Source organism: Loigolactobacillus zhaoyuanensis, assembly GCF_003946385.1.
Lineage (GTDB): Bacteria > Bacillota > Bacilli > Lactobacillales > Lactobacillaceae > Loigolactobacillus > Loigolactobacillus zhaoyuanensis.
The window spans coordinates 1-42312 of sequence record NZ_RHOE01000019.1 but is presented as its reverse complement, the minus strand read 5'-3'; the positions used below and the strand labels follow the sequence as shown (position 1 = coordinate 42312).

At 42.1% G+C, this 42312-nt stretch carries 51 protein-coding genes, 1 tRNA gene and 1 pseudogene; 46 read left to right on the top strand and 7 right to left on the bottom strand.

The window, feature by feature from the left end:
- Positions 1-84 precede the first annotated feature (84 nt).
- The 8 genes from EKM76_RS05920 (at position 85) to EKM76_RS05885 (ending at position 14245) form a co-directional block, all read left to right on the top strand.
- Positions 85-158 (top strand) — tRNA-Pro (locus tag EKM76_RS05920).
- A 135-nt stretch (positions 159-293) separates the two neighbouring features.
- On the top strand, positions 294-764 hold the full coding sequence (locus tag EKM76_RS05915; RefSeq protein ID WP_125549772.1) for a CtsR family transcriptional regulator: 471 nt from the start codon (positions 294-296) through the stop codon (positions 762-764).
- A gap of 21 nt (positions 765-785) precedes the next feature.
- Positions 786-3272, top strand: a complete 2487-nt coding sequence (locus EKM76_RS05910) for an ATP-dependent Clp protease ATP-binding subunit (RefSeq protein ID WP_125549771.1) — start codon at positions 786-788, stop codon at positions 3270-3272.
- 150 nt (positions 3273-3422) lie between these two features.
- Complete coding sequence (locus EKM76_RS05905; protein ID WP_125549770.1) at positions 3423-4346, top strand: peptidase U32 family protein; 924 nt, start codon at positions 3423-3425, stop codon at positions 4344-4346.
- Complete coding sequence (locus EKM76_RS05900; RefSeq protein ID WP_125549769.1) at positions 4346-5572, top strand: peptidase U32 family protein; 1227 nt, start codon at positions 4346-4348, stop codon at positions 5570-5572. Before EKM76_RS05905 ends, EKM76_RS05900 begins: the two co-directional genes overlap by 1 nt.
- A gap of 319 nt (positions 5573-5891) precedes the next feature.
- Complete coding sequence (gene rpoB, locus EKM76_RS05895; protein WP_318531403.1) at positions 5892-9491, top strand: DNA-directed RNA polymerase subunit beta; 3600 nt, start codon at positions 5892-5894, stop codon at positions 9489-9491.
- Positions 9492-9504: 13 nt separating this feature from the next.
- Positions 9505-13152, top strand: a complete 3648-nt coding sequence (gene rpoC, locus EKM76_RS05890; RefSeq protein ID WP_125549767.1) for a DNA-directed RNA polymerase subunit beta' — start codon at positions 9505-9507, stop codon at positions 13150-13152.
- Positions 13153-13420: 268 nt separating this feature from the next.
- On the top strand, positions 13421-14245 hold the full coding sequence (locus EKM76_RS05885; RefSeq protein WP_125549766.1) for a Cof-type HAD-IIB family hydrolase: 825 nt from the start codon (positions 13421-13423) through the stop codon (positions 14243-14245).
- Positions 14246-14436: 191 nt separating this feature from the next.
- Here EKM76_RS05885 and EKM76_RS05880 read toward each other — a convergent pair whose 3' ends face one another.
- On the bottom strand, positions 14437-15129 hold the full coding sequence (locus EKM76_RS05880; protein ID WP_125549765.1) for a prepilin peptidase: 693 nt from the start codon (positions 15127-15129) through the stop codon (positions 14437-14439).
- A 364-nt stretch (positions 15130-15493) separates the two neighbouring features.
- On the opposite strand from EKM76_RS05880, the gene rpsL reads away from it, so the two are divergent.
- From rpsL to fusA, 3 genes are all read left to right on the top strand, one after another.
- Positions 15494-15907 carry a 30S ribosomal protein S12 gene (gene rpsL, locus EKM76_RS05875; protein ID WP_125549764.1) on the top strand — a complete coding sequence of 138 codons (414 nt, stop codon included), beginning with the start codon at positions 15494-15496 and terminating at the stop codon, positions 15905-15907.
- A gap of 73 nt (positions 15908-15980) precedes the next feature.
- Positions 15981-16451, top strand: coding sequence for a 30S ribosomal protein S7 (gene rpsG, locus EKM76_RS05870; protein WP_125549763.1), 471 nt, complete (start codon positions 15981-15983; stop codon positions 16449-16451).
- 174 nt (positions 16452-16625) lie between these two features.
- A complete protein-coding gene (gene fusA / locus EKM76_RS05865; RefSeq protein ID WP_125549762.1) occupies positions 16626-18725 on the top strand; it encodes an elongation factor G in 2100 nt (699 codons plus the stop codon).
- Positions 18726-18792: 67 nt separating this feature from the next.
- Here the strand turns inward: fusA and EKM76_RS05860 are convergent, their stop codons facing one another.
- Positions 18793-19350: a cysteine hydrolase family protein gene (locus EKM76_RS05860; protein WP_125549761.1), complete on the bottom strand. Its 558-nt coding sequence runs from the start codon at positions 19348-19350 to the stop codon at positions 18793-18795.
- Between the two features lie 322 nt (positions 19351-19672).
- Between EKM76_RS05860 and rpsJ the strand changes: the two genes are divergently transcribed.
- The 35 genes and pseudogenes from rpsJ to rpsI all read left to right on the top strand — a co-directional run bounded on the left by rpsJ (position 19673) and on the right by rpsI (position 38597).
- The gene (gene rpsJ / locus EKM76_RS05855; RefSeq protein WP_125549760.1) at positions 19673-19981 is read left to right on the top strand and encodes a 30S ribosomal protein S10; all 309 of its coding nucleotides are present in this window, start codon (positions 19673-19675) and stop codon (positions 19979-19981) included.
- Between the two features lie 30 nt (positions 19982-20011).
- Positions 20012-20644, top strand: coding sequence for a 50S ribosomal protein L3 (rplC, locus tag EKM76_RS05850; protein ID WP_125549759.1), 633 nt, complete (start codon positions 20012-20014; stop codon positions 20642-20644).
- Between the two features lie 20 nt (positions 20645-20664).
- Entirely contained in the window at positions 20665-21288 is a 624-nt protein-coding gene (gene rplD, locus EKM76_RS05845) for a 50S ribosomal protein L4 (RefSeq protein WP_125549758.1), read from the top strand.
- Positions 21288-21572, top strand: a complete 285-nt coding sequence (gene rplW, locus EKM76_RS05840; RefSeq protein WP_125549757.1) for a 50S ribosomal protein L23 — start codon at positions 21288-21290, stop codon at positions 21570-21572. Before rplD ends, rplW begins: the two co-directional genes overlap by 1 nt.
- A gap of 34 nt (positions 21573-21606) precedes the next feature.
- A complete protein-coding gene (rplB, locus tag EKM76_RS05835; protein WP_125549756.1) occupies positions 21607-22446 on the top strand; it encodes a 50S ribosomal protein L2 in 840 nt (279 codons plus the stop codon).
- A gap of 119 nt (positions 22447-22565) precedes the next feature.
- A complete protein-coding gene (gene rpsS / locus EKM76_RS05830) occupies positions 22566-22847 on the top strand; it encodes a 30S ribosomal protein S19 (protein WP_125549755.1) in 282 nt (93 codons plus the stop codon).
- Between the two features lie 19 nt (positions 22848-22866).
- Positions 22867-23214 (top strand): 50S ribosomal protein L22, encoded by a 348-nt coding sequence (gene rplV / locus EKM76_RS05825; RefSeq protein ID WP_125549754.1) that lies wholly within the window; start codon positions 22867-22869, stop codon positions 23212-23214.
- A 13-nt stretch (positions 23215-23227) separates the two neighbouring features.
- Positions 23228-23851 (top strand): annotated as a pseudogene (gene rpsC, locus EKM76_RS05820) (30S ribosomal protein S3); the annotation flags it as partial.
- 155 nt (positions 23852-24006) lie between these two features.
- Positions 24007-24441 carry a 50S ribosomal protein L16 gene (gene rplP / locus EKM76_RS05815; protein WP_003679390.1) on the top strand — a complete coding sequence of 145 codons (435 nt, stop codon included), beginning with the start codon at positions 24007-24009 and terminating at the stop codon, positions 24439-24441.
- Positions 24431-24628, top strand: coding sequence for a 50S ribosomal protein L29 (gene rpmC, locus EKM76_RS05810; RefSeq protein ID WP_125549752.1), 198 nt, complete (start codon positions 24431-24433; stop codon positions 24626-24628). The genes rplP and rpmC overlap by 11 nt, the downstream gene beginning before the upstream one ends.
- A gap of 33 nt (positions 24629-24661) precedes the next feature.
- Complete coding sequence (rpsQ, locus tag EKM76_RS05805; RefSeq protein ID WP_125549751.1) at positions 24662-24934, top strand: 30S ribosomal protein S17; 273 nt, start codon at positions 24662-24664, stop codon at positions 24932-24934.
- A 31-nt stretch (positions 24935-24965) separates the two neighbouring features.
- The gene (rplN, locus tag EKM76_RS05800; protein WP_125549750.1) at positions 24966-25334 is read left to right on the top strand and encodes a 50S ribosomal protein L14; all 369 of its coding nucleotides are present in this window, start codon (positions 24966-24968) and stop codon (positions 25332-25334) included.
- 29 nt (positions 25335-25363) lie between these two features.
- Positions 25364-25672: a 50S ribosomal protein L24 gene (rplX, locus tag EKM76_RS05795; protein ID WP_125549749.1), complete on the top strand. Its 309-nt coding sequence runs from the start codon at positions 25364-25366 to the stop codon at positions 25670-25672.
- A 26-nt stretch (positions 25673-25698) separates the two neighbouring features.
- Positions 25699-26241: a 50S ribosomal protein L5 gene (gene rplE / locus EKM76_RS05790; RefSeq protein ID WP_125549748.1), complete on the top strand. Its 543-nt coding sequence runs from the start codon at positions 25699-25701 to the stop codon at positions 26239-26241.
- Between the two features lie 17 nt (positions 26242-26258).
- Positions 26259-26444, top strand: coding sequence for a type Z 30S ribosomal protein S14 (locus tag EKM76_RS05785; RefSeq protein WP_010011761.1), 186 nt, complete (start codon positions 26259-26261; stop codon positions 26442-26444).
- Between the two features lie 27 nt (positions 26445-26471).
- Positions 26472-26870, top strand: a complete 399-nt coding sequence (gene rpsH, locus EKM76_RS05780; RefSeq protein WP_125549747.1) for a 30S ribosomal protein S8 — start codon at positions 26472-26474, stop codon at positions 26868-26870.
- 29 nt (positions 26871-26899) lie between these two features.
- Positions 26900-27436 carry a 50S ribosomal protein L6 gene (rplF, locus tag EKM76_RS05775; RefSeq protein ID WP_125549746.1) on the top strand — a complete coding sequence of 179 codons (537 nt, stop codon included), beginning with the start codon at positions 26900-26902 and terminating at the stop codon, positions 27434-27436.
- Positions 27437-27505: 69 nt separating this feature from the next.
- Complete coding sequence (gene rplR, locus EKM76_RS05770; protein ID WP_318531402.1) at positions 27506-27871, top strand: 50S ribosomal protein L18; 366 nt, start codon at positions 27506-27508, stop codon at positions 27869-27871.
- 21 nt (positions 27872-27892) lie between these two features.
- Entirely contained in the window at positions 27893-28399 is a 507-nt protein-coding gene (gene rpsE, locus EKM76_RS05765) for a 30S ribosomal protein S5 (protein ID WP_125549745.1), read from the top strand.
- Positions 28400-28412: 13 nt separating this feature from the next.
- On the top strand, positions 28413-28595 hold the full coding sequence (rpmD, locus tag EKM76_RS05760) for a 50S ribosomal protein L30 (RefSeq protein WP_125549744.1): 183 nt from the start codon (positions 28413-28415) through the stop codon (positions 28593-28595).
- Between the two features lie 33 nt (positions 28596-28628).
- Complete coding sequence (gene rplO, locus EKM76_RS05755) at positions 28629-29063, top strand: 50S ribosomal protein L15 (RefSeq protein WP_125549743.1); 435 nt, start codon at positions 28629-28631, stop codon at positions 29061-29063.
- Positions 29063-30361 (top strand): preprotein translocase subunit SecY, encoded by a 1299-nt coding sequence (gene secY, locus EKM76_RS05750; RefSeq protein ID WP_125549742.1) that lies wholly within the window; start codon positions 29063-29065, stop codon positions 30359-30361. The genes rplO and secY overlap by 1 nt, the downstream gene beginning before the upstream one ends.
- A gap of 66 nt (positions 30362-30427) precedes the next feature.
- Positions 30428-31084 carry an adenylate kinase gene (locus EKM76_RS05745; RefSeq protein WP_125549741.1) on the top strand — a complete coding sequence of 219 codons (657 nt, stop codon included), beginning with the start codon at positions 30428-30430 and terminating at the stop codon, positions 31082-31084.
- 305 nt (positions 31085-31389) lie between these two features.
- Positions 31390-31608: a translation initiation factor IF-1 gene (gene infA / locus EKM76_RS05740; RefSeq protein ID WP_010011755.1), complete on the top strand. Its 219-nt coding sequence runs from the start codon at positions 31390-31392 to the stop codon at positions 31606-31608.
- 51 nt (positions 31609-31659) lie between these two features.
- Positions 31660-31776: a 50S ribosomal protein L36 gene (rpmJ, locus tag EKM76_RS05735; RefSeq protein ID WP_125549740.1), complete on the top strand. Its 117-nt coding sequence runs from the start codon at positions 31660-31662 to the stop codon at positions 31774-31776.
- Between the two features lie 33 nt (positions 31777-31809).
- Positions 31810-32175, top strand: a complete 366-nt coding sequence (rpsM, locus tag EKM76_RS05730) for a 30S ribosomal protein S13 (RefSeq protein WP_125549739.1) — start codon at positions 31810-31812, stop codon at positions 32173-32175.
- A 24-nt stretch (positions 32176-32199) separates the two neighbouring features.
- Positions 32200-32589 (top strand): 30S ribosomal protein S11, encoded by a 390-nt coding sequence (gene rpsK, locus EKM76_RS05725; RefSeq protein WP_125549738.1) that lies wholly within the window; start codon positions 32200-32202, stop codon positions 32587-32589.
- An 81-nt stretch (positions 32590-32670) separates the two neighbouring features.
- Positions 32671-33609, top strand: coding sequence for a DNA-directed RNA polymerase subunit alpha (locus tag EKM76_RS05720; RefSeq protein ID WP_125549737.1), 939 nt, complete (start codon positions 32671-32673; stop codon positions 33607-33609).
- 33 nt (positions 33610-33642) lie between these two features.
- Positions 33643-34026 (top strand): 50S ribosomal protein L17, encoded by a 384-nt coding sequence (gene rplQ, locus EKM76_RS05715; RefSeq protein ID WP_125549736.1) that lies wholly within the window; start codon positions 33643-33645, stop codon positions 34024-34026.
- Positions 34027-34276: 250 nt separating this feature from the next.
- A complete protein-coding gene (locus EKM76_RS05710) occupies positions 34277-35122 on the top strand; it encodes an energy-coupling factor ABC transporter ATP-binding protein (RefSeq protein WP_125549735.1) in 846 nt (281 codons plus the stop codon).
- The gene (locus tag EKM76_RS05705) at positions 35098-35979 is read left to right on the top strand and encodes an energy-coupling factor ABC transporter ATP-binding protein (RefSeq protein ID WP_125549734.1); all 882 of its coding nucleotides are present in this window, start codon (positions 35098-35100) and stop codon (positions 35977-35979) included. The genes EKM76_RS05710 and EKM76_RS05705 overlap by 25 nt, the downstream gene beginning before the upstream one ends.
- Positions 35969-36766, top strand: a complete 798-nt coding sequence (locus tag EKM76_RS05700) for an energy-coupling factor transporter transmembrane component T family protein (RefSeq protein WP_125549733.1) — start codon at positions 35969-35971, stop codon at positions 36764-36766. The genes EKM76_RS05705 and EKM76_RS05700 overlap by 11 nt, the downstream gene beginning before the upstream one ends.
- A gap of 57 nt (positions 36767-36823) precedes the next feature.
- Entirely contained in the window at positions 36824-37612 is a 789-nt protein-coding gene (gene truA, locus EKM76_RS05695; protein WP_125549732.1) for a tRNA pseudouridine(38-40) synthase TruA, read from the top strand.
- Positions 37613-37744: 132 nt separating this feature from the next.
- On the top strand, positions 37745-38188 hold the full coding sequence (rplM, locus tag EKM76_RS05690; protein ID WP_125549731.1) for a 50S ribosomal protein L13: 444 nt from the start codon (positions 37745-37747) through the stop codon (positions 38186-38188).
- A 13-nt stretch (positions 38189-38201) separates the two neighbouring features.
- Complete coding sequence (gene rpsI, locus EKM76_RS05685) at positions 38202-38597, top strand: 30S ribosomal protein S9 (protein ID WP_125549730.1); 396 nt, start codon at positions 38202-38204, stop codon at positions 38595-38597.
- A gap of 130 nt (positions 38598-38727) precedes the next feature.
- Here rpsI and EKM76_RS05680 read toward each other — a convergent pair whose 3' ends face one another.
- From EKM76_RS05680 to EKM76_RS05660, 5 genes are all read right to left on the bottom strand, one after another.
- On the bottom strand, positions 38728-39972 hold the full coding sequence (locus EKM76_RS05680) for a site-specific integrase (RefSeq protein ID WP_100070898.1): 1245 nt from the start codon (positions 39970-39972) through the stop codon (positions 38728-38730).
- Between the two features lie 65 nt (positions 39973-40037).
- On the bottom strand, positions 40038-40265 hold the full coding sequence (locus EKM76_RS05675; protein ID WP_100070899.1) for a helix-turn-helix domain-containing protein: 228 nt from the start codon (positions 40263-40265) through the stop codon (positions 40038-40040).
- Between the two features lie 512 nt (positions 40266-40777).
- Positions 40778-40975: a helix-turn-helix domain-containing protein gene (locus EKM76_RS05670; protein WP_100070900.1), complete on the bottom strand. Its 198-nt coding sequence runs from the start codon at positions 40973-40975 to the stop codon at positions 40778-40780.
- 80 nt (positions 40976-41055) lie between these two features.
- Positions 41056-41448, bottom strand: a complete 393-nt coding sequence (locus EKM76_RS05665; protein ID WP_100070901.1) for a sigma factor-like helix-turn-helix DNA-binding protein — start codon at positions 41446-41448, stop codon at positions 41056-41058.
- Between the two features lie 747 nt (positions 41449-42195).
- Positions 42196-42312, bottom strand: a 117-nt coding sequence (locus EKM76_RS05660; protein ID WP_164507606.1) for an IS3 family transposase, incomplete at its 5' end; no start/stop codon positions are given.

Sequence of the window (42312 nt, the reverse complement as noted above, 5' to 3'; positions counted from 1 at the left end):
TGGTAGAACATCACCTTGCCATGGTGGGGGTCGCGGGTCCGAATCCCGTCTTCCGCTTGTTTTTTTTTTTTCAAAATAGTTTTCCGGGAAGTAGCTCAGCTTGGTAGAGCACTACGTTCGGGACGTAGGGGTCGCAAGTTCAAATCTTGTTTTCCCGATTTATTTAAACTCGATAGTCTGCGTTAGCGGACTTTTTTTGTCTCTTGAAAAATAAAAACAACGTATTCCTTTGCAATTTCATAAAATTCATCTATAATAATAGTCAATATTAGTCAAAGTTAAGGGTGAAGACGATGCAAGGGCGAAATATTTCTGATATTATTGAAGCCTATTTGAAGCAAATTCTAGCAGAATCGGAGCGGATTGAGATTAAACGATCTGAAATTGCGGAGTTATTTAATTGTGTCCCATCCCAGATTAATTATGTAATTAAGACACGTTTTACTATTCAGCGTGGCTACTTGGTTCAAAGTAAGCGCGGCGGTGGTGGTTATATCCGAATCGAGAAGGTGAAATTGCTTGATGATCGTGATATGCTGGACACAATGATCCAGTTGATTGGTGAGCAGATCAATCAGCGTGATGCATTGGCATTAGTCCAAAAATTGTATGATGATCAAGTGATTGAGCGTAAGGAAGCCAATTTAGTTCTCGCTGCGACCAGTCATGAGACGCTTGCAGTGGCCGACCGTAATTTAGAGGAACAGCTGCGAGCACATATCTTGATCGGTATTTTGAATCATTTAAGATACGAACGTGAGTAAGCGAAAGCGAGGGATGCTTAAATGGATAATTTATTTACGCCAAGTGCGAAGAACGTATTAGTATTAGCACAAGAACAAGCAAAGTACTTTCGACATCATGCGGTAGGCACTGAACATTTATTGCTGGCGCTAGTCATTGAAACTGACGGTATTGCCGGCAAGACCCTTCGTCAGTTATCTATTACCGATGATGATATTCGCGAGGAAATTGAACGTTTCACTGGTTATGGCACTTCAGCTACGACCCAGAGTGATACTTATCTTCCTTATGCACCTAAAGCAAAACAAATCCTATCCTATGCTGGCGATGAAGCTAAGCGGATGGGCGCTATGAAAATTGGGACAGAACACATCTTACTCGGCTTACTCCGTGAAGATGATATTTTAGCAGCACGTATTTTGACTAATTTAGGTTTAAGCTTGAGTAAGACTCGGCAAATGATCTTGAAAAAATTGGGCGTCAGTGACACTTCCACAAAACGGCGTAATACGCCGCGGGGGCGTCAAACGCAAGGCAGTACTGAAGGAACGCCAACTTTGGATTCTTTAGCTCGGGATTTAACACAATTAGCTCGTGAAAATCAGATGGATCCTGTCGTTGGGCGTAGCAAAGAAGTGCGGCGACTGATTCAGGTTCTATCGCGGCGGACTAAGAATAATCCAGTTTTGATCGGTGAACCCGGTGTCGGTAAGACGGCAATTGCTGAAGGCTTGGCACAGAAAATTATTGCCGGTGATGTTCCTGATGATATGGCGAAGAAGCGCTTGATGATGCTGGATATGGGCTCATTAGTCGCCGGTACAAAGTATCGTGGTGAGTTTGAGGATCGATTGAAAAAAGTAATTGACGAGATCTATAAAGATGGTCAAGTTATTTTATTTATTGATGAATTGCATACTTTGATCGGTGCTGGCGGTGCTGAAGGCGCTATTGATGCTTCTAATATTTTAAAGCCAGCCTTGGCACGTGGTGAAATGCAAGTTATTGGTGCAACTACCTTGGATGAGTATCAAAAGTATATTGAAAAGGATGCTGCTTTAGAGCGCCGCTTTGCAACGATTCAAGTCGATGAACCGACTGAAGCAGAAGCGGAAGAGATTTTGCTAGGCTTGCGCAGCCGTTATGAAGAACATCACGGTGTAACAATTACTGATGAGGCTGTGCATGAAGCAGTTGTACTTTCATCACGTTATATTAGTGATCGTTTCTTACCCGATAAAGCAATCGATCTAATCGATGAGTCTGCAGCATCAGTTCGACTAGATGCCGCTAGTGTGAAGTCGCCAGAATCAACGCTGGAAACTGAATTAAATCAGTTAGTGAAACAAAAAGAACAGGCAATTGAGGCTCAAGATTTTGAAAAAGCAGCTAATATTCGTGAAAACGAAATGGGCTTAAAAGCTAAGTTAGCAACTGAGCAAGCGGCTGCACCAACTAATGGTGTTCGTAAAGATATCAAAGTGACACCAGATGATATTGCGACTGTTGTTTCACAATGGACAGGTGTGCCGTTAACTCAATTACAAAAGAGCGAAACTGATCGCTTGATCAATTTGGAAAAAGTTTTGCATAAACGTGTTGTTGGCCAAGAAGAGGCTGTTTCTGCTGTTTCACGAGCAATTCGGCGGGCACGGAGTGGCTTGAAGGATCCACAGCGGCCAATTGGTTCATTTATGTTTCTTGGGCCAACGGGTGTCGGGAAAACTGAATTAGCTAAAGCTTTAGCTGAGGCAATGTTTGGCTCGGAGGATAATATGATTCGGGTCGACATGTCTGAATATATGGAGAAATATTCAACCTCGCGGCTGGTCGGAGCTCCCCCTGGCTATGTTGGCTACGAAGAAGGCGGTCAGCTGACTGAGAAAGTACGGCAAAAACCTTATTCCGTAGTTTTACTAGATGAAGTTGAAAAGGCACATCCAGATGTTTTCAATATCTTATTGCAAGTCTTGGATGATGGTTATTTGACTGATTCTAAAGGTCGCCGTGTAGATTTCCGTAATACGATTTTGATCATGACTTCTAATTTAGGTGCAACAGCTTTGCGGGATGAAAAATCAGTTGGTTTTGGCGCCCAAAAAGTTCAACAGGATTACAAAGCAATGCGTAGTCGGATTTTAGAAGAATTGAAAAAAGCATTCCGGCCAGAATTTATTAACCGGATCGATGAGACGGTTGTTTTCCATTCATTGACTAAACCAGAATTACATGAAATCGTCAAAATTATGGCGAAGAATGTTTTGAAACGGCTACATGCGCAAAATATTGATGTTAAGATCACACCAGCAGCAATTGATGCAATTGCGAAGGCTGGCTTTGATCCTGAGTATGGCGCACGACCAATCCGTCGCGCAATTCAACAAGAAGTTGAAGATCGCTTAAGTGGCGAGTTACTTTCCGGTCATATTAAGATTGGTGATTCAGTTACTATCGGTGCGCGCAAAGGTGAGATCACGGTTAATGTTCGCGATTCAAAAACTGAAAGTGAACCAACCGTTAACGCATAACGATCAAACAGACCAGCATTTGCTGGTCTGTTTTTTTGAATAAATTTTTTAAGTGATACTCGATATGAAATAGTGGTTACGCCTAATTCTTTTTTAGTAAATGCTATGGTATGCTAAAAGCAATAAAGCAGAGAGAAAGAAGCGAATTTTTTGATTAATCTGATTGCAACTGCAGCCTCGCAGAAACAGGCACAGCAACTGCTAGCTGCAGGAATTGATACTTTGTATATTGGCGAAGATTACTTTGGCTTACGTTTGCCGCATAGTTTTGAACGCACTGAGCTGGCGGAAATGGTTAAGCTAACGCATCAAGCTGGCAAGAAAATAACGGTGGCGGTCAATGCATTGATGCATAATGAACGGATCAGTCAGGTAAAAGATTATCTACAGTTTTTAGCGGATCTAAAGGTTGATCAAGTTACAGTAGGCGATCCTGGTGTTGTCTATGTGATTCAACAAGCTAAGTTACCGTTAAAATTTGTATATGATAGTGAAGTATTAATGACTAGTTCGCGACAAATTAATTTTTGGGCGCAACATGGCGCTAGCGGCGCTGTATTGGCGCGCGAAGTACCCTACGGTGAATTAACTACATTAACACCAGAACTGCAGATCCCAGCGGAAATGCAGGTTTATGGTGCGACTTGTATCCATCAGTCAGGCCGGCCATTAGTGCATAATTATTTTAATTTTGTCCAAGAGCATCAGGATCGGGCGGACCGGCAACGGGGCTTATTTGTTTCGGCACCGCATAAACCTGAGACCCATTATTCAATCTATGAAGATATTAATGGGACCCATTTGTTTGCAAACAACGATCTTAACTTAATGACGAAATTACCAGAATTATTGGCATTAGGGTTAACTGATTGGAAATTGGACGGTTTATTTGCTGGTGAGACCGAATTTGTGGCTATTGCCCAGCAATTTGTTCAGGCAAAACAAGCGTTGACCAACGACAAATGGACAGCAGAGTTAGCTGCAGATCTGAGCATGCAAGTTGCGGCCCAACAACCAGCTAACCGCGGTTTAGATACAGGATTTTATGATATTGATCCAAGTGAGGTGCAATAATGCGAGTAATTACAGATAAACCAGAAGTTTTAGCACCAGCCGGAACGTTAGAAAAGTTGAAGGTAGCCATTGATTATGGTGCTGATGCTGTCTATATTGGTGGTGACGCCTATGGCCTGCGTTCGCGGGCTGGGAATTTTTCCTTTGACCAAATGCGTGAAGGTGTGGCTTACGCGCAGGCGCATCAAGCTAAGGTCTACGTAGCAGCAAATATTGTTGCCCACGAAGGCGATACGGCAGGTGCCGGTGAATTTTTCCGTACCTTACGTGATCTAGGAATCAGTGCGGTGATCGTTTCTGATCCGTCACTGATCGAAATTGCGATTACCGAAGCGCCTGGTTTGCCCGTTCATTTATCCACACAAGCGTCAGCAACTAACTACGAGACGCTGAATTTCTGGCAAGCTGAAGGGCTGGAACGGGTGGTGCTAGCCCGTGAAGTTGGTATTGAAGAAATCAAAGAAATGCGACGGCACACGGATGTACAGATCGAGGCCTTTATTCATGGGGCGATGTGCATTGGCTATTCTGGTCGTTGCGTTTTATCGAATCACATGTCAATGCGCGATGCTAATCGTGGCGGTTGTGCACAGAATTGCCGCTGGAAGTATGATCTGTTTGAAATGCCAGCAAATGGCGAAAAGCAATCGCAAGTGGAAAATGGTGAAGCATTTTCAATGAGTGCGGTAGATATGGCAATGATCGAGCATATTCCCGATTTAGTCGAAGCCGGCGTCAATAGTTTCAAAATCGAAGGCCGGATGAAGTCGATTCATTATGTATCAACTGTTGCTAACGTTTATCGACAAGCAGTGGATAGTTATTGTGCTGATCCTGAGCATTATGTGTTGAAGCGTGAATGGGTCGACGAGCTATGGAAAGTAGCGCAACGGGAAATGTCAACTGGCTTTTATTATGGCACACCAACGGCTGATGATGAATTGTTTGGCAAACGCCGTAAGCGACCACAATATGGCTTCGTTGGTGAAGTTTTGGACTACGACGCTGAACATAAAGTTGCCTTAGTTCAACAACGAAATAACTTTGGTGTCGGCGACAAAATTGAATTCTATGGTCCTAATTTTACGCATACCGAGCAGGTGGTCGAGCGCTTATGGGATCAGGATAATGATATTTTGTATCGTGCACCAGATGCGATGATGATTTGTAAATTGCCCGTTGTCCAGCCAGTTAAAGCTGGCGATATGATTCGTAAGCAACGCTAGCATTTATCTAGTTGACAAATATAAAATAGGCGTGTAAGATAAGAAGTTGCTAAAAACTGTTAAATAGTCTGCCTGCGATCTATTGTCCGTAGGCGGCATAATAGAGAAAAACAAAAATAGTCGACAAAATTCAACTTGATGGCGTCCTATTTTTGGTTTTTTTTTGCCAAAAAACGACTTAAATTAGCAGATGTAATCTTTATTTAATATTTGTCATGGTAATGTCATATTACACGGAATAGGTCGCAAAACTATTTTTATAAGTGCATGCTAAGCACTTTTTACGACATTTTCTAGACACTACAGAAATCAAGAAGGAGTGAACAATTTGGCAGGCCATTTAGTTAAATACGGTAAGCACCGCACTCGTCGTAGTTATTCACGAATTAAAGAAGTGTTGGATCTCCCTAACTTGATCGAGATCCAAAGCAATTCGTATAACTGGTTCTTAGATGAGGGCTTGAAAGAAATGTTCAACGATATCATGCCAATTGATGATTTCGCTGGCAACCTATCCTTGGAATTTGTTGATTATGAATTATTAGAACCTAAGTACACGGTAGAAGAAGCACGGCAGCATGATGCTAACTACTCTGCACCACTGCATGTTACGTTACGATTAACTAACCACGAAACTGGTGAAATTAAATCACAAAACGTTTTCTTTGGTGATTTTCCATTAATGACCGACCAAGGGACTTTCATTATTAATGGTGCCGAACGGGTCATTGTTTCCCAGTTAGTTCGTTCACCAGGTGTTTATTACAATAGTGAAATCGATAAAAATGGACGGACAATTTATGGCACAACGGTTATCCCTAACCGCGGTGCTTGGCTAGAATTAGAGACGGACGCTAAGGATATTTCTTACGTACGAATCGACCGGACACGTAAGATTCCGATGTCTGAATTAATTCGGGCGTTAGGCTTTGGCTCTGATGACGATATTATCGGTATGTTAGGTAATAACGAAAGCTTAATGTTAACGATGGAAAAGGATGTCCACAAAAATGCGGACGATTCTCGTGTTGAAGAAGCCTTAAAAGATATCTACGAGCGGCTACGCCCAGGTGAACCCAAAACTGCCGATAGTTCACGTAGCTTATTGAATGCGCGCTTCTTTGATCCTAAACGTTATGATCTAGCAGCAGTTGGTCGTTATAAGATCAATAAAAAGCTTTCGTTAAAGACACGGTTATTGAACCAAACCTTAGCGGAAACATTAGCTGATCCGGATACTGGTGAAGTTATTGCGCAAAAGGGTGATGTTGTTAGTCGCCAAGTGATGGAGAAGCTTACTCCTTATTTGGATCGTGAAGACTTCATGACAACGACTTATACGCCATCTGATGAAGGTGCGGTTACGGATCCAATGACGTTACAAACGATCCAAGTTGAGTCAAAACGCAATCCAGAAAACGTCGTTCCAATTATTGGTAATGGTCATATTGAATTAAGCTGGAAGCATATTCGTCCAGCTGACATTATTGCGTCGATCAACTACTTCTTGAACTTACAAGATGGTATTGGTTCGACCGATGATATTGATCATTTAGGCAACCGGCGGATCCGTTCCGTTGGTGAATTGCTACAAAATCAATTCCGCATTGGTTTATCCCGAATGGAACGTGTTGTACGTGAACGGATGTCAATTCAGGATACTAGCACTGTAACGCCACAACAATTGATCAATATCCGACCAGTTGTCGCTTCGATCAAAGAATTCTTTGGTTCTTCACAATTGTCTCAGTTCATGGATCAGACAAACCCGTTAGGCGAATTAACGCATAAGCGTCGTCTATCTGCCTTAGGCCCTGGTGGTTTGACTCGTGATCGTGCCAGTTATGAAGTCCGGGATGTGCACTATACCCATTATGGTCGTATGTGTCCAATTGAAACGCCTGAAGGTCCTAATATCGGGTTGATCAATAGTTTGGCTAGTTATGCCGTCGTTAACAAGTATGGCTTCATCGAAACACCATACCGTCGTGTGGATTGGAATACCCATAAAGTTACCGATAAAATCGACTATTTAACGGCCGATGAAGAAGATAACTATGTGGTTGCCCAGGCCAACTCATTGTTAAATGAAGATGGTTCATTTGTTGACGATACTGTATTGGCTCGTCGTGAAGAAGATAACTTGGAAATTGCCGTTGATCGTGTCGATTACATGGACGTTTCGCCTAAACAAGTTGTCGCCGTCGCTACTGCCTGCATTCCTTTCTTGGAAAACGATGATTCTAACCGTGCCTTGATGGGTGCCAATATGCAACGTCAGGCTGTTCCGTTGATCAATCCCCATGCGCCATTAGTTGGGACTGGTATGGAATACAAAGCAGCCCATGATTCAGGGACTGCCGTTGTTGCTAAGAATGCTGGGACAGTTGAATATGTTGATGCTAAGCAAGTACGGATTCGCCGTGAAGATGGTTCATTAGATAAGTATGACTTAATGAAGTTCCGTCGTTCTAACTCAGGTAAGAGCTATAATCAACGGCCAATCGTCAAGCTTGGGGATCATATTGACGTTAGTGAGATCTTAGCTGACGGTCCAGCTATGGAAAATGGGGAATTAGCTTTAGGCCAAAACCCAATCATTGCTTTCATGACTTGGAATATGTACAACTATGAAGATGCTATTGTCATGTCCGAAAAATTAGTTCGTGAGGATGCTTATACTTCGATCCATATTGAAGAATACGAGTCAGAAGCACGTGATACTAAGTTAGGACCTGAAGAAATTACGCGTGAAATTCCTAACGTTGGTGAAGACGCCTTAAAAGACCTCGATGAATTCGGGATCGTGCGCATTGGTGCCGAAGTTAAGGATGGCGACTTATTAGTTGGTAAAGTTACGCCTAAAGGGGTCACTGAACTTTCTGCTGAAGAACGCTTGTTACACGCGATCTTTGGTGAAAAAGCGCGTGAAGTCCGCGATACTTCGTTACGGGTACCACATGGTGGCGGCGGGATCATTCAGGATGTCAAAATCTTCACTCGTGAAGCTGGCGACGAATTATCCCCAGGTGTTAACATGATGGTCCGTGTTTATATTGCTCAGAAACGTAAGATCCAAGTCGGCGATAAGATGGCTGGTCGTCATGGTAATAAAGGGACAGTTTCAATCGTGGTTCCTGAAGAAGATATGCCATTCTTACCAGATGGTACGCCAGTTGATATCTGCTTAAGCCCAATGGGTGTGCCTTCCCGTATGAATATCGGTCAGGTGATCGAATTGCATTTAGGGATGGCCGCACGTAACTTAGGCATCCACGTAGCAACGCCTGTTTTTGATGGTGCACAGGATCAAGATATTTGGTCAGCCGTTAAGGAAGCCGGCATGGATGATGACGCTAAGTCAGTTCTTTATGACGGTCGGACCGGCGAACCATTTGCTAACCGGGTTTCCGTTGGTGTCATGTACTATATGAAGTTAGCCCACATGGTTGACGACAAAATGCATGCTCGTTCAATCGGACCTTACTCATTAGTTACGCAACAACCATTAGGTGGTAAAGCCCAATTTGGTGGTCAGCGTTTCGGTGAAATGGAAGTTTGGGCCCTTGAAGCTTACGGTGCCGCTTATACTTTACAAGAAATCTTAACTTACAAATCTGATGACGTGGTTGGTCGTGTTAAAACATACGAAGCCATCGTCAAAGGTGAACCAATTCCAAAGCCAGGGGTACCGGAATCATTCCGTGTCTTGGTTAAAGAATTACAATCACTTGGTCTAGATATGAAAGTCTTAGATGCTGACAAACAAGAAATCGAATTACGTGATATGGACGATGAAGACGATGAAGTCGTTAGTGTCGATGCTTTAAGCAAATTTGCTAAAGAGCAAGAAGCGCAAAAAGCAAAGAAGGCCGCCGAGGAAGCAGCGAATGCTAGCGGCGACAACGACAACAAATAAGGAGGTCAGCTAAGTGATAGACGTCAATAAATTTGAGAGTATGCAGATTGGTTTGGCATCTCCCGATAAAATTCGTAGTTGGTCTTATGGCGAAGTTAAAAAGCCAGAAACGATCAACTACCGGACACTAAAACCAGAGCGTGATGGTTTGTTCGACGAACGAATCTTCGGACCAACCAAAGACTGGGAATGTGCCTGCGGTAAGTATAAACGGATCCGTTATAAGGGGATCGTTTGTGACCGTTGCGGTGTCGAAGTTACCCGCTCTAAAGTACGCCGGGAACGGATGGGTCATATTGAATTAGCTGCCCCCGTTTCACATATTTGGTACTTCAAAGGCATCCCTAGTCGGATGGGCTTAGTTTTAGATATGAGTCCACGTGCTTTAGAAGAAATCATTTATTTCGCTTCATACGTTGTTATCGATCCTGGTGACACTGTTTTGGAGAAAAAGCAATTACTGACTGAACGTGAATATCGTGAAAAGTATGACCAATACGGCAAAGGCTTCAATGCAGCAATGGGCGCCGAAGCCATCAAAGAATTACTTAACGATGTTGACCTTGAAAAAGAAGTCGGCGAGTTAAAAGAAGATTTGAAGACAGCCCAAGGTCAAAAACGGACACGTGCTGTTCGTCGTTTGGATATCTTGGAAGCTTTCCGTCAATCTGGTAATGAACCAAGTTGGATGGTCATGGACGCTATTCCCGTTATCCCACCTGACTTACGGCCAATGGTCCAATTAGAAGGCGGCCGTTTTGCCACTTCTGATCTAAACGATTTGTACCGGCGGGTCATTAACCGAAATAATCGTTTGAAACGTTTGTTGGACTTGAATGCACCAAACATTATCGTTCAAAATGAAAAACGGATGCTTCAAGAAGCCGTTGATGCTTTGATCGATAATGGTCGTCGTGGTCGTCCTGTTACTGGTCCGGGTAACCGCCCATTGAAGTCACTTTCCCATATGTTAAAGGGTAAGCAGGGACGTTTCCGTCAGAACTTGTTAGGTAAGCGTGTCGATTATTCTGGCCGTTCAGTTATTGATGTCGGACCTACTTTGAAGTTCTATCAGTGTGGTTTACCACGTGAAATGGCTTTGGAATTATTCAAGCCATTCGTGATGCGCGAATTAGTGAAGCTTGAGTTAGCATCTAACATCAAGAATGCTAAGCGTAAAATCGATCGACGTGATGATGATATTTGGGACGTCTTAGAAGATGTTATCAAAGAACATCCAGTTCTGTTGAACCGCGCACCTACATTGCATCGTTTGGGTATCCAAGCGTTTGAACCTGTCTTGGTTGACGGTAAGTCAATTCGTTTACACCCACTGGCTTGTGAAGCCTACAATGCCGATTTTGATGGTGATCAGATGGCGATCCACGTGCCTTTGTCTGATGAAGCACAAGCAGAAGCTCGTTTGCTAATGCTAGCAGCGCACCATATCTTGGCACCTAAAGATGGTAAGCCAATTGCAACTCCTTCACAGGACGTTGTGTTGGGTAACTATTTCTTGACGACTGAAGAGGCTGGCGTAATTGGCGAAGGCATGATCTTCAAAGATAGCAATGAAGTCTTGATGGCCTTACAGAATGGTTATGTGCAATTGCATACCCGGATCGGATTGGCAGCTAATTCATTAGCAGACAAACCATTTACACCGGAACAACAGAAAAAAGTCATGTTAACTTCAGTTGGTAAAGTTATGTTCAATGAGATCTTACCAAAGGATCTAGTCTACTTGAACGAACCAACTAATGGGAACTTGATGGAAGGCATCGATGATAAATTCTTTGCTGAACCAGGGACGGATATCAAAGCTTTGCTACAAGACCGTGACTTGATCACACCATTTAGCAAGGGCTTCTTAGCTGATATTATTGCCCAAGTATTTAATGTTTACCGGGTAACTGAGACTTCTGAGCTACTTGATCGGATGAAGACTTTAGGTTATACGCAGTCAACTAATTCTGGGATCACAGTCGGTGTCGCCGATGTCAAAGATTTACCAGAAAAGCCAGCTTTGGTAGCTGACGCCCACAAGCAAGTTGCAACGATCACTAAGCAGTTCCGTCGTGGTTTGATCACTGATGAAGAACGTTACCAACGTGTTATTGGCGTTTGGAATGGCGTTAAAGATCAGATCCAGAAACGATTGATGGATAATATGCCAGCTAATAACCCAATCTTTATGATGAGTGAATCTGGTGCCCGTGGTAACGTATCTAACTTTACGCAGTTAGCCGGTATGCGTGGCTTGATGGCCGCACCTAACGGACAAATCATGGAATTACCTGTCATCTCAAACTTCCGTGAAGGCTTATCCGTCATGGAAATGTTTATCTCGACCCATGGTGCCCGTAAAGGGATGACTGATACGGCGTTGAAGACCGCTAACTCCGGTTACTTAACACGTCGTTTAGTCGATGTAGCGCAAGACGTTATTATTCGTGAAGAAGACTGTGGCACTGACCGTGGATTGGAAATTTCTGCTATCACGGAAGGTAATGAAGTCATTGAACCATTCTATGATCGTTTATTAGGCCGTTACGCAATGAAATCTGTGATCAACCCAGAAACGGGTGAAGAAATCGTTGGCAAGAACGTCATGATCGATGAAGTTCTTTCTCAACAGATCATTGATGCTGGCATTAAAACAGTCACGATTCGTTCGGTCTTCACTTGTAACACTGAACATGGTGTCTGCAAATATTGTTATGGCCGTAACTTGGCAACTGGTGAAACGGTTGAAGTTGGTGAAGCAGTCGGTACAGTTGCTGCTCAGTCGATCGGTGAACCAGGTACTCAGTTAACAATGCGGACTTTCCATACTGGTGGTGTTGCCGGTGGCGATATTACCCAAGGGTTGCCTCGTGTGCAAGAAATTATGGAAGCACGTAATCCTAAAGGTTTAGCAACGATTACTGAAGTTACTGGTGAGATCACCGCAATTGACGAAAATCCAGCTGATCACACCAAGGAAATTACGGTGCAAGGTGAAACTGATACACGGACTTACAGCGTACCATTTACGGCACGAGTTCGAGTTCAAGAAGGCGACTACATCCATCGTGGTGAAGCATTAACTGGTGGCTCAATTGATCCGAAGAACTTATTGCAAGTTCGTGATCGTCTTTCAACTGAAATTTATATGTTGCGCGAAATTCAGCGTGTTTATCGTTCACAGGGTGTTGAAGTATCCGATAAGCATATGGAAGTTATGGTACGGCAGATGTTACGTAAAGTTCGGATCATGGATCCAGGCGATACGGAAATCCTACCAGGTACTTTAATGGATATTGCTGATTTCAAACAACAAAACTATAAGACTTTGATTGCTGGCGGTATTCCTGCTACGTCACGTCCAGTCTTGTTGGGGATCACTAAGGCAGCCTTGGAAACAAATAGTTTCTTATCAGCTGCTTCCTTCCAGGAAACAACTCGTGTCTTAACGGATGCAGCCATTCGTGGTAAGAATGATCCATTACTTGGTTTGAAAGAAAATGTTATTATCGGTAAAATCATTCCTGCTGGGACTGGTATGGCGAAGTATCGTCATATGGAACCTAAGAATGCTGGTGCCGTTTCGCAAAACGTCTACTCGATCAGTGATTTAGAAGAGAAGATGGCGAGCAAAAATAACGAACAATCGAAATAAGACTGATCAGTTTTAGAACTGAATAGCCTAAAAAGAGACTTGTCAACTTCCCAGCGAAGTGGCAGGTCTCTTTTTGTTAGGTGTGTTTTCTGGTCACTAGCTAACAGAACGTTTAATAGTTCGGCTTACTGGGAGGATAGGCCACTAAAAGACTGGAAACGCCTTCTAACTTAGATTAGAATAGTAAGGAAGTGATAGTGTTTGACTTAAATCAGGCTACTTAACGGTATTAATTTAGCAAATAAAAAAGAATTTGGATGTGGGGCAAATGATTTCTTTAGTCGGTACTGATTTGGATGGAACTTTATTTAATGAGCAAAGCCAAGTTTCACTGGCAAATCAACAAGCAATACGACATATGAGTGCACAAGGCGCGCAGATCGCGATTTGTTCTGGTCGCACGTTGCCAACTGTCGATCAGTTATTACGCCAAACCTTGCAGGTTCCTGGTTATCGGGTCTGTTTAAATGGTGCCGTAGTTTATGGGCCGAATAACCAGCAGCTCAAAGCTACTGCGCTGGCCAATGATCTCATTATTGCAGCTTTTGAGATTGCCCAGCGTTGGCAAGTGCGGTTGTGTATTTGTAGTCTCGATTACATGTTACTGTATGAGCCAACTACCGGATCGCAAGTGGTACAAAATCAACCGGATATGCAAAACAAACGAATCAATAATTTAGCTGATCTACAGCGGGAGTTAGCCCAACCAGGTGTTCATTTCTATAAATTCACGATCAATATGACGCAGCATAATGTCCTACACGTTACTCAAGCGGCCAAAGCTTTACAGCAGTTGCCGCTACATTTTGTTCGTTCTGGTCGTTTCTTTTACGAAGCCACTGCACCGGGAGTCGATAAGTCAGCTGGGTTGGCAGTCGTTGCTGAGCATGCACACCTAGATATGGCAGATTTTATGTGCTTTGGCGACTATGAAAATGATTTAGAAATGATTCGCGATGTCGGTTATGGTGTTGCAATGGCTAATGCAATACCGAGTGTGAAGCGGGTTGCTTGGCGCGAAACGGTGGATCATGACCGTGATGGTGTCGCTCAAATGTTAGAGCAAGTTGTTCAGCAACATTTGGCGATTTGATGATAATTTTCTATTCTGATGCAAGCACGTAAAGTTGTATTATAGCCGGTCAGCACCTATGAATAAATTGATCGTCGGTTTTTCAGGTAAACGAGATCAATCGTCTGACAAATTATATTTCGACCTACCTTCTAGCATGTTATAAGTTGCCAATACAGCATGTTATAAGTTACCAATCCAGCGTGTTATAGCTAGCCAATCAAATAAATCTCAACAAAGTAAAGCCAAACGCCTAGACTTAAGTAGGGAATAAAAGGAAGTTGGCGTTGCCGAAGTAGTGGATAGCTCAATAATGCCAGTAAGCAAGCGTGGACCAGAATGTGATTAGTCGCGTTGAACCCGTATAGAAGGGTTAGACCAGTTAATAATTCAACATCACCGCTGCCTAAACCATGAGAGTAATAGGCAAATAGCCCCAAGCCGCATAAAATAACTAAGGCAGCTTGGTAATGAACGGAGTTACCGCGCAATACAAGCAAGCTGAATAGCCATGGTATAAATAAACTTGGATAAAGTACGCGTTGTTGAATATCGATCCAACTAAAAAGAAATAGGCCAATAAATAGTAGGCTCAGATTGATCAGGGCCATTTTAGTTGGCGCAACATACCAACTAAAAAGAGCTAAGCTACCACCAATTACTTCTGCGCTCCAGGTCGTAAGCGCGATTTGAATGTGACAGTAATAACAGCGTCCACCAAGCAAAGGATAACTAAAAACAGGCAATAACTGCCACCAACTTAAGGGATGCTGGCAGGCAATACAATGTGAGCGTGGACGGATGATCGATTGCTGATGAGTGATCCTTTCTGCACAAAGAAATAACCCAGAAGCCAAGCTGGCACCAAAATAAAAAATTAGAAAATAAAGTAGTAGAAATCCCATTCGTTAACCTCCTGTAGCAATATAAAATAGCGTGGAATTATTTTAGCCAGCAACAATATAATATTTTTTGTGATTTATACGGGCATTATTGTTGCGGTACCTATATTTAAACTACGCATTTTTTTGAGATTTGTTTGCGGTGACTTATTGACACTGTGAAAATACCATGGTATTCTAACAAAGGTGCTTTTTGTCGAACAGTTATCCATTTAACTATGGGCGTGCTGACTGTGAGCGACTGCACATTGATTTCTAGATGTGTTTTCACTCTTTTTTATTGCGCGAATTTCATTACATTTAAAAAAGAGACACCTGGAAGTGTGGACTTATATTTTTCGATTTTAAGGAAGGGAGAATTACTTAGATGCCTACTATTAACCAATTAGTACGTAAAGGTCGTAAATCAAGAACGACTAAATCTGATGCACCTGCTTTGAATTTTGGGTACAACAGTATGAAGAAAGTACAAACAAACAATCCTGCACCACAAAAACGTGGGGTAGCTACTCGTGTCGGCACTATGACACCAAAGAAGCCTAACTCTGCATTGCGTAAATATGCACGTGTTCGTTTGTCTAACTTGATCGAAGTTACTGCCTATATCCCTGGTATCGGCCATAACTTGCAAGAACATAGTGTTGTTTTGATCCGTGGCGGCCGTGTTAAGGATTTACCTGGTGTACGTTACCATATCGTTCGTGGCGCTTTAGATACTGCCGGTGTAACTGACCGTATGCAAAGCCGTTCGAAATACGGTACAAAACGTCCTAAGAAATAAAACACTTAATTAACGCTAAAAAACAAAATTATGTTAGCAAGCAATGACTTGCTGATTCAGGAGGTTACGTAATATGCCAAGAAAAGGCGCTGCTGCAAAACGCGACGTATTACCAGATCCAATTTATAATTCTAAATTGGTTACACGCTTGATCAACCGTTTGATGGTTGATGGTAAGCGCGGTACTGCGTCAACGATTCTTTATAAAGCATTTGACAACATTAAAGACACAACTGGTAACGATGCATTGGAAGTTTTCGAACAAGCAATGAAGAACATCATGCCAGTTCTTGAAGTTAAGGCTCGTCGTGTCGGCGGTTCTAACTATCAAGTACCGATCGAAGTACGTCCTGATCGTCGTACAACTTTAGGTTTACGTTGGTTGGTTCAATATTCACGTCAACGTGGCGAACATACAATGGATGAACGCTTAGCACGTGAAATCATGGATGCCGCTAACAATACCGGCGCAGCAGTTAAAAAGCGTGAAGATACGCATAAAATGGCTGACGCTAACCGTGCATTCGCACATTATCGTTGGTAATCTAAACTTATTTAAAAAGAGGGGGGCTATTATATGTGTTTCCATATAGTAGCCCCTTTTGTTGAAAAGAGTGTGTTTTAAAGGTAGCTTAAGCTGACCGCTAAAACATATTTAAACTGCCACTAACTAAAGCCGATCACTCGGCTTTTTAATGAGAGGAGAAACATTTTTACAATGGCAAACACTCGTGAATTTCCATTAGAAAAAACACGTAACATTGGGATCGTAGCCCATATTGATGCCGGTAAGACAACGGCAACCGAACGTATCTTGTATTATACCGGTAAAATCCATAAAATCGGTGAAACCCATGAAGGTGCTTCACAAATGGACTGGATGGCCCAAGAACAAGAACGTGGGATCACAATCACATCTGCAGCAACAACTGCAGAATGGAAGGGTCATCGAATCAACATCATCGATACTCCAGGACACGTTGACTTCACAATTGAAGTAGAACGTTCTTTGCGTGTTTTAGATGGTGCCGTTGTTATCCTTGATGCCCAAGCTGGGGTTGAACCACAAACCGAAAACGTTTGGCGTCAATCAACAACTTATGGTGTTCCTCGTATCGTGTTCGCTAATAAAATGGATAAACTTGGTGCAGACTTCGATTATTCCGTTTCTACTATTAGAGATCGCCTACAAGCTAACGCATTACCAATTCAAATGCCAATTGGCGCTGAAGATGATTTTGAAGGTGTCATTGATTTAGTTGAAATGAAAGCTGATCTTTATGATGAAGACGAATTAGGAACTAAATGGGATACCGTTGATGTACCTGACGACTATAAAGAAGAAGCTACAAAACGTCGTACCCAATTGATCGAACAATTGGCTGACATTGATGATGGCATCATGGAAAAATATCTTGATGGTCAAGATATTCCTAAAGATGAAATCAAAGCCGCTATCCGTAAAGCAACTTTGAACTTACAAGCTTACCCAGTATTAGCTGGTTCTGCTTTTAAGAACAAAGGTGTTCAAATGATGTTGGATGCTGTTAATGATTACTTACCATCACCACTTGACGTTAAACCTTACCCAGCTACTGACCCTAATACAGGCGAACAAGTTGAGTTAGTTGCCGGCGATGACAAAGAATTCGCCGCCTTGGCATTCAAGATCGCAACGGATCCATTCGTTGGTCGTTTAACCTTTATTCGTGTGTACTCCGGTACATTGGAATCAGGTTCATATGTTTTGAACGCAACTAAGGATACTCGTGAACGTGTTGGTCGTTTACTACAAATGCATTCAAACCATCGTACTGAAATTCCTGAAGTCTTCTCTGGTGATATTGCTGCAGCTATCGGTTTGAAGAACACAACCACTGGTGATTCATTAACCGCAGTTAAGCATCCATTGATCCTCGAATCAATGGAATTCCCTGATCCAGTTATCCAGGTTTCAATCGAACCTAAGACTAAGGCTGATCAAGATAAGATGGATGTCGCTTTACAAAAGTTGGCTGAAGAAGATCCAAGTTTCAAGGCAGAAACTAATCCTGAAACTGGTGAAACTTTGATCGCCGGCATGGGCGAATTACATTTGGATATCATCGTTGATCGTATGCGTCGTGAATTTAACGTTGAAGCAACTGTTGGTGCGCCACAAGTTGCCTATCGTGAAAGCTTCACTAAGCAAGCTTCCGCACAAGGTAAGTTTGTACGCCAGTCTGGTGGTAAAGGTCAATATGGTGATGTTTGGGTTGAATTTACACCTAATGAAGAAGGCGCTGGCTTCGAATTCGAAGACAACATCGTCGGTGGTGTCGTTCCACGTGAATTTATCCCTGCCGTTGAACAAGGTTTGAAAGAATCTATGGCTAACGGTGTCTTGGCTGGCTATCCATTAGTTGACGTTAAAGCACGTCTCTATGATGGTTCTTATCATGATGTCGATTCTAGTGAAGCTGCCTTTAAAGTTGCCGCTTCAATGTCACTCCGTGCAGCTGCTAAAAAAGCTGGCGCTGTGATCCTAGAACCAATCATGAAAGTTGAAATCGTTGCGCCTGAAGATAACTTAGGCGACGTTATGGGCCATGTAACGGCTCGTCGTGGCCAAGTTGAAGGTATGGAAGCCCGCGGTAATACACAAATGGTTAACGCTATGGTTCCGTTATCTGAAATGTTTGGTTACGCAACAACATTACGTTCAGCTACCCAAGGCCGTGGAACGTTCACAATGACCTTTGATCATTACTCAGCTGTACCAAAGGCTGTTCAAGCTGAAATCATCAAGAAAAATGGCGGCACACCTGCTGAAGATTAATTTTAGCTAACGTGCATTAAAAAAATCCGTATCCCGAGAGATTTTCTCAGGATACGGATTTTTTTATTTACTCAACAACTTCAGCGCCTAAGACGTCAGCGAAATGTTTTAAAGCCCAAGTGTGACCTTGCGAGTCGAAAGATGCCACTGCCGAGCGATGAATGATCAAGTTGTAGTTGAGGTTATAAGCGTCGACAGCGGTGTGTAAAACACAAATATCGGTGTCGACCCCAGTTAAATGTAACGTGTCAACCTGACGCTCACGTAAACGCAGATCGAGGTCAGTGCCAGCAAATGCGCTATACCTTGTTTTAGCGAACTGGCTGACTTTCGCCAGTTTATGGTTTTCTTGATACCAGCTAGCTAACTGGCCATATAAGTCGTGCCCCCAGCTACCAGCAACGTTATGGCTAGGAAAAAGTTTACTTTCCGGATGATACGGATCATTTGATGTGTGTACATCAGTTGGTAAGAACACCCAATCATCATTAGTGACGAATTGCTTGGCTAATTCAATGATCTGTGGTTCAATAGCCTGAGCAGGTTTGCCGGCAGTTAACGCGCCAGTATCGGCGACAAAATCATTAGTATAGTCAATGATCAATAATGCAGTGTTAGAAGACAAAATAATCACCTCTATCTATATAGTAGCTTTAGCGTAAACGCCACGGGGTGTCTTGTCAACCGAAGGGATATTTGTAAGCCAATAATTAGGCGTACTTATTTTAGCCGCTGTAACTTTTTTCAAAAATAACTTGCAGTACCAAGTGCTTTCTCGTATAATAGACAAGGTGCTGATTTCCGAGTAGGGACAGCCCCTAGGGAAACCTAGAATTAGCAATGATGTGGAAGGTTGCGACACACCCGGCCGCTTTGCCATGGCAGAGTGTATTGGGAATTTTCACGGAGCTAGTTTGTTTTTAAAATGAACGAAGGAGGGAAAAAACATGGCAAAACAAAAGATTCGTATTCGCTTAAAGGCTTATGAACATCGTGTCTTAGATCAATCCGCTGAAAAGATTGTCGAGACAGCAAAACGGACAGGGGCTACAATTTCAGGTCCAATCCCGTTGCCAACAGAACGTACATTATATACGGTTATCCGCGCAACACATAAGTTTAAAGACTCACGTGAACAATTTGAAATGCGCACACACAAGCGTTTGATCGACATCATCAACCCAACACCTAAAACTGTTGACGCTTTGATGAAGTTAGACTTACCAAGTGGTGTGGATATCGAAATTAAATTATAGTTCAAATACAATTAAATTGGAGGTGTACTCATGACCAGAAAAGGAATCTTAGGAACAAAAGTAGGTATGACGCAAGTCTTTACTGACGCCGGTGAATTAATCCCAGTTACAGTTATCCAAGCAACACCTAACGTGGTATTGCAAGTGAAAACTCCAGAAACTGACGGTTACGAAGCTGTCCAAGTCGGTTTCCAAGACAAACGTGAAGTTTTGTCAAACAAACCTGCTAAGGGTCATGTTGCAAAAGCAAACACGACTCCTAAGCGCTTCATTCGAGAATTTCGCGATGTAGACTTAGGAGTTATCAAGGTTGGCGATGAAATCAAAGTTGATACATTCGAGGCTGGCGAAATCGTCGACGTCACGGGTACAACTAAGGGTCATGGTTTCCAAGGCGTTATCAAAAAGAACAACCAACGTCGCGGACCTATGGCGCATGGTTCTCGTTATCATCGTCGTCCTGGTTCATTAGGTGCAATCATTAACCGGGTATTCCCAGGTAAAGCATTGCCAGGTCGCATGGGTAACAATACCGTTACTATTCAAAACCTAGAAATCGTTCGTGTTGATACAGACCGTAATGTGATCTTGATCAAGGGTAATGTCCCTGGTGCTAAGAAGTCACTAATTACGATCAAAGATGCTGTTAAAGCAGCTAAATAATCAGGAAGGGAGGATTACAAATGCCAAATGTAGCATTATATAAACAAGATGGCAGCCAAAACGGCGATGTTCAATTGAACGAAGACGTTTTTGGTATTGCCCCTAACGATAACGTTGTGTTTGATGCAATCATCATGCAACGTGCATCTCTACGTCAAGGTACTCATTCTGTTAAGAATCGTAGTGCCGTACGTGGTGGTGGCCGCAAGCCATGGCGTCAAAAAGGTACAGGTCGTGCCCGTCAAGGTTCGATTCGTTCACCTCAATGGCGTGGCGGTGGTATCGTCTTTGGTCCTACACCACGTTCATACAGCTATAAATTACCTAAGAAGGTACGTCGCTTAGCAATTAAGTCCGTTCTTTCCCAAAAAGTTATTGATGGTGACATCATCGTTGTTGATGCTTTGAGCTTCGAACAACCAAAAACAAAACTTTTTGCTGAAAGCCTTAAGAACTTAGATGTACAAACTAAAGCATTAGTAGTTCTTGAAGATGGTAACGATCAAGCTGCACTCGCTGCACGTAACTTACCAAACGTATCTGTAGTTTTTGCAGATGGCGTTAACGTGCTCGATGTTGTAGCTAACGATAAATTAATCCTGACTCAAGCTGCTCTTTCTCAAGTAGAGGAGGCTCTTGCATAATGGAAGCACGCGAAGTTGTTTTACGCCCATGGATCACTGAACAATCAATGAGCTTGATGGACGCTAAAAAATATACGTTTGAAGTTGACGTTCGCGCTAACAAGACACAAGTCAAGTACGCGATCGAAGAAATCTTCGACGTCAAAGTTAAAAATGTCAACATTGCTAACGTACGTGGTAAATTAAAACGCCAAGGTCGTTATGCTGGCATGACTAAGAAACGTCGTAAAGCAGTTGTTGCTTTAACTGACGATTCAAAAGAAATCACAATTTTCGAAAAATAAATCAATTTTAAATTGATTCTAGGAGGGGAAACGCGTGGCGATTAGAAAATACAAACCGACTACAAACGGTCGGCGGAATATGACTGGTTCAGATTTTGCTGAAATCACTAAAACAAAACCTGAAAAGTCATTAACCGAATATATGACAAAAACTGCAGGCCGTAATGCTCATGGCCATATCACAGTTCGTCATCGCGCCGGCGGTCACAAGCGTCAATACCGTGTGATCGACTTCAAGCGCCAAAAAGATAATGTACCTGCAATCGTAAAAGCGATCGAATATGATCCAAATCGTTCAGCTAACATTGCGTTACTACAATACACAGATGGTATTAAAACCTACATTATTGCACCAAAAGGATTAGAAGTTGGCATGCAAGTCCAATCTGGATCAGATGCTGATATCAAAGTTGGTAATGCATTACCACTAGCTAATATCCCTGTTGGTACAGTTATCCATAATATCGAATTGAAACCTGGCCATGGCGCACAATTAGTACGTTCAGCTGGTGCTTCTGCTCAGATCTTGGGTAAAGAAGGCAAATACGCTTTGGTTCGTTTAGGTTCAGGCGAAGTTCGCATGATCTTGATCGTTAACCGTGCAACGATCGGTGCTGTTGGTAATGAACAACATGAATTGATCAACATCGGTAAAGCTGGTCGTAAACGTTGGATGGGTATCCGTCCTACAGTTCGTGGTTCAGTAATGAACCCTAACGATCACCCACACGGTGGTGGTGAAGGTAAAGCCCCAATCGGCCGTCCATCACCATTATCACCATGGGGTAAGAAAACCCTTGGCAAGAAGACTCGTAGCTCACGCAAACAATCATCTAAATTTATTGTTCGTGGTCGCAAACGAGGCAAACATTAATCATAAAATAATCAGTTACGCCAGATCCCTGTTATGTTTAGTGGCGGGACATCTGTATTTGCAAGTCAGAGCAAGTTACGTTCAAGCGTCACTCTGACTTATGAAAAGGAGGTTTCATAATGAGCCGAAGCTTAAAAAAAGGACCATTCGCTGATGACCATTTATTGAAAAAGATCGCTGCACAAGCTGATCAAGACAAAAAGACCGTTATTAAAACCTGGTCTCGTCGTTCGACGATCTACCCAAGTTTTATTGGTTACACTATTGCCGTTTATGATGGACGGAAACACGTCCCAGTTTATGTTCAAGACGATATGGTCGGCCATAAATTAGGCGAATTTGCACCAACACGGACATTCCATGGTCACGCTAGCGATGACCGGAAAACCAAAGCAAAATAAGCGAGAGGAGGATCATTAAATGTCAGAACAAATTACATCAGCTCGTGCTGTTGCCAAAACAGTACGAATTGCTCCTCGGAAGGCTCGCTTAGTAATGGACTTAATCCGTGGAAAGAAAGTTGCTGAAGCAATTGCAATTCTTCAGTTCACCCCAAGAGGCGCTTCACCAATCATTGCTAAGGTATTAAACTCAGCAATTGCGAACGCCGAAAACAACTTCGACTTAGATGCTGAAAACTTGGTAGTTAGCGAAGCTTTTGTTAACGAAGGACCAACTCTGAAACGTTTCCGTCCTCGTGCCAAAGGTTCTGCTTCACCGATCAACAAACGGACAAGCCACATCACAGTCGTTGTATCTGAAAAATAAGGAGGGATAACGCGTGGGTCAAAAAATTAATCCAATCGGTTTACGAGTTGGTATTTCCCGTGATTGGGATGCCAAATGGTATGCTGAAAAAGATTTCGGTACACTTTTAAATGAAGATTTAAAAGTCCGTAGTTATATCGAAAAACGCTTAGCAGATGCTTCTGTATCAAAAGTAGAAATCGAACGTGCTGCCAATCGTGTCAATGTTTCAATTCACACTGCAAAACCAGGTATGGTTATTGGTAAAGGCGGTTCTGAAGTTGAAAACTTGCGCAAGCAGTTAAACAGCTTAACCGGCAAACGTGTCCACATCAATATCGTTGAAATCAAACAACCAGATCTTGATGCAAAATTAGTTGGCGAAAGTATCGCTCAACAACTTGAAGCGCGTGTTGCTTTCCGTCGTGCCATGAAACAAGCTATCCAACGTACTATGCGTGCGGGTGCTCATGGTATTAAAACCATGGTTTCTGGTCGTTTGAATGGTGCTGATATTGCACGTAAAGAAATGTATTCAGATGGTACTGTTCCATTGCATACATTACGTGCTGATATTGACTATTCATGGGACGAAGCAGTCACAACTTATGGTAAATTAGGCGTTAAAACTTGGATCTATCGTGGCGACATCTTACCTGGTGCTACTCATGGTGATTCAATCAGAGATAATATTCCTACACAAAATAACCGCAACAGTCGCGGACGTGGTAGCAATAATCGTGGCAACAACAATAGCCGCGGTGCTGCTAACCGTAATCCTCGTAATAATGGAGCGAAAGGAGGAAACTAAACATGTTAGTACCAAAACGTGTAAAGCATCGTCGTGAATTTCGTGGCAAGATGCGTGGTGAAGCCAAAGGCGGTAAGAACGTTGACTTTGGCGAATACGGTTTGAAGGCTTTAGATTCTTCTTGGATCTCTAACCGCCAAATTGAAGCTGCCCGTGTTGCAATCACACGTTATATGAAACGTGGTGGGAAAGTATGGATTCGTATCTTCCCACATAAATCATATACTGAAAAAGGTATCGGTACTCGTATGGGTTCCGGTAAAGGTGCACCAGCAGGCTGGGTAGCCGTTGTTAAACGTCAAAAAGTGATGTTTGAAGTAGCCGGTGTTCCAGAAGAAGTTGCACGTGAAGCTTTACGCTTAGCTGCGAACAAATTACCCGTTCGGACTAAGATCGTAGCACGTGAGGAAGTAGGTGGCGAATCAAATGAAGGCTAAAGATATTAAAGACTTAACCACTGCTGAAATGCTTGACCGCGAAAAAGAATATAAAGAAGAACTTTTTAATCTTCGTTTCCAATTAGCTACTGGCTCATTGGAAAACACTGCGCGTTTAAAACAAGTACGTAAAAATATTGCTCGTATCAAGACAGTATTACGTCAACAAGAATTAAACCAAGCCTAATAGCAGATCATAGATTGAAGGAGGTCAAACATTTTGAGCGAAACAGAAACACGTAACGCCCGTAAAGTCATTCAAGGTCGCGTTGTATCCGATAAAATGGATAAAACGATTACTGTTGCAGTTGAAACTACTAAGCAACATAGTGCTTACGGCAAACGCATTCGTTATACAAAGAAGTACTACGCTCATGACGAAAATAACGAAGCAACAACTGGCGATATCGTCCAAATTATGGAAACTCGTCCATTGTCTGCTAAGAAACGTTTCCGTCTACTGAAGGTCGTAGAAAAGGCAGTTAGTCTATAAACTGAATTATTAACGAGAGGGGGACTTTTCCGTGATCCAACAAGAAAGTCGTTTAAAAGTCGCTGATAATTCTGGTGCTCGTGAAATCCTAACTATCAAAATTTTAGGCGGTTCACGTGTTAAAACAGCCAATATCGGTGATATTATTGTTGCAACGGTTAAACAAGCAACACCAGGTGGCGTTGTCAAAAAGGGTGACGTAGTTAAAGCAGTCATCGTTCGTACCAAGACAGGCGCTCATCGTGTAGATGGCTCTTACATCAAATTTGATGAAAACGCAGCTGTTATTATCAACGCTGATAAGAGCCCAAGAGGAACACGTATCTTTGGACCTGTTGCCCGTGAATTACGTGACAACAACTTCATGAAGATTGTTTCTTTGGCACCAGAAGTATTGTAAGCAAACAATCTGCAAAAGGAGGTTCAACCATGTTCGTAAAAACTGGCGACAAAGTTCGTGTCATCAGCGGTAAAGACAAAGGTAAAGAAGGCACTGTTACAAAAGCAATGCCTAAAACTGACCAAGTCATCGTTGAAGGCGTACATGCGATCAAAAAGCATCAGAAGGCAACTAATACTAACCCTCAAGGCGGTATTATTGATTCTAACGCACCGATCCATGTATCTAACGTTATGTTGATCGATCCATCTACTAACGAACCAACTCGTATCGGTTATAAAGTTGTAGATGGTAAAAAAGTTCGTGTCTCCGTGAAATCTGGAGAAGTTATCAAATAATCAATTGAAAGGAGGAAAATCGTTCAATGGCTAATCGTTTAAAAGCAAGATACGTAAAAGAAATTACACCAGCAATGATGGAAAAATTCAATTACACATCCGTTATGCAAACACCAAAGGTTGACAAGATCGTGTTGAATATGGGTGTTGGTGATGCAGTTGCTAATGCTAAAAACTTAGATAACGCAGTTGCTGAATTGAAACTGATTTCTGGTCAACAACCAATCATCACAAAGGCTAAAAAGTCTATCGCTGGCTTCCGTTTGCGTGAAGGTATGGCAATTGGGACTAAAGTTACACTACGTGGCGAACACATGTATGACTTTTTAGATAAATTAATCAATGTTTCATTACCTCGTGTCCGTGATTTCCACGGCGTTAGCACAAAATCTTTTGATGGTCGTGGTAACTATACATTAGGTGTTCGTGAACAATTGATTTTCCCAGAAATCGATTATGATCAGGTTGATAAAGTTCGCGGTATGGATATCGTCATTGTTACAACAGCTAACACTGATGAAGAAGCACGTGAATTACTGACTCAAATCGGAATGCCATTCACAAAATAATAGGGAGGTAATATATCTTGGCTAAGAAATCAATGGTCGCTAAGCAGCAACGTCCTGCTAAATTCTCATCACAAGCTTATACTCGTTGTGAGCGTTGTGGTCGTCCACATTCAGTTTATCGCAAATTCCATTTATGCCGGATCTGCCTTCGTGAATTAGCGCATGCTGGTCAAATTCCTGGCTTAAAGAAAGCTAGCTGGTAAATCTAACTAAAAGGGAGGTTAAACTAAATGGTCATGACTGATCCAATCGCAGACTACTTGACTCGTATTCGTAACGCCAACATGGTACGTCACGAGTCTTTGGAAGTACCTGCATCTAATATGCTCCGTAGTATTTCAGAAATCTTGAAACGTGAAGGTTTTATCCGTAACTTCGAATCTGTCGAAGATGACAAGCAAGGTATTATCCGCGTTTTCTTAAAGTACGGTAAGGATAACGAACGTGTTATTTCCGGACTTAAACGTATTTCAAAACCAGGTTTGCGTGCTTACGTCAAAGCTGATGCTGTACCTAAGGTCTTAAACGGCTTAGGTATCGCAATTTTGTCCACTTCTGAAGGTGTTCTCACTGATAAAGAAGCTCGGGCTAAAAATATCGGCGGCGAAGTTCTCGCCTACATCTGGTAATTATTCTAAACAATAGGGAGGTGTAACACGTGAGTCGTATCGGTTACAAAGTAATTAATGTACCTGAAAAGGTAACAGTGACTAAAACTGGTGACAGCGTCACAGTTAAAGGTCCAAAAGGTGAATTAACTAGCGAATTCAGTCCGTTGATCACAATCACACAGCAAGATAACGTGATTAGTTTTGAACGTGCTGATCATGGTAAAAAGAGCCGTGAATTACATGGTACAACCCGAGCTAACTTGGCAAACATGGTTGAAGGTGTCTCCAATGGCTTCACTAAGAAGTTGAAATTGGTGGGTGTCGGATATCGTGCCCAGTTACAAGGCAAAAAATTGATTCTAAACGTTGGTTATTCCAACCCAGTTGAAATGGAAACTCCAGAAGGTTTAAGCCTTGAAGTTCCTTCTAATACAGAAATCAACGTTTCAGGTATTGATAAACAAGCAGTTGGCGAATTTGCTGCCGTTATCCGTAGTGTCCGTTCACCTGAACCATATAAAGGTAAAGGTATTCGCTACGTTGACGAATATGTTCGTCGTAAGGAAGGTAAAACTGGTAAATAATTTTAACCAGTTTATCCCATTTTTAAAATATAATTCGCGGTTAAATGCCGCATAATCTAACTATCAGAGGTGAACATTGTGATTTCTAAACCAGACAAAAATAAGACACGCCAAACGCGTCATTTACGTGTCCGTGGTAAGATCTCTGGTACTGCTGAGCGCCCACGCTTGAACGTTTTCCGTTCCAATAAGAACATCTACGCGCAATTAATTGATGACGTAGCGGGTGTAACGCTAGCAAGTGCCTCGACATTGGACAAAGAAGTTGAAACAAGTTCAAAGACTGAACAAGCAACTGCTGTTGGTGCATTGATCGCCAAACGCGCTATTGCTGCCGGTCATGAAAATGTTGTCTTCGATCGTGGCGGCTATTTGTATCATGGCCGTGTCCAAGCTTTAGCTGAAGCTGCACGCGAAAACGGATTAGATTTTTAGGAAAAGGAGGAAAACCCATTTATGGCTAAAGCGTTTATTGATCCAAACAAGTTAGACTTGGAAGACAATGTTGTATCCATCAACCGTGTCACAAAAGTTGTCAAAGGTGGCCGTCGTCTGCGTTTCGCTGCGATCGTTATCGTTGGTGATCGTAACGGACATGTTGGCTTTGGTACCGGTAAAGCTCAAGAAGTTCCAGAAGCTATCCGTAAAGCCGTTGAAGATGCAAAGAAGAACTTGATCGAAGTACCAATTGTTGGTACAACTGTACCGCATGAAGTTCTTGGTCGTTTCGGCGGTGGCCGTGTTCTGATCAAACCTGCTATTGCTGGTTCTGGTGTTGCAGCCGGTGGTGCTGTTCGTGCAATCATGGAACTTGCTGGTGTCCAAGATGTCACTAGTAAATTCTTAGGTTCACACACACCGATCAACGTGGTTCGTGCGACTATTGAAGGCCTTAAAGGCTTACGTCGTGCTGAAAAAGTGGCTGAACTTCGCGGCATTCCAGTCGATCAATTAGAAAACTAGGAGGGCGAAATTCATGGCACAAGTAAAAATCACGTTAAAGCGTAGTGCGGCACATCGTATTCCCAATCATCGTGCAATTGTTAAATCAATGGGCCTGACTAAAGTAAATAGTACAGTAACATTGCCAGACAATGATGCCATTCGTGGCCAATTATTCAAAATTGGTTACTTGGTGGACGTTGAAGAAGTTAAGTAACAATTATCTAGATTAAGGAGGTGCTCCAACTCAATGAAATTACACGAATTACAAGCAAGCGAAGGTTCACGTCACGTACGTAACCGTGTTGGCCGTGGGACTTCATCTGGTAATGGTAAAACATCCGGACGTGGTCAAAAGGGTCAAAAAGCGCGTAGTAAAGTACGTTTGGGTTTTGAAGGTGGCCAAATGCCTTTATTCCGTCGTATGCCAAAACGTGGCTTCTCGAACATTAATCGCAAAGAATATGCTATTGTAAGTTTGAATGACTTGAATCGTTTTGATGAAGGTACAGATATTACACCAGTATTATTGGTTGAATCTGGTATCGTCAAGGACGAAAAAGCTGGCATCAAATTATTAGCAAACGGCGAAATCACTAAAAAAGTAACAGTGACGGTTAGCAAAGCTTCTGCTGCTGCTAAACAGGCTGTTGAAGCTGCTGGCGGTAAAATTGAGGTGATTTAATGCTGTCGACCATCAAAAATGCTTGGCACGTTAAAGACATTCGAAACCGGATGTTTTTCACGCTAGGTATTTTGTTAATTTTCCGTTTAGGGACTTTTATTACTGTTCCCGGTGTTGATGCCAAGGCATTAACATCGATTGCTTCTTCCGGATTAGTTAGCATGTTGAATATGTTCGGTGGTGGTGGGCTAACCAATTATTCCATCTTCGCGATGGGGGTTTCACCCTATATCACCGCACAAATTGTCATCCAACTTCTACAGATGGATATTGTGCCCAAATTTGTTGAGTGGAGCAAACAAGGGGAAGTTGGTCGACGTAAGTTAAATCAAATTACACGTTACCTGACGATTGTGTTAGCATTTTTACAATCGATCGGTATCACTGCTGGATTTAATGCTTTAAGCGGGTTGGGTTTGGTTAAGAATCCTAATTGGCAAACCTTTGTTATGATCGGGATCATTTTGACAGGTGGCACAATGTTGGTCACTTGGATGGGTGAACAGATCACAGATAAGGGTATTGGTAATGGGATTTCAATGATCATCTTTGCCGGAATTATTGCGCGCTTACCAAGTGGGATTGCTCAAGTATACCAGCAATGGTTTGAGACCAATCCAAGCACTAGCCAATTCTGGCTGTACATTCTGTATGCCGTCTTACTAGTGATTGCAATTTTCCTTGTTGTCGTTTTTGTTACTTTTGTTCAACAAGCGGAGCGGCGTATTCCGATTCGCTATACACGACGAGTAACAGATGCTGGTGACAATAGTTACCTACCATTAAAAGTCAATGTTGCGGGAGTTATTCCTGTAATCTTTGCAAGTTCATTTATTGCAACGCCAGGTACGATTTTGCAGTATTTTAATAATACACATGCAGAAGATCAGTGGTTTAAAATTACGACCGAGCTATTCAGTATGACGACTGTTCCAGGTTCAATTCTGTATACGCTCTTGATCGTTGTTTTCACTTTCTTCTATGCGTTTGTACAGGTTAATCCTGAAAAGGTAGCTGAAAATCTGCAGAAACAAGGTAGTTATATTCCTAGTGTTTGGCCAGGGAAAACAACTCAGAAATATATTTCCGGTACGTTGATGCGTTTATCGACTGTCGGTTCTGTCTTCTTGGGTTTGGTAGCCTTGCTACCGATCGTGGCGCAAAACATTTGGAGCCTACCGGAATCAATTGGATTAGGTGGTACTAGTCTGTTGATCGTAGTTGGTGTTGCGTTAGAATCAGCGCGTCAGATCGAAGGATTGATGATGAAACGGCATTATGTTGGTTTCATCCGTTAGAAACGTGTTGAAGCGCTAGCTTTAGCACGTTTCTTATCAATAATGATGAAAAGGAGCGAGTTTTTAATGAATTTGATTTTAATGGGTTTACCGGGAGCTGGTAAGGGAACCCAAGCTGAGCAAATTATTGATACTTATAAAATTCCACATATCTCAACAGGGGATATGTTCCGTGCGGCGATGAAGGATGAAACTGAATTAGGTATGAAGGCTAAGTCTTTCATGGACAAAGGCGAATTAGTACCTGATGAAGTGACTAACGGCATCGTTAAGGATCGTTTAGCTGAAGCTGATACAAAAGTTGGCTACTTATTAGACGGTTTCCCGCGGAATTTAAGCCAAGCTGAAGCTTTAGAACAGATCACTGCAGATTTGAACAAACCACTTGATGGTGTGATCAACATCAAAGTTGATCCTGCATCATTGATGGAACGGCTAACTGGCCGATTTATCTGTAAAACTTGTGGCGCAACTTACCATAAGCTTTACAATTCACCAAAGGTTGCGGGCACTTGTGATCGTTGCGGTGGCCATGATTTCTTCCAACGTGAAGATGATAAGCCAGAAACTGTTAAGAATCGTTTGGCCGTGAACGAAAAGATGAATACACCGTTGCTTGATTTTTATGACAAAAAGAAGCTACTTTTCAATGTTGATGGTAATCAAGATATTAATGATGTTTTCAAAGACGTCAAAAAAATCTTAGACCCATTGGCTGACTAGTAAGGACACGGATGCTTGCGTGACTAGCGACTTTTTGCTATAATTAGCGAGGTTATCTTTTCAAGCTGGACAGATTATGGTATAATCTGCTGGTTAAAATTCGAAAAGGTGAGTGCAACGTGCTCTCACCATTTTTATATGGATTTGAGCATTTGTCTAAGTATTTTATGGTTTGCGTGGCGGATAGTCGCGTAGATTTGCTCGATTCAATTAAGTTATGGATCAAGTCAGTTTAATTTTTTGGTTGTTGAAGCATAGCGGTTCGTTATCGAATCTGCTGTAATCAGTTAAGGAGGTACTTCTGCGTGGCGAAAGATGATGTCATTGAGGTCGAAGGAAAAGTCACTGATACATTGCCAAATGCAATGTTCAAGGTAGAACTTGAAAATGGGGCAACAATTCTAGCGACTGTTTCTGGTAAGATCAGAATGCACTACATTCGGATTCTACCGGGTGATCGGGTTACTGTTGAGTTGTCACCATACGACTTAACACGCGGCCGCATTACCTATCGCTTTAAATAGCATGTTGTATAGGACCGGAAGTTTAGCCTTTTATCTTAGGAGGTATAAGTCATGAAAGTAAGACCATCAGTAAAACGGATGTGTGAACATTGCCGCGTTATCAAACGTAAGGGCCGTGTTATGATCATTTGTTCTGCTAATCCAAAGCATAAACAACGCCAAGGATAACAACTAATTCAATTTAATGGAGGTGTCATTTAAATGGCTCGTTTTGAAGGTATTGATTTACCCCGTGGCAAGCAGATTGTCATTGCGTTAACTTACATTTACGGTGTTGGTAATACTACTGCTAAGAAAGTATTAGAAGCAGCAGGTGTCGCTGAAAACATTCGTCAGGATGATTTAACACCAGAACAAGAAGATAAAATCCGTATCGAACTTGATAAAGTTAAAGTCGAAGGTGATTTACGCCGCGAAGTTAACATGAACATCAAGCGTCTTCAAGAAATCGGTTCTTATCGTGGGATGCGTCATCGTCGTGGATTGCCTGTTCGTGGTCAAAATACCAAGAATAATGCGCGCACACGTAAAGGCAAAAAAGCATCGATCGCTGGTAAGAAAAAATAATTAGTTAAAGGAGGTAAGTAATTAATGGCAAATAGAAAAACAACACGTCGTCGTCGGGTAAAACGTAATATTGAATCTGGCGTGGCACATATTCATTCTACTTTTAACAATACCTTGATCATGATCACTGATCCCCAAGGAAATGCAATTGCATGGGCTTCTGCTGGTTCATTAGGTTTTAAGGGTAGTCGTAAGTCTACACCGTTTGCTGCACAAATGGCAGCTGAAACAGCTGCTAAAGCTTCAATGGAATATGGTATGAAATCTGTTGAAGTTGCAGTTAAAGGTCCTGGTTCAGGTCGTGAAGCAGCAATTCGCTCATTGCAAGCGACTGGTTTGGAAATTTCTGCAATTCGTGATGTAACGCCAGTTCCTCATAATGGGTCTCGTCCTCCGAAGCGCCGTCGTGTTTAGTGAGTTCGCTTCATTTTGAGTTTAAAACTGAAACGTACAATATCAAAGACACTTCTCGTTTTGAAAGGGGTAAGAAACTAAATGATCGAATTTGAAAAACCAAATATTGCCAAGGTTGATGAAAGCACAAACTATGGTAAGTTTGTCATTGAACCGTTAGAACGCGGTTATGGGACAACTTTAGGTAATTCATTACGGCGGATTCTGTTGGCTTCATTACCAGGTGCAGCCGTAACGAGTGTTCAAATCGATGGTGTTTTACATGAATTTTCGACCATTGATGGTGTGACTGAAGACGTTACGCAAATCATCTTAAACATCAAAAAACTCGCTTTGAAGTTGGATTCTGACGATGATAAAACGTTAGAGATCGACGTCAAAGGTCCAGCTACGGTTACTGCTGGTGACATTGAAGCTGACGGGGACGTTGAAATCTTAAATCCTGATCTGTATATCTGTACAGTTGCCGCTGGTGGTCATTTCCATATTCGGATGACTGCACACAAAGGCCGCGGGTACGTTGCCGCTGATGGTAATAAGGTTGATGATATGCCGATCGGTGTTTTGCCAATCGATTCGATTTATACCCCAATCAGTCGCGTTAATTATCAAGTTGAAAGCACCCGCGTTGGTCGCCGTAATGACTTCGATAAATTAACCTTGGATGTTTGGACGAATGGTTCTATTAGTCCACGAGAAGCAATTAGCTTAGCAGCGAAAATCTTGACCGAGCATTTGGATATCTTCGTAAACCTGACTGATGAGGCGAAAAACGCTGAAATCATGGTTGAAAAAGAAGAGACACATAAAGAAAAAATGCTTGAAATGACAATTGAAGAACTTGATTTATCCGTACGTTCATACAATTGTTTGAAGCGTGCTGGTATTAATACAGTTCAAGAATTGACTAACAAGACCGAAGCTGACATGATGAAAGTCCGTAACTTGGGACGTAAGTCTTTAGAAGAAGTTAAGGCTAAATTAACTGATTTAGGCCTTTCATTACGTAAAGAAGATTAATCACTTAAATCCATCAAGGGAGGGAACACGTTAATGAGTTACCGCAAATTAGGTCGCACTAGTTCACAACGTAAAGCATTGTTACGTGATTTGACGACTGATTTAATCATGAACGAAAAAATCACAACGACAGAAGCTCGCGCTAAAGAAGTGCGTTCAACAACTGACAAAATGATCACCTTGGGTAAAAAAGGCACTTTAGCTGCTCGTCGGCAAGCTGCTGCATTTATCCGTGATGAAATTGCTGATGTACGTGAAGAAGACGATAAAGTTATCGTTCAAACTGCATTGCAAAAATTATTTAGTGACGTTGCACCACGTTATGCTGAACGTAACGGTGGGTACACACGTATTTACAAGACAATGCCTCGTCGTGGCGATGGCGCACCAATGGTTGTCTTACAATTTGTTGACTAAGCGTCAATAATCAACCAGGATAAAAACGGATCACTTCTAAAATGTTTGACTAGAGTGTTATGATGTTGGTTAGTTGTTTTTCCAAGTCTAGCTCGATGGTTGGCGAATCTCTGGATTCGATCACATTTTAGAATGTGATTTTTTTTTACGCAAAATTTTCTTGTTCGTTGAAAAAAGCACACGAAAAGCGCTTAATATGCTATTATTGAAACATTGAGAAAAAGTAAATTGGACGGTAAAGGTGACTGTTGTGACAAAAATAATTGAAGTCGAACATTTAAATTTCCGTTATCCACAAACGGAAGGTCGGCCGGCACTAAGTGACGTTAATTTGACGATCGAACAAGGCGAATGGGTCGCTATCATTGGCCACAACGGTAGTGGTAAATCGACCTTAGCTAAATCATTGGACGGATTATTACCGTTGACACCCGAGAGTGGGATCATTCGTGTTGCTGGTACAAAATTAACTGAAGCTAGTGTCTGGGATATCCGGAGTCAAATCGGCATGGTTTTTCAGAATCCGGATAATCAATTTGTTGGTGCAACCGTTGAGGATGATGTTGCTTTTGGCTTAGAAAATATTGGTTTACCTCGTGAAGAAATGTTGACGCGCGTTCATGCAGCACTAGAACGAGTGCGCATGACTGAGTTTGCGGATCGTGAACCCGCACGGCTTTCTGGCGGTCAAAAGCAGCGGGTGGCGATTGCTGGTATCATTGCCTTACAACCGAAAATTATTATTTTAGATGAATCAACTAGTATGTTAGATCCTACTGGCCGGATCGAAGTTTTAGAAACCGTCCGGCAGTTGAAGGAACAGGCGGATCTAACGGTTATTTCGATTACTCATGATATAGATGAAGCTGCTAACGCCAATCGAATTATTATTTTAGATGATGGTGAGATCAAGGAATCAGGCACACCAGCGGAGATATTCCAGTATGGGGAACGGCTGATCGAACTTGGTTTAGATGTTCCTTATGCAGAACGCTTAAAGGCAGCGTTGCAACGGCAGGGTTTGGTCGTGCCGCAGCAATACTTAACTGAGGAAGGATTGGTGGATTGGCTGTGGACATTACATTCAAAGATGTAGCATACACGTATCAGGCCGGAACGCCCTTTGAAAGCCAAGCACTGCATGATATTAATTTAACGATTGCCGAGCATAGTTTTACGGCGATCATTGGTCATACGGGTAGTGGCAAATCAACCTTAGTTCAGCACCTGAATGCTTTACTAAAGCCAACCAGTGGAACGGTAACGATTGGTGAGCGTAAGATTACTCCAGAGACCAATAATAAGCATTTAAAGCCGTTGCGACAAAAAGTCGGCATGGTCTTTCAATTCCCAGAAAGCCAATTGTTTGAAGAAACGGTCGCTAAGGATATTGCTTTTGGACCGATGAATTTTGGTATGGAGGCGACAGTTGCTGCAAAAAAAGCGGCTGAAATGCTAACGTTGGTTGGTTTACCAGCCGAATTACTAGAGCGTTCACCATTTGACTTATCTGGTGGTCAAATGCGCCGGGTAGCGATTGCTGGCGTTTTAGCAATGGCACCTGAAGTTTTGATCCTCGATGAACCAACAGCAGGGTTAGATCCAGCGGGGCGGCGTGAAATCATGGGGATGGTCGAGCGGCTACACCATGAGCAACATTTAACGGTTGTGCTGATCACTCATCGGATGGAAGATGTGGCTAATTATGCGGATCATGTGGTTGTTATGGAGCAAGGCACCATCGCTAAGGTTGGTCGGCCGCAAGAAGTCTTTCAGGATGTTGCTTGGTTGCAGGCACGCCAGTTAGGGGTGCCAGAGACGACTGAGTTTGCTGCACGTCTACAGCAGCGGGGCTTTAAATTTGATCAGTTACCGCTGACTGAAGCCGAATTAGCGGCGGCACTAGCGCCACAGTTACCACGAGAGGTGGTGAGCCAGCAACATGATGAATAAACTATTGCTTGGACGCTTTATTCCCGGTGATTCGCTGATTCATCGGCTTGATCCGCGAAATAAATTATTGCTGAGCTTTTATTATATTGGGATTATTTTTCTGGCCAATAACTGGCTGACCTACTTGGTCTTGTTCTTCTTCACACTTTTCGCCGTTTACTTATCGAATATTAAAATGGGTTTCTTCATTCGTGGCGTACGGCCGTTGATTTGGTTGATCTTATTTACTGTATTATTGCAGGTGTTCTTTACTCGTGGTGGCACCACTTATTGGTCCTGGGGGCCGATCGTGTTATCGCAATTTGGGATCGTTAATGGGATCTATATCTTTATGCGGTTTGTCTTGATTATTTTTATGTCAACACTACTAACGCTGACTACGCCGCCACTATCATTGGCGGATGCAATTGAGGCAATTTTAAAACCACTACGAGTCGTGCATTTTCCGGTTTATGAAGTGGCTTTGATGTTGTCGATTGCACTGCGTTTTGTACCGACATTGATGGATGAGACTGAAAAAATTATGAACGCACAGCGGGCCCGCGGGGTTGATTTTGGTGAAGGCAACCTTTTCCAGCAAATGCGTTCGGTTGTGCCACTATTGATCCCGTTGTTTGTCAGCTCATTTAATCGTGCTGAAGATCTAGCAACAGCAATGGAAGCGCGTGGTTATCAAGGCGGTGAAGGACGTAGTAAATACCGTATTTTAACTTGGCAGGCTAGAGATACTTGGACAGTGCTTGTTTTTGGTTTATTAACCGGCGTCTTAGTTTGGCTACGTGCATAGATAAATCGATGGACTAGGGGAAATCCTCTAGTCCATTAATTGTAAGGAGGGCTTAATGTGTTGAGATACAAAGCCACAATAGCGTACGATGGTACCCAATTTGCTGGCTTTCAGTTACAACTGAAGCAGCGAACGGTGCAAGGCGTCTTGGAAAAAGCGGTGCGCACGATTGCTAAATCAACAACGCGAATCGTCGTCAACGGCTCAGGCCGCACGGATGCAGGGGTGCATGCACTTGGTCAGGTGATTCATTTTGATTTTCCTTTTGAGCTACCAGCGGCTGCGATGCTCAAGGCTTTGAACAGTCTGTTGCCTTTAGATGTAGTGGTCAAGGCTTGTGTGATAGCGTCACCTGATTTTCATGCCCGTTATAACACAACCGGCAAGCGCTATGTTTATCGGGTGAAGCGTGGTTATTATACGGATCCGTTTCGGCGGTTTTATACCGGGCACTGGAAATATGATCTAGACGTTAGTAAAATTGAATTGGCATTAACCGATTTTGTAGGTACGCATGACTTTAGTAGTTTCGCCGCTTCTGGCGGTAGTATCACTAATAAGGTGCGAACTATTTTTGCGGCGACGGTCGTGGAAGATACGGTGAATGAAGAATTAGTTTTTGAATTTTATGGCAATGGTTTCTTGTACAATATGGTACGCATCATGGTGGGGGTCGCACTTGAAATTGGTAATGGGCGCCGGCCGGTACACGATATTTTACGATTATATGAAGTTAAAGATCGTACCCAAGCACGGTATACTGCTCCCGCCAGTGGACTTTATCTAAAAAAGGTCTATTATGGTGATGGTCCAGCGGATAAAGTTGAACTAGATACGTTTTCATGATAAAAAAAATTACGAAATTGATTGACAGTTTGCATGAAAATAGTTAAGATTATAGCTGGTACTGTTTACCCCACGATAAGCCCCGGAAACTTACTGGTGTTTAAACAGACACAGAAAAATGGAGGAATACACGTGCGCTCAACATATTTAGCAAAACCAGGCGAAGTAGAACACAAATGGTACGTTGTCGATGCAACTGATATTGCATTAGGCCGTTTATCCACAGTTGTGGCTTCTATCTTACGCGGTAAAAACAAACCAACATTTACCCCAAACGTCGATACTGGTGACCACGTCATCATCATCAACGCGGAAAAGGTACTCTTAACTGGTCGTAAAGCGACTAACAAAATTTATTATCATCATACCCTTCATCCAGGCGGTTTGAAGCAGATTTCTGCAGGTGAATTGCGTGAAAAGAACCCAATTCGTTTATTAGAAACATCCATCAAAGGGATGCTTCCTAAGAACACATTGGGCCATGCTCAATTTATGAAATTGCATGTTTACGCAGGTCCTGAACATAAGAATTCTGCACAACAACCAGAAACTTTGGATATTACAAACCTAATTTAAGGAGGGAAATGAATTGGCAGAAAAAGTTCAATATATTGGTACAGGTCGTCGTAAGAACTCAGTTGCCCGTGTACGTTTAGTACCTGGTACTGGTAAGATTACGATCAACGGCAAAGACCAAACAGACTATGTTCCATTTGCAAATATTCGCGAAGATATGATCCAACCATTTGGCATTACTGATACAGCTGACAGCTATGACGTTTTAGTTAACGTTAATGGTGGTGGCTTCTCAGGCCAAGCTGGTGCGATCCGTCATGGTATTTCACGTGCGCTATTAAACGTAGACCCTGATTTCCGTGGTCCATTAAAGCGTGCCGGCATGTTAACTCGTGACCCACGTATGAAAGAACGTAAGAAGCCAGGTTTGAAGAAAGCTCGTAAGGCTAGTCAGTTCTCAAAGCGTTAATCCGGCACGTTATAACAAGCCTGATTACGGTTTTAACTTTTACCCCAATTGGCAAAATTCGCTCAGAAAATTTAACTTTGGGGTAAGGTTTGGGGTAAATATTATCTCAATGAGAATGTTGAACGTCAGATTAGATAATCTGGCGTTTTTTTGTACTTTCTTTTTTTAATCGATTTACGAACATTTCGTGCACCTTAGTGGAAATGACATCCGGCGTATTGACGTAAATTTTTGTCGTTGCTACGTCGGAATGAGTGAGTGCTTCGGAGATATCTTCGAGGGAAGCACCACCTTCACGGGCAAGTGTACCAAAAGTGTGACGCAACTTGTGTGGGTGTAATTTAGCCAATTCTGGATGACGATGATGGATCGACTTGATTCGATAATTCAAATAGTCGGAATGTAAGGGGACATTCATGTGACCACGAAAATCGGTATACGTGAATACAAATTGGTCAGGTGTTTGCTCAATTCCAATTTGCGCTAACTCTTCGGCTTGCTGTGCCTTCCATTCTGCAATCTCACTAACTAGTTCTTCTGGAATAGTTAGCTGAGTGAACTTATGGCCCTTAGTGTCTTTGAGCTTCTTAGATTTAGAAAGACTTTGAATGATGAACAGGGAATTAGTTTTCAAGTCAATATGACGCCACTGTAAGCCATAGGTTTCACTCTTACGGTCACCAACGTGTAAAGTTAGCAAGAAGAGTAAATGCTGCATCAACGTGATTTTACCGGCTTGATAGTCTTCCTCTAGCGCTTCGAGCCAGTCGAGCAACTTTTGCGCCGTGAGTGCTTCTCCTTTCGCTTGACGCTGCTTTTTTAATTGGTCATGGTAAGGAGATGCAACCATGTTTAGAACCTTACCAACGCGATTATATTCGATATAATCCATTGCTTCGGCGAGATCAAACACTTGGCGTGTGTAACTCTTGATATTGCGAATATTGCTAAAAGTGGCAGATTTCATCGTCAATTCATTGATGACAATTTCCTTATGATTGTTCAGATAATTCAATGAGTAATTACCAAACATCGGTAGAATATGAAGTCTAAAAATTGATTTTTGATAATCGATTGTCTCAGTTGTAGGGACAACGCGTGTCCGTCCAGTCGCACCCTTAACATAAATATCCATGAAGACGTTGTGGTAAAAATCGCTAAATAACATTTCTCCTTTAGTTTCCAATGAACGCGGGCTATCATCCTTTCGTACCTGTTCAATTTGCATCAACACATTAGCTTCTTGAATCTTAGCTGTCTTGAGACTTGGCAGTGTTTTTTTGTAGCGGCGTTTGTTGTCGAAAAATGGTCTAAGCTTTTTCGGGTATTGCACTTCTACAAGATAACTTCCAGATTTTGTTTTACTAATAGTCATAACTACATTCCTCCAAAAAAATTAATTGAAATTTTTCAGAGCGAACGTAAGGCTTCAAAGTTATTTTAACTCATATGCTTCATTTCGTCAGCTCTAGTTATTAACCAATCATCAACAGATGAGCGATCAAAGCGAATGCAACCACCAATTGTGATCGATGGTAGGCCCTGAGCAATCCAGCTATCTAAAGTATTGTTGGCAATTTGCAAGTAATTACAAAGATCCTTTTTCTTAAGATAGCGGGTACCAATGGCGGCATCAGTCCTTACTCGCTTGACTTCACCCATGATCATTTGATAGATTTCGGCACGTAGTTTATCTTGTTGTTGATCACTGATTGTGATCGTGAATTCTGAAGTAGCGATAGTGTATCATCTCCAATCAGGTATGAATGACTAATGGGGGAGAATTAAAAAAGTCGGGTGTTGATTTCACTTCCTTTCAAAAAATAGTGCAACAGTTTAATGGTGCTGTCAGACCTTGCTACCCAGTTCCGTCACTAACGGACATAGGAATTGCACCTCTCCTGCTTACGTGGGAGCCTCGCGGAAGTATCATTATCTACTTAATTTGTACGATTGTTAGTTAAAAATCGTAGTTGAAGTGTGGGTGGCGCTCGCAGTTCTGGTCATGGCGTCCACAGATCAACAGTTCAAGTAAAGTAAGAAAGTTAGGGTAGCAATATTCAGTTGTCAAAGGGCTCACAGGTAATATTTCCTGTTCACTATATACATACAAATAAAGGATGAGAAATGAAACCAAAAAAGCAAATTAATCAAAAAAGATTAATCTGCTTCTCGTCTAACTACAAATAACGTTCCAAATTAAACTTGTAGGTTGTTCGAATAAATTGTTCAGTTAATATCTGATAACGATCCTCATCAAAAACTGAATGCCCCCGACAAGTGATGCTAATAATTAATGGCTGAAATTCTTTTATCAGCTGAGCCATAGCAAGTGGGTCGCCATGCTGGGCTGCGTAAATCGTTTCGGTATAATTCATTGCAATTCGCTCTCCTAGAGTTAGATTTGGGTCGTCTAATTCTTAGAAGTGTTGGGGGAGACCGAATTTTTATGGTTAAACTAGTCGAAGAATGTTGAGCCGATTTTGCTCAACACCTTGCGATGCTGTTTGGAAATCGCTTGACTGCTGACATGAAGAATCTGACCAATTGCCTTATCTGAAAGTTGTTCAACGTATTTGTAATAAAGTAATTTCTTTTGAGCATCGGTTAATCTGGCTATTGCAATGATCAACCGTTCGTTAATGAGGTATTCCTCAAGGTGAATAGCTTGTTCCGCTGTTATTAATTTAATAGTTGGTGGGCCTTCATTGATCGGGTACTCCACTGTTTCCTCGTTTAATGGTACTTTAGGAACCTGATGTTGTTCCTGAGTGTAGATTGAGCGAGTTTTGTTCACGAGTGACAGCTTGGCATAATGTGAAAATGCTTGTTTGACATCTTGATCAGACATAACAAATCCTCCTTTTACCAAACAAATACATATAATTTTTTCAAAGTGAAACCGATTTAAAGAATATTGCATTAAATTTTGATTTTTTTAGACGACAGTAGAAGGTATCTGTACTAATTATTATTTAATACGTTAGTGTTATTTAAAATGTTGTAGTGTTTAACATTGTGTAGTTTCAATTAGTTGGTGCAAAACGCCTGAAAGGTCCCTCTAGTTTTACAGCACTACCGATCGGTACGGCGGTCAATTATTTGGTGAAATCGCGATTATTTTTAATTGTAAAGACAATCGTATCAGGTGAGACTATCAGTGCCGAAGTAACTGAAAAGTGATGAGCTTCACTAGTTAGACCGGTGACATGCTAAGACGACAAAAAGCAAAAGTCCCCATCTACTAGTCTAGCAGTCACAATTAACAAATATCAAGTAATGGTGTCAACATTTTTGGTTAAAGGGTCCCTTGAAGAAGACACTAAACCATTTCCAACATACCGTGAACTAAATGCGTTGCTGATAAAAATATGCCAGTCAGGCCATTGTGTTCGTCGTGATGGAAAGATGATGCTCAGTTACTAAGTGTAGATAACAATCCAGTATCGTAAATTATTAAATTGCATGGTGAATCAAGTAACCTATTATTCATTAGTGCAACCAGTGATAAAAGAATGATTATCGAAGTTAAATATAAGGTGAACAAATATTTTTTAATATTATAACGTGAAGTGAACCCCAAATATTGGACGAAACTTTAAGCGACTTTCTGGGTGGTAAGAACACGGTATTTAACCGGGCTCTTACCACCCAGTTTTGTTTTGATTCGTGTGACATTATAATATTGAATCCAGTTCGATACGGCTAAAGTTAA

What these genes read in the sequence shown, in the direction of transcription:
- rplO (WP_125549743.1), top strand. Translation starts at nt 28,629, where the DNA reads ATGAAATTACACGAATTACAAGCAAGCGAAGGTTCACGTCACGTACGT.
- rpsH (WP_125549747.1), top strand. Translation starts at nt 26,472, where the DNA reads ATGGTCATGACTGATCCAATCGCAGACTACTTGACTCGTATTCGTAAC.
- rplD (WP_125549758.1), top strand. Translation starts at nt 20,665, where the DNA reads ATGCCAAATGTAGCATTATATAAACAAGATGGCAGCCAAAACGGCGAT.
- rpsK (WP_125549738.1), top strand. Translation starts at nt 32,200, where the DNA reads ATGGCAAATAGAAAAACAACACGTCGTCGTCGGGTAAAACGTAATATT.
- secY (WP_125549742.1), top strand. Translation starts at nt 29,063, where the DNA reads ATGCTGTCGACCATCAAAAATGCTTGGCACGTTAAAGACATTCGAAAC.
- EKM76_RS05700 (WP_125549733.1), top strand. Translation starts at nt 35,969, where the DNA reads ATGATGAATAAACTATTGCTTGGACGCTTTATTCCCGGTGATTCGCTG.
- rpsE (WP_125549745.1), top strand. Translation starts at nt 27,893, where the DNA reads ATGGCTAAAGCGTTTATTGATCCAAACAAGTTAGACTTGGAAGACAAT.
- rplX (WP_125549749.1), top strand. Translation starts at nt 25,364, where the DNA reads ATGTTCGTAAAAACTGGCGACAAAGTTCGTGTCATCAGCGGTAAAGAC.
- rplP (WP_003679390.1), top strand. Translation starts at nt 24,007, where the DNA reads ATGTTAGTACCAAAACGTGTAAAGCATCGTCGTGAATTTCGTGGCAAG.
- rpsM (WP_125549739.1), top strand. Translation starts at nt 31,810, where the DNA reads ATGGCTCGTTTTGAAGGTATTGATTTACCCCGTGGCAAGCAGATTGTC.
- EKM76_RS05670 (WP_100070900.1), bottom strand. Translation starts at nt 40,975, where the DNA reads ATGAATTATACCGAAACGATTTACGCAGCCCAGCATGGCGACCCACTT.
- rplC (WP_125549759.1), top strand. Translation starts at nt 20,012, where the DNA reads ATGACCAGAAAAGGAATCTTAGGAACAAAAGTAGGTATGACGCAAGTC.
- rpsS (WP_125549755.1), top strand. Translation starts at nt 22,566, where the DNA reads ATGAGCCGAAGCTTAAAAAAAGGACCATTCGCTGATGACCATTTATTG.
- EKM76_RS05915 (WP_125549772.1), top strand. Translation starts at nt 294, where the DNA reads ATGCAAGGGCGAAATATTTCTGATATTATTGAAGCCTATTTGAAGCAA.
- rpsL (WP_125549764.1), top strand. Translation starts at nt 15,494, where the DNA reads ATGCCTACTATTAACCAATTAGTACGTAAAGGTCGTAAATCAAGAACG.
- EKM76_RS05910 (WP_125549771.1), top strand. Translation starts at nt 786, where the DNA reads ATGGATAATTTATTTACGCCAAGTGCGAAGAACGTATTAGTATTAGCA.
- rpmD (WP_125549744.1), top strand. Translation starts at nt 28,413, where the DNA reads ATGGCACAAGTAAAAATCACGTTAAAGCGTAGTGCGGCACATCGTATT.
- rpsJ (WP_125549760.1), top strand. Translation starts at nt 19,673, where the DNA reads ATGGCAAAACAAAAGATTCGTATTCGCTTAAAGGCTTATGAACATCGT.
- rpmC (WP_125549752.1), top strand. Translation starts at nt 24,431, where the DNA reads ATGAAGGCTAAAGATATTAAAGACTTAACCACTGCTGAAATGCTTGAC.
- EKM76_RS05720 (WP_125549737.1), top strand. Translation starts at nt 32,671, where the DNA reads ATGATCGAATTTGAAAAACCAAATATTGCCAAGGTTGATGAAAGCACA.
- rpmJ (WP_125549740.1), top strand. Translation starts at nt 31,660, where the DNA reads ATGAAAGTAAGACCATCAGTAAAACGGATGTGTGAACATTGCCGCGTT.
- EKM76_RS05900 (WP_125549769.1), top strand. Translation starts at nt 4,346, where the DNA reads ATGCGAGTAATTACAGATAAACCAGAAGTTTTAGCACCAGCCGGAACG.
- fusA (WP_125549762.1), top strand. Translation starts at nt 16,626, where the DNA reads ATGGCAAACACTCGTGAATTTCCATTAGAAAAAACACGTAACATTGGG.
- rplE (WP_125549748.1), top strand. Translation starts at nt 25,699, where the DNA reads ATGGCTAATCGTTTAAAAGCAAGATACGTAAAAGAAATTACACCAGCA.
- EKM76_RS05675 (WP_100070899.1), bottom strand. Translation starts at nt 40,265, where the DNA reads ATGATCATGGGTGAAGTCAAGCGAGTAAGGACTGATGCCGCCATTGGT.
- rplW (WP_125549757.1), top strand. Translation starts at nt 21,288, where the DNA reads ATGGAAGCACGCGAAGTTGTTTTACGCCCATGGATCACTGAACAATCA.
- rplV (WP_125549754.1), top strand. Translation starts at nt 22,867, where the DNA reads ATGTCAGAACAAATTACATCAGCTCGTGCTGTTGCCAAAACAGTACGA.
- EKM76_RS05880 (WP_125549765.1), bottom strand. Translation starts at nt 15,129, where the DNA reads ATGGGATTTCTACTACTTTATTTTCTAATTTTTTATTTTGGTGCCAGC.
- rpsG (WP_125549763.1), top strand. Translation starts at nt 15,981, where the DNA reads ATGCCAAGAAAAGGCGCTGCTGCAAAACGCGACGTATTACCAGATCCA.
- EKM76_RS05665 (WP_100070901.1), bottom strand. Translation starts at nt 41,448, where the DNA reads ATGTCTGATCAAGATGTCAAACAAGCATTTTCACATTATGCCAAGCTG.
- EKM76_RS05680 (WP_100070898.1), bottom strand. Translation starts at nt 39,972, where the DNA reads ATGACTATTAGTAAAACAAAATCTGGAAGTTATCTTGTAGAAGTGCAA.
- EKM76_RS05885 (WP_125549766.1), top strand. Translation starts at nt 13,421, where the DNA reads ATGATTTCTTTAGTCGGTACTGATTTGGATGGAACTTTATTTAATGAG.
- EKM76_RS05745 (WP_125549741.1), top strand. Translation starts at nt 30,428, where the DNA reads ATGAATTTGATTTTAATGGGTTTACCGGGAGCTGGTAAGGGAACCCAA.
- rplQ (WP_125549736.1), top strand. Translation starts at nt 33,643, where the DNA reads ATGAGTTACCGCAAATTAGGTCGCACTAGTTCACAACGTAAAGCATTG.